Source organism: Burkholderia reimsis (genome assembly GCF_003294055.1).
In the GTDB taxonomy this organism is placed as follows: domain Bacteria; phylum Pseudomonadota; class Gammaproteobacteria; order Burkholderiales; family Burkholderiaceae; genus Burkholderia; species Burkholderia cepacia.
The window spans coordinates 56,225-112,342 of sequence record NZ_QMFZ01000014.1; the positions used below are offsets into that span (position 1 = coordinate 56,225).

At 66.5% G+C, this 56,118-nt stretch carries 55 protein-coding genes and 1 pseudogene (2 of these 56 only partly in view); 12 read left to right on the plus strand and 44 right to left on the minus strand.

The annotated features are described in order from the left end of the window. The 9 genes from DPV79_RS17800 to DPV79_RS17840 all read right to left on the minus strand — a co-directional run. A protein-coding gene (locus DPV79_RS17800) for an SIS domain-containing protein (RefSeq protein WP_048025680.1) crosses the window boundary here: on the minus strand, positions 1-529 show its 5' portion. Its footprint begins 479 nt before the window's first position; the window shows 529 of its 1,008 coding nt (coding positions 1-529); it begins with the start codon at positions 527-529; its stop codon lies off the left edge, out of view. Next, entirely contained in the window at positions 522-1,625 is a 1,104-nt protein-coding gene (gene nagA, locus DPV79_RS17805) for an N-acetylglucosamine-6-phosphate deacetylase (RefSeq protein ID WP_048025681.1), read from the minus strand. The genes DPV79_RS17800 and nagA overlap by 8 nt, the downstream gene beginning before the upstream one ends. Positions 1,626-1,723: 98 nt before the next feature. After that, positions 1,724-2,458: a GntR family transcriptional regulator gene (locus DPV79_RS17810; protein WP_027789079.1), complete on the minus strand. Its 735-nt coding sequence runs from the start codon at positions 2,456-2,458 to the stop codon at positions 1,724-1,726. A 321-nt stretch (positions 2,459-2,779) separates the two neighbouring features. Next, positions 2,780-5,983: an error-prone DNA polymerase gene (locus DPV79_RS17815; RefSeq protein ID WP_113046075.1), complete on the minus strand. Its 3,204-nt coding sequence runs from the start codon at positions 5,981-5,983 to the stop codon at positions 2,780-2,782. A gap of 6 nt (positions 5,984-5,989) precedes the next feature. Next, entirely contained in the window at positions 5,990-7,495 is a 1,506-nt protein-coding gene (locus tag DPV79_RS17820) for a Y-family DNA polymerase (RefSeq protein WP_113046076.1), read from the minus strand. After that, positions 7,428-8,135 carry a translesion DNA synthesis-associated protein ImuA gene (gene imuA / locus DPV79_RS17825; protein WP_027789072.1) on the minus strand — a complete coding sequence of 236 codons (708 nt, stop codon included), beginning with the start codon at positions 8,133-8,135 and terminating at the stop codon, positions 7,428-7,430. Before imuA ends, DPV79_RS17820 begins: the two co-directional genes overlap by 68 nt. 330 nt (positions 8,136-8,465) lie before the next feature. Then, on the minus strand, positions 8,466-9,260 hold the full coding sequence (locus DPV79_RS17830) for an ABC transporter ATP-binding protein (RefSeq protein ID WP_048025685.1): 795 nt from the start codon (positions 9,258-9,260) through the stop codon (positions 8,466-8,468). Between the two features lies 1 nt (position 9,261). Then, positions 9,262-10,158, minus strand: coding sequence for an ABC transporter permease (locus tag DPV79_RS17835; protein WP_021163152.1), 897 nt, complete (start codon positions 10,156-10,158; stop codon positions 9,262-9,264). Positions 10,159-10,297: 139 nt separating this feature from the next. Continuing rightward, positions 10,298-11,263 carry an ABC transporter substrate-binding protein gene (locus DPV79_RS17840; protein WP_059498612.1) on the minus strand — a complete coding sequence of 322 codons (966 nt, stop codon included), beginning with the start codon at positions 11,261-11,263 and terminating at the stop codon, positions 10,298-10,300. A gap of 333 nt (positions 11,264-11,596) precedes the next feature. Here DPV79_RS17840 and DPV79_RS17845 point away from each other — a divergent pair, with 333 nt between their 5' ends. Then, positions 11,597-11,905 (plus strand): VF_A0006 family four-cysteine protein, encoded by a 309-nt coding sequence (locus DPV79_RS17845; RefSeq protein WP_021164244.1) that lies wholly within the window; start codon positions 11,597-11,599, stop codon positions 11,903-11,905. Between the two features lie 108 nt (positions 11,906-12,013). On the opposite strand, the gene DPV79_RS17850 is transcribed toward DPV79_RS17845, so the two are convergent. Then, the gene (locus tag DPV79_RS17850) at positions 12,014-12,829 is read right to left on the minus strand and encodes a MetQ/NlpA family ABC transporter substrate-binding protein (protein ID WP_048025688.1); all 816 of its coding nucleotides are present in this window, start codon (positions 12,827-12,829) and stop codon (positions 12,014-12,016) included. A gap of 204 nt (positions 12,830-13,033) precedes the next feature. Next, positions 13,034-14,671, minus strand: a complete 1,638-nt coding sequence (locus DPV79_RS17855) for a methyl-accepting chemotaxis protein (protein ID WP_113046102.1) — start codon at positions 14,669-14,671, stop codon at positions 13,034-13,036. A gap of 225 nt (positions 14,672-14,896) precedes the next feature. Here DPV79_RS17855 and DPV79_RS17860 point away from each other — a divergent pair, with 225 nt between their 5' ends. Next, positions 14,897-15,187: a YciI family protein gene (locus DPV79_RS17860; RefSeq protein WP_059498613.1), complete on the plus strand. Its 291-nt coding sequence runs from the start codon at positions 14,897-14,899 to the stop codon at positions 15,185-15,187. A gap of 142 nt (positions 15,188-15,329) precedes the next feature. Here DPV79_RS17860 and DPV79_RS17865 read toward each other — a convergent pair whose 3' ends face one another. The 5 genes from DPV79_RS17865 to DPV79_RS17885 are packed head-to-tail and all read right to left on the minus strand — an operon-like array spanning position 15,330 to position 19,411. Then, a complete protein-coding gene (locus tag DPV79_RS17865) occupies positions 15,330-15,947 on the minus strand; it encodes an SCO family protein (protein WP_042978155.1) in 618 nt (205 codons plus the stop codon). Positions 15,948-15,965: 18 nt separating this feature from the next. Continuing rightward, positions 15,966-16,868: a heme o synthase gene (gene cyoE / locus DPV79_RS17870; RefSeq protein WP_006477738.1), complete on the minus strand. Its 903-nt coding sequence runs from the start codon at positions 16,866-16,868 to the stop codon at positions 15,966-15,968. An 8-nt stretch (positions 16,869-16,876) separates the two neighbouring features. Beyond that, entirely contained in the window at positions 16,877-17,989 is a 1,113-nt protein-coding gene (locus tag DPV79_RS17875; RefSeq protein ID WP_021163752.1) for a COX15/CtaA family protein, read from the minus strand. A 24-nt stretch (positions 17,990-18,013) separates the two neighbouring features. Next, entirely contained in the window at positions 18,014-18,640 is a 627-nt protein-coding gene (locus DPV79_RS17880) for an SCO family protein (RefSeq protein ID WP_042978154.1), read from the minus strand. A gap of 60 nt (positions 18,641-18,700) precedes the next feature. Then, positions 18,701-19,411 carry an SURF1 family protein gene (locus tag DPV79_RS17885; protein ID WP_059489878.1) on the minus strand — a complete coding sequence of 237 codons (711 nt, stop codon included), beginning with the start codon at positions 19,409-19,411 and terminating at the stop codon, positions 18,701-18,703. Between the two features lie 84 nt (positions 19,412-19,495). Here DPV79_RS17885 and DPV79_RS17890 point away from each other — a divergent pair, with 84 nt between their 5' ends. Further along, positions 19,496-19,705, plus strand: a complete 210-nt coding sequence (locus DPV79_RS17890) for a twin transmembrane helix small protein (protein ID WP_011353273.1) — start codon at positions 19,496-19,498, stop codon at positions 19,703-19,705. 174 nt (positions 19,706-19,879) lie between these two features. On the opposite strand, the gene DPV79_RS17895 is transcribed toward DPV79_RS17890, so the two are convergent. From DPV79_RS17895 to DPV79_RS17925, 8 genes are all read right to left on the minus strand, one after another. Further along, on the minus strand, positions 19,880-20,737 hold the full coding sequence (locus DPV79_RS17895; protein WP_027789064.1) for a cytochrome c oxidase subunit 3: 858 nt from the start codon (positions 20,735-20,737) through the stop codon (positions 19,880-19,882). Between the two features lie 138 nt (positions 20,738-20,875). Continuing rightward, positions 20,876-21,076: a DUF2970 domain-containing protein gene (locus DPV79_RS17900; protein WP_021163748.1), complete on the minus strand. Its 201-nt coding sequence runs from the start codon at positions 21,074-21,076 to the stop codon at positions 20,876-20,878. A 16-nt stretch (positions 21,077-21,092) separates the two neighbouring features. Beyond that, complete coding sequence (locus tag DPV79_RS17905) at positions 21,093-21,701, minus strand: cytochrome c oxidase assembly protein (protein ID WP_011353276.1); 609 nt, start codon at positions 21,699-21,701, stop codon at positions 21,093-21,095. A gap of 35 nt (positions 21,702-21,736) precedes the next feature. Next, on the minus strand, positions 21,737-21,877 hold the full coding sequence (locus DPV79_RS42685) for a cytochrome oxidase small assembly protein (protein ID WP_027789063.1): 141 nt from the start codon (positions 21,875-21,877) through the stop codon (positions 21,737-21,739). A gap of 80 nt (positions 21,878-21,957) precedes the next feature. After that, on the minus strand, positions 21,958-23,565 hold the full coding sequence (gene ctaD / locus DPV79_RS17910) for a cytochrome c oxidase subunit I (protein WP_014895962.1): 1,608 nt from the start codon (positions 23,563-23,565) through the stop codon (positions 21,958-21,960). Positions 23,566-23,608: 43 nt separating this feature from the next. Beyond that, a complete protein-coding gene (gene coxB / locus DPV79_RS17915) occupies positions 23,609-25,207 on the minus strand; it encodes a cytochrome c oxidase subunit II (protein WP_059489832.1) in 1,599 nt (532 codons plus the stop codon). A gap of 57 nt (positions 25,208-25,264) precedes the next feature. After that, positions 25,265-25,789 (minus strand): DUF2244 domain-containing protein, encoded by a 525-nt coding sequence (locus tag DPV79_RS17920; protein ID WP_021163744.1) that lies wholly within the window; start codon positions 25,787-25,789, stop codon positions 25,265-25,267. A gap of 195 nt (positions 25,790-25,984) precedes the next feature. Continuing rightward, entirely contained in the window at positions 25,985-26,950 is a 966-nt protein-coding gene (locus DPV79_RS17925) for a methyltransferase domain-containing protein (protein WP_059498614.1), read from the minus strand. An 81-nt stretch (positions 26,951-27,031) separates the two neighbouring features. On the opposite strand from DPV79_RS17925, the gene DPV79_RS17930 reads away from it, so the two are divergent. Together DPV79_RS17930 and trmL are read left to right on the plus strand one after the other, a co-directional pair. After that, a complete protein-coding gene (locus tag DPV79_RS17930) occupies positions 27,032-27,835 on the plus strand; it encodes a ComF family protein (protein ID WP_113046077.1) in 804 nt (267 codons plus the stop codon). 105 nt (positions 27,836-27,940) lie between these two features. Then, positions 27,941-28,411: a tRNA (uridine(34)/cytosine(34)/5-carboxymethylaminomethyluridine(34)-2'-O)-methyltransferase TrmL gene (gene trmL / locus DPV79_RS17935; RefSeq protein ID WP_048025693.1), complete on the plus strand. Its 471-nt coding sequence runs from the start codon at positions 27,941-27,943 to the stop codon at positions 28,409-28,411. A 34-nt stretch (positions 28,412-28,445) separates the two neighbouring features. Here the strand turns inward: trmL and DPV79_RS17940 are convergent, their stop codons facing one another. The 5 genes from DPV79_RS17940 to DPV79_RS17960 all read right to left on the minus strand — a co-directional run bounded on the left by DPV79_RS17940 (position 28,446) and on the right by DPV79_RS17960 (position 31,362). Continuing rightward, the gene (locus DPV79_RS17940) at positions 28,446-28,970 is read right to left on the minus strand and encodes an O-acetyl-ADP-ribose deacetylase (RefSeq protein WP_113046078.1); all 525 of its coding nucleotides are present in this window, start codon (positions 28,968-28,970) and stop codon (positions 28,446-28,448) included. A gap of 95 nt (positions 28,971-29,065) precedes the next feature. Further along, the gene (locus DPV79_RS17945) at positions 29,066-30,064 is read right to left on the minus strand and encodes an NAD(P)H-dependent glycerol-3-phosphate dehydrogenase (protein ID WP_027789057.1); all 999 of its coding nucleotides are present in this window, start codon (positions 30,062-30,064) and stop codon (positions 29,066-29,068) included. A gap of 28 nt (positions 30,065-30,092) precedes the next feature. Beyond that, positions 30,093-30,575, minus strand: a complete 483-nt coding sequence (gene secB, locus DPV79_RS17950; protein WP_011353285.1) for a protein-export chaperone SecB — start codon at positions 30,573-30,575, stop codon at positions 30,093-30,095. A 107-nt stretch (positions 30,576-30,682) separates the two neighbouring features. Continuing rightward, positions 30,683-30,943, minus strand: coding sequence for a glutaredoxin 3 (grxC, locus tag DPV79_RS17955; RefSeq protein WP_021164237.1), 261 nt, complete (start codon positions 30,941-30,943; stop codon positions 30,683-30,685). After that, entirely contained in the window at positions 30,940-31,362 is a 423-nt protein-coding gene (locus DPV79_RS17960) for a rhodanese-like domain-containing protein (RefSeq protein ID WP_021164238.1), read from the minus strand. The genes grxC and DPV79_RS17960 overlap by 4 nt, the downstream gene beginning before the upstream one ends. 136 nt (positions 31,363-31,498) lie before the next feature. Between DPV79_RS17960 and gpmA the strand changes: the two genes are divergently transcribed. From gpmA to DPV79_RS17975, 3 genes are all read left to right on the plus strand, one after another. Beyond that, on the plus strand, positions 31,499-32,245 hold the full coding sequence (gene gpmA / locus DPV79_RS17965) for a 2,3-diphosphoglycerate-dependent phosphoglycerate mutase (RefSeq protein WP_021164239.1): 747 nt from the start codon (positions 31,499-31,501) through the stop codon (positions 32,243-32,245). A gap of 310 nt (positions 32,246-32,555) precedes the next feature. Continuing rightward, positions 32,556-34,103: a S41 family peptidase gene (locus DPV79_RS17970; RefSeq protein WP_021163154.1), complete on the plus strand. Its 1,548-nt coding sequence runs from the start codon at positions 32,556-32,558 to the stop codon at positions 34,101-34,103. 106 nt (positions 34,104-34,209) lie between these two features. Continuing rightward, entirely contained in the window at positions 34,210-34,962 is a 753-nt protein-coding gene (locus DPV79_RS17975; RefSeq protein WP_048025695.1) for a HesA/MoeB/ThiF family protein, read from the plus strand. 73 nt (positions 34,963-35,035) lie between these two features. Here the strand turns inward: DPV79_RS17975 and ptsP are convergent, their stop codons facing one another. From ptsP to DPV79_RS18010, 7 genes are all read right to left on the minus strand, one after another. After that, entirely contained in the window at positions 35,036-36,808 is a 1,773-nt protein-coding gene (gene ptsP / locus DPV79_RS17980; RefSeq protein ID WP_021163156.1) for a phosphoenolpyruvate--protein phosphotransferase, read from the minus strand. A gap of 210 nt (positions 36,809-37,018) precedes the next feature. Then, on the minus strand, positions 37,019-37,288 hold the full coding sequence (locus DPV79_RS17985; RefSeq protein ID WP_006477716.1) for an HPr family phosphocarrier protein: 270 nt from the start codon (positions 37,286-37,288) through the stop codon (positions 37,019-37,021). Between the two features lie 73 nt (positions 37,289-37,361). After that, positions 37,362-37,832 (minus strand): PTS sugar transporter subunit IIA, encoded by a 471-nt coding sequence (locus DPV79_RS17990; RefSeq protein WP_021163157.1) that lies wholly within the window; start codon positions 37,830-37,832, stop codon positions 37,362-37,364. Positions 37,833-38,062: 230 nt separating this feature from the next. After that, positions 38,063-39,019 carry a glutathione synthase gene (gene gshB, locus DPV79_RS17995; protein ID WP_113046079.1) on the minus strand — a complete coding sequence of 319 codons (957 nt, stop codon included), beginning with the start codon at positions 39,017-39,019 and terminating at the stop codon, positions 38,063-38,065. A gap of 26 nt (positions 39,020-39,045) precedes the next feature. Next, positions 39,046-40,335, minus strand: coding sequence for a glutamate--cysteine ligase (gene gshA / locus DPV79_RS18000; protein ID WP_021164335.1), 1,290 nt, complete (start codon positions 40,333-40,335; stop codon positions 39,046-39,048). A 243-nt stretch (positions 40,336-40,578) separates the two neighbouring features. Then, on the minus strand, positions 40,579-42,093 hold the full coding sequence (locus DPV79_RS18005) for an ammonium transporter (RefSeq protein WP_059489822.1): 1,515 nt from the start codon (positions 42,091-42,093) through the stop codon (positions 40,579-40,581). Positions 42,094-42,130: 37 nt separating this feature from the next. Then, positions 42,131-42,469 carry a P-II family nitrogen regulator gene (locus DPV79_RS18010; RefSeq protein ID WP_027789049.1) on the minus strand — a complete coding sequence of 113 codons (339 nt, stop codon included), beginning with the start codon at positions 42,467-42,469 and terminating at the stop codon, positions 42,131-42,133. Between the two features lie 355 nt (positions 42,470-42,824). On the opposite strand from DPV79_RS18010, the gene DPV79_RS18015 reads away from it, so the two are divergent. Together DPV79_RS18015 and DPV79_RS18020 are read left to right on the plus strand one after the other, a co-directional pair. Next, complete coding sequence (locus DPV79_RS18015; RefSeq protein ID WP_006489451.1) at positions 42,825-43,076, plus strand: accessory factor UbiK family protein; 252 nt, start codon at positions 42,825-42,827, stop codon at positions 43,074-43,076. A 312-nt stretch (positions 43,077-43,388) separates the two neighbouring features. After that, the gene (locus DPV79_RS18020; RefSeq protein ID WP_113046080.1) at positions 43,389-45,017 is read left to right on the plus strand and encodes a YifB family Mg chelatase-like AAA ATPase; all 1,629 of its coding nucleotides are present in this window, start codon (positions 43,389-43,391) and stop codon (positions 45,015-45,017) included. Between the two features lie 332 nt (positions 45,018-45,349). Here the strand turns inward: DPV79_RS18020 and DPV79_RS18025 are convergent, their stop codons facing one another. Then, entirely contained in the window at positions 45,350-45,922 is a 573-nt protein-coding gene (locus DPV79_RS18025) for a hypothetical protein (RefSeq protein WP_113046081.1), read from the minus strand. Between the two features lie 160 nt (positions 45,923-46,082). Here DPV79_RS18025 and DPV79_RS18030 point away from each other — a divergent pair, with 160 nt between their 5' ends. Further along, complete coding sequence (locus DPV79_RS18030) at positions 46,083-46,619, plus strand: TlpA disulfide reductase family protein (RefSeq protein ID WP_027789046.1); 537 nt, start codon at positions 46,083-46,085, stop codon at positions 46,617-46,619. Positions 46,620-46,716: 97 nt separating this feature from the next. Here the strand turns inward: DPV79_RS18030 and DPV79_RS18035 are convergent, their stop codons facing one another. The 4 genes from DPV79_RS18035 to DPV79_RS42130 all read right to left on the minus strand — a co-directional run bounded on the left by DPV79_RS18035 (position 46,717) and on the right by DPV79_RS42130 (position 52,431). Further along, a complete protein-coding gene (locus tag DPV79_RS18035) occupies positions 46,717-48,072 on the minus strand; it encodes a sigma-54-dependent transcriptional regulator (protein ID WP_027789045.1) in 1,356 nt (451 codons plus the stop codon). A 95-nt stretch (positions 48,073-48,167) separates the two neighbouring features. Further along, on the minus strand, positions 48,168-50,177 hold the full coding sequence (locus DPV79_RS18040; protein ID WP_059709330.1) for a sensor histidine kinase: 2,010 nt from the start codon (positions 50,175-50,177) through the stop codon (positions 48,168-48,170). A gap of 4 nt (positions 50,178-50,181) precedes the next feature. Continuing rightward, positions 50,182-51,471 (minus strand): dicarboxylate/amino acid:cation symporter, encoded by a 1,290-nt coding sequence (locus DPV79_RS18045; protein ID WP_059489813.1) that lies wholly within the window; start codon positions 51,469-51,471, stop codon positions 50,182-50,184. Between the two features lie 489 nt (positions 51,472-51,960). Continuing rightward, positions 51,961-52,431, minus strand: coding sequence for a hypothetical protein (locus DPV79_RS42130; protein WP_133295681.1), 471 nt, complete (start codon positions 52,429-52,431; stop codon positions 51,961-51,963). A gap of 360 nt (positions 52,432-52,791) precedes the next feature. Here DPV79_RS42130 and DPV79_RS18050 point away from each other — a divergent pair. Then, positions 52,792-53,154 (plus strand): annotated as a pseudogene (locus tag DPV79_RS18050) (transposase); the annotation flags it as partial. A gap of 682 nt (positions 53,155-53,836) precedes the next feature. On the opposite strand, the gene DPV79_RS18060 reads toward DPV79_RS18050, so the two are convergent. From DPV79_RS18060 to DPV79_RS18065, 3 genes are all read right to left on the minus strand, one after another. Beyond that, the gene (locus tag DPV79_RS18060; protein ID WP_113046084.1) at positions 53,837-54,208 is read right to left on the minus strand and encodes a hypothetical protein; all 372 of its coding nucleotides are present in this window, start codon (positions 54,206-54,208) and stop codon (positions 53,837-53,839) included. A gap of 843 nt (positions 54,209-55,051) precedes the next feature. Continuing rightward, positions 55,052-55,636: a hypothetical protein gene (locus DPV79_RS42135; RefSeq protein ID WP_133295682.1), complete on the minus strand. Its 585-nt coding sequence runs from the start codon at positions 55,634-55,636 to the stop codon at positions 55,052-55,054. After that, positions 55,608-56,118, minus strand: partial view of a cell wall hydrolase gene (locus DPV79_RS18065; RefSeq protein ID WP_113046085.1) — the final stretch only. The gene runs 2,027 nt beyond the window's last position; the window shows 511 of its 2,538 coding nt (coding positions 2,028-2,538); the start codon falls outside the window, past its right edge; it ends in the stop codon at positions 55,608-55,610. The genes DPV79_RS42135 and DPV79_RS18065 overlap by 29 nt, the downstream gene beginning before the upstream one ends.

The following is a 56,118-nucleotide window of genomic DNA, read 5'->3' on the forward strand; positions in this document are numbered from 1 at the left end:
CGTCGGGCAGGCCGCGCAATGCGGTCATCAGCGCGGCGTCGCGCTGCCAGTACGCGACGATCTGCGCGGACAGCGACAGCATCGCGATATAGCTTTTCGTCGCGGCGACCGACAATTCGGGGCCGGCGAGCAGCGGCAACTGGTGCTCGCACGCGTCGGCGAGCGGCGACGGCAGCACGTTCACGGCGGCGACGGTGCGCGCGCCGGCTTCGCGCAGCGCGGCCATCGTGTTGACGAGATCGGGGCTCTTGCCCGACTGGGAGAAGGCGATCGCGAGCTGGTCCTGCACCTTCAGCGGCGCCTGCTGCAGCGTGGCGACCGACATCGGCAGCGACGCGACCGGCACGCCGAGGCGGCTCATCGTCAGGCTCGCGAAATAGCTCGCGGCGTGATCCGAGCTGCCGCGCGCGACCGTCAGCGCGACGGCCGGCGGGTGATCGAGCAATTGGCCGGCGAGCGCTTCGACGCGCGCGGTGTCGGCGATCTGCGCGGCGACGACCTGGGCGGACTCGCGCGCTTCCTTAAGCATATTCGACAATCGATTCTCCTTCGACGTAGGTCGCGGTGAGGTTCAGGTCGCGATCGAACACCGCGAGGTCGGCCCATGCGCCGCGCTCGAGGCGGCCGCGATCGGCGATGCCGAGGTAGTCGGCCGCATAGCGCGACATCCGGTTCGACACATCGGCGATCGGCAGGCCGAGCGACACGAGGTTGCGCAGCGCCTGGTCCATCGTCAGCGTGCTGCCGGCGAGCGTGCCGTCGGCGAGACGCACGCCGCCGAGGCACTTCGTCACGTGCTGGCTGCCGAGCCGGTATTCGCCGTCGGGCATGCCCGTCGCGGACGTGCTGTCGGTCACGACGTACAGGCGCGGGATCGCGCGCAGCGCCGCACGAATCGCGCCCGGGTGCACGTGCAGCAGATCGGGAATGATTTCCGCGTATTCGGCATGAGCAAGCGCCGCGCCCACCAGGCCGGGGTTGCGGTGATGCAGCGGCGACATCGCGTTGAACAGGTGCGTGAAGCCGCACGCGCCGTGCTTGAGCGCGGCCACCGCGTCGTCGTAGGTCGCGAGCGAATGGCCGAGCTGCACGCGCACGCCGCGCGCGGCCATCTCGCCGATGATCTCGATGTGGCCGGCGATTTCCGGCGCGAGCGTGACGACGCGGATCGGCGCGATCGACAGGTACTTCAGCACTTCGTCGAGCACGGCCGAGACGGCCGCGTCGGGCTGCGCGCCGAGCTTGCCGGGGTTGATGTACGGGCCTTCGAGGTGCACGCCGAGCACGCGCGCGCCGCCCGGCGTGCGGGTACGCGCGACGCTGCCGAGGTTGCCGACGACTTTCATCAGTTCGTCGCGCGGCGCGGTCATCGTCGTCGCGAGCAGGCTCGTCGTGCCGAATTGCGCGTGCGTGCGGGCGATCGTCTCGATCGCGTCGCCGCCTTCCATCACGTCGGCGCCGCCGCCGCCGTGCACGTGCAGGTCGATGAAGCCGGGCAGGATGTAGGGCGCGTCGTTCTTCGCGGGATCGACGGGCTTGCCGTCGAGTGTCGTGATGCGGCCGTTCTCGCTATCGAGCGAACCCTGAATCCAGCCGTCGGGGGTAAGGATGTTTCCAGTCAGCATGACGTTCTCTTGATGATCTGGTGACGCGGGTATCCGCGTCGTGATTTGCAATTCCGTGTCGTTGCTTCACGGCTGTCGCGCGCGGGCAATCTCGCGCGTCAGCGTTTCAGTTCGGCGACGAAGTCGTAGTAATCGTCGCGGCAATACGTTTCGCTCACTTCGATCGCGCGCTGGTCGGCACCGTAGCCGATCCGCGTGATCACCAGCAGCGCCGAGCCCGGTTTCACCGCCATCCATTTCGCGATCGCGTGGGTCGCGTTCGCCGCACGAAAGTGCTGCAGCGCGCGCACGACGGTCATCCCGCGCGCGTCGAGGTACTCGTACAGCGACGCACCGAGCGCCTGCGGATCGGGCACCACCGCGGCCGGCAGCGTCGAGTGCTCGACCGCCATCACGATGCCGTCCGCGCGGCGCAGCCGTTCGAGCCGCGCCACCGTCGCGCCGGGGGCGAGGCCGAGATGCGTGATCTCGTCGCGGCTCGCGGCGCGCAGCGTGCGCGACAGCCATACCGAATCGGGCACGAAGCCGCGCTGCTTCATCTTCGCGGTGAAGCCGACGAGACGCGACAGCGGATCGGCGACGCGCGGCGTGATGAAGCTGCCCGCCCCGCGCGCCCGCTTGATCAGCCCCTGCTCGACCAGCAGCGCGAGTGCGCGACGGGCCGTGATCCGCGATACGCCGACCGACACCGACAGCAGCCGCTCCGACGGCAGCGCCTCGCCGGCCCGCCACGCGCCGGCGTGGATCGCGCTCGCCAGATTGCGGGCGAGCTGCAGATAGAGCGGCGTATCGCTGAGGGGATCGGGCGCCAGTTCGGACCAGCCGGTTTCCATGTGCCTCCGGGTGTCGGACGACGACCGCAGGCCGTCGAAAGTGAGGGCATTATATAACCACCATAATACCAGTCAACGAACTGGTATTAGCGACGCGGAAATCGCCGAAAGCCTTGCCCGGCAAGCGTTTTAGTTGCGAGAAAGCCTTTGTTTACAACGCGATGCGGGATAGGGATTTACCCGGATTGGTATGCAAGGGGACAGTTCAAGCGCCGGATTTGCCGGGTTCGGAGGGATGGAAACGATACCGGAATAGAACCAGTTCGGCCGACTGGTATGCATCGACGTCGAGGGTGCCGGTACGACGGGGGCACCCCGGCATCAATGGAACTCGCGGCTCGACGTGCGCAGGCCGCCGAGCAGCGGCGTCAGATCCTCGAAATGCTGCGCGACGAGGTGCCTCACGTCGCTCGCGACCTGCCACACGCCGGACACGGCGAGCAGCCGCGAATCGAGGGTTTCGCGGCGCTGCCGCGCGAGCAGCTCGGGCCGGACGATCAGGTTCACGCAGCCGGTTTCGTCCTCGAGCGTCATGAACATCACGCCTTTCGCGGTGCCCGGCATCTGCCGTGCGGTCACGAGCCCGCACGCGCGCGCGAGCCGGCCGTCGGACCGGTCGTGCAGTTCGGCCGCGGACGACAGCCGCCGCGCGCGCAGCTCGGGCCGCAGCAGCGCGACCGGGTGGCGGTTCAGCGTGAGGCCGGTGGTGTGATAGTCGGCGAGGATGTCGTCGGCCTCCGACGGCGCGCCGAGTGCCGGCTTCTCCGCTTCGTCGATCGGTGCGGTCGCGAGCAGGTCGCGCTCGGGTGCCGCTGCAACCGCTTGCCACAGCGCGTCGCGGCGGTGGCCGGCGAGGGTCGCGAGCGCGTTCGCGGCGGCGAGCGCCTCGAGATCGCGGCGTTCGAGCTGCGCGCGGCGCGCGAGAGTGTCGACGTTGTCGAAGGGGCCTGCCGCGCGTGCGGCTTCGATCCTGCGGACAGCGGCTTCTCCCAGACCGCTCACGAGCGACAGCCCGAGCCGGACGGCCGGCTGTCCGTGCGGAGGCGGCTGGCCGGGCAGCGCTTCGAGCGATGCCTCCCAGCCGCTTTGCGTGACGTCGATCGGCAGGACCTGCACGCCGTGACGCTTCGCGTCCTGCACGAGTTGCGACGGCGGATAGAAACCCATCGGCTGGCTGTTCAGCAATGCGGCGAGGAAGATCGCCGGTTCGTGGCATTTGAGCCAGCTGCTGGCGTAGGCGAGCTTCGCGAAGCTCGCCGCGTGGCTCTCGGGGAAACCGTAATCGCCGAAACCCTTGATCTGCTCGAAGATCTGTTCGGCGAACTCGGGCGGGTAATCGCGCTCGCGCATCCCGTCGACGATCCTGCCGTGATATTGCTCCAGATTGCCCTTGCGCTTCCACGCGGCCATCGCGCGACGCAACTGGTCGGCCTCGCCGGCCGTGAAGCCGGCCGCGATCATCGCGATCTGCATCACCTGTTCCTGGAAGATCGGCACGCCGTACGTCCGTTCGAGTGCGGGCTTCAGGTCCTCCTTTGGATAACTGACCTTTTCGAGGCCCTGGCGTCGTTTCAGATAGGGGTGCACTGCCCCGCCCTGGATCGGCCCCGGCCGCACGATCGCCACCTCGATCACCAGGTCGTAATAAGTGCGCGGCCGCAGGCGCGGCAGCATCGACATCTGCGCGCGCGATTCGATCTGGAACACGCCGACCGTGTCGGCGCGGCAGATCATGTCGTAGGTTGCGACGTCATCCTTTGGAATGTGCTTCAACGTGAACGGCTTGCCGTCTGCCTTCGGCGGGCCTCGCCATGCGGTGCGCATGTCGAACGCGCGATGCAGCGCCGACAGCATGCCGAGCGCGAGCACGTCGACCTTCATCAGCCCGAGTGCTTCGAGATCGTCCTTGTCCCACTGGATCACGCGCCGCCCGTCCATCGCCGCGTTCTCGACCGGCACGAGCCGCGTGAGCTTGCCGCGGCTGATCACGAAGCCGCCCGAGTGCTGCGACAGATGGCGCGGGAAGTTCAGCAGCCGCGCGGCGAGCCGGGCCCACGCCTGGATGAGCGGCGTCTCGGGATCGAGCCCGGTCGTCGAGAATTGCTGCAGCAGGTCGCGACTGCCGTCGAACCAGCGATGCGCTTTCGCGACGCGATCGACCAGCACCGGATCGACACCGAGCGCCTTGCCGGTCTCGCGCAGCACGCCGCGCGGGCGATACGTCGATACGGCGGCGGCGAGTGCGGCGCGATCGTGCCCGTACTTCTCGTAGATATGCTGAATCACTTCTTCCCGGCGCTGATGCTCGAAATCGACGTCGATATCGGGCGGCTCGCCGCGCTCCACGCTGATGAAACGCTCGAACAGCATCGTGCTCTGATCGGGATCGACCTCGGTAATGCCGAGGCAATAGCAGACCACCGAGTTCGCCGCCGAGCCGCGTCCCTGGCACAGGATGTTCTGGCTGCGCGCGAATTTGACGATGTCGTAGACGGTCAGGAAGAACGGCTCGTAATTCAGTTTCGCGATCAGGGCGAGTTCATACCGGATCTGCCTGGCTACTTTCTCCGGCACACCATTCCAGTAACGCCGGGCCACACCCGCCCAGGTCTCCTGCTTCAGATAGCTCGTCGGCGTATGCCCGCGCGGGACGAGTTCGAGCGGGTATTCATACTTCAGGTCATCGAGGGAGAAATTGCAGCCGTCGAGCATCGTGCACGTTTCCGCGATCTCTTCCGGCGAAAACAGCTTCCCGATCCGCCCGCGCGCACGCAGATGCTGCTCCGCATTCGGCGCGAGCGCATAACCGCATTCCGCGACAGGCATCCCGACACGGATCGCCGTCATCACGTCCTGCAGTTCCTTGCACGAGCGCCGGTGCATCGTCACGTCGCCGAGTGCGACGATGCGCACGCCGCGCCGCTCGCCGGCCGCACGAATCTCCTCGCGCTGCGCACCGTCCAGCGCGCGCTGCAACTGCACGAGCCCGAGCCGTGCACGTTCGCCGAACGTCGCGCGAAACCATGCGACCTGTGCATCGAGCACGTCCGCACGCACCGGATACCCGGGCACGAGAATCGCGAAGCAGTCGGGCATGCCGCGCAGGTGTGCGAATGCCTCGGGCGGCCTCGACAGCATGTGCGACGTCAGCGTGTACGTCCCCTTCGGCGCTTCCATCCGCCGCCACGAAATCAGCTCGGACAGGTTGCCGTAGCCTTCCCGATTCTGCGCGAGCAGCACGAGCCCGAACGCGCCGGGGCCCGGATCGTGGCCCGGTGCGACTTCATCCGGTGTGACTTCGAAGTACGAACCGATGACGAGCGGCAACCCTTTCGCCTTCGCCGCGACGTGCATGCGCGGTGCACCGGCGAGCGAGCATTCGTCGGTGATCGCGATCCCGCGATAGCCGAGTTCCGCCGCACGCTCGACCAGTTCTTCCGCATGCGACGCGCCATGCAGGAACGAAAAGTTCGAACGGCAGAACAACTCCGCGTAATCGGGCAGCCAGCTGAATTCCGCAACCATGACCGTTCACCCGAACAGGCCGTGCAGGAACCAGCGCGGCTCGGCCTCGCTCGCTGCCCGCTCCTTGAACACCCAGTAGCACGCACCGGTTTCGTCCTGCGCGACGTGGTAATCGCGTGCGGCGAGCTGGCCATCGAACCACCCGGCCTCGATCCGTTCCACCGACGACATCATCCTGAGCGGCGTATGAAATACCGGCCGCTCCCCCCGCATCAGCAGCGGCAGCGGCTCGTCCAGCAACCACGCGGGCCTCGGCGGCACGGCCGGCGGCCCGCCGGCCGGCTTGCCGGCCTGCGCATCGAGCGGCAGCCAGCGGTTCGCGGCCTCGGGCCGGTGATCGGCGACGGGTGCCGCGCGCAGCACGTTCTCCGCGCCGAGCCGTGCGACCAGCAACTCGAACAGCCGTGCGCGCGTCTCTTTCGTGCCGCCCGGCTCGGGGAACAGATCGTCGGCCGGCGGCGCGACCGATTCGACGCGCGTGGCCTTCAGACGCACCGCGATCACCGCGGCCGGCAACTCGACGCGCGCGAGCCGCTCGCCGAGCAGCCGCATGAAATGCGTCTCGTCGCGCACGGGTGCGGCGAACGCGAGTTCGAGCGGCGTCGGCGGCACGGCCTGACGGCCGCGCTCGTGCTCGAGATCGAACGTCATCGCGGCCAGCGACAGCTGCCGCGCGGCCAGCCAGCCGCACAGCTGCACGACGAGCCGCCGCGCGGCGAACAGCACGGCTTCCGCGTATTCGACGCGCTCCGGCAATTCGAGCCGCACGTCGAACACCGGCGGCACCGCCATCCATGCGAGCGGCTCGACCGCATCGCCGTACGCGCGATCGAGCGCGGCCAGCAACGCGGGACCGCAGCGGCGCTGCAGCCCCGCGCGCGGCAGGTTGCGCAGGTCGGCGAGCGTGCGGCAGCCGAGGCCGTCGAACCAGCCCGCATACGGACGCGCATCGGGCAGCAGCACGCACGGCAGCCTGTCGAGCGAACGCACGAGCGACACCTGGCCGGCGACGCGGCGCCGGAGGCGTGCACGGGCCGACACGCGCGCGAGCAGCCACGCGCCACGCCCGGTCGGTGCGGCGGACAGGCGCGCCGCATAGCCGAGCGCCGCGAGCGTCGCGCGCACCTGTCGGCACAGCGACGGCAGGCCGCCGAACAGGCGCAGGCTCGGGCCGACGTCGACGATCAGCGTGGCTTCGTCGTCGAGCGCAACGCACGGCGAAAAGCGCAGCAACGCGAGCGCGACCGCGCGCAGCGCATCGGCCTCGCGCGCGGGGTCGCGTTCGACGAGCCGCGTGTGCGGCGCGAGCGTGAGCACGCCGCCGCGCTTCATGCCCGCGCGCACGCCCTGCCGGCGCGCGGACGCATCGGCAATCAGCACGACACCCTGCTCGAGCACCGCGCAGCCTGCTTCGTCCGCTTCGTCTACGCGTTGCGCCGCGCCGTCAGACGGCGGCGGGGCGCACACGTCGAGCGGCAGGCGCGGCAGATGGATGCCGAGCAAGACGCGCATAGCGGCTCTCCACGATGGGCGACGGCAGGTCGAGCACGAGCGGCTCGCCGCGTGCGGGGCCGCGACGCTTGACGATGTCGAGCGACACGCCGCCCGGCACCGGATACAGCGCGACACGCAGCACGGCCGGCGACGGTTGCCGCGCGGCCGACAGCGGACGCAGCATCACGAACAGCGTGTCGCCCGTGCGCGCGGCCGCGAGATGCAGGCGCCGCAGCGCATCGGGCCGCGCATCCTGCCAGAGCAGCAGCGCGCCGCAGCACCCCGTCTTGAGCGCCTGCTCGGCAGCCCACAGCGCATCGGTGCGGCTGCCGGCACGCAGCCACAGCAGTGCGTCGGACGGTACGCCGAGGCTGGCGAGCGCGGTCGCATGCGGCGCTTGAGGCGGCGCGACGAGCGCAAGCGGACGACGCGCGCTGACGGTGCGTGCGAGCGCGGGTGCGAGCAGCCGCATCTCGCCGCAGCCCGGCTGCGCGGCCAGCAGTTCGACGAGCCCGCCGACCGGCCAGCCGCCGCCCGGCAACTCGGCCGACAGCGGGGCGAAGCCGGTATCGATCGTGCGCGGGCCGCCGCGCGCGAGCTGGGAACCGCGCCAAAGGGACGGATGAAGGGATTCGGGAGAAATGGAGGATGCGAGCATGACGCCACCCACAACTGTATGGATATACAGTATATGGCAATGCGCTCGCGTCGCACAGCACCGGCGCGAAACCGGTTTTCGTCAGAGGAAAAACGACGGGCAAGCCGGCGCGGTCGTCATGTTACGCCGCACCGGAGCGGGTATGGCCGGATCGTGCCGCCCGAACGCGCGCCACCGCCAACCGGGCCGAATTGCCGACCCGCCGCGCCACCCCAATTCGTCGGGCTGATTCGTCGGGCCGATTTGTCGACCCGACTCGCCGGGCCGGCACGCCACCCCTCACGCGAACCGGCACGATGCAACACCCCGCGCCGGCCCGCCAGCCGCCCGTCAGCCGAGCAGCAGCGCGTCGTCGTCGAGCTGCTCGTGACGCACCTTCTCGAACATCTGCAGCAGGTCCGGCACGTCGAGCCCCTTGCGCGCGTCGCCCGACACGTCGAGCACGACCTGCCCCTGGTGCAGCATCACCGTGCGGTCGCCGTAGTCGAGCGCCTGCCGCATGCTGTGCGTGACCATCATCGTCGTCAGCCTGCTCTCGGCGACGATGCGCGCGGTCAGCTCCAGCACGAACGCGGCCGTCTTCGGGTCGAGCGCGGCCGTGTGCTCGTCGAGCAGCAGGATCCGCGACGGCCGCAGCGACGCCATCAACAGGCTCACCGCCTGCCGCTGGCCGCCCGACAGCAGCCCGATCCGGTCGGTCAACCGGTTTTCCAGCCCGAGGTTCAGCAGCCGCAGCTTGTCGCGGAACAGCTCGCGCGACGGCCGGTCGAGCGCCGCGCGAAAGCCGCGCCGCGCGCCGCGCGCCATCGCGAGCGCCATGTTCTCCTCGATCGTCAGCGCCTCGCAGGTGCCGGCCATCGGATCCTGGAACACACGCGCGACGAGGTGCGCGCGATCCCACGCGGCCTTGCGCGTGACGTCCGTGCCGTCGATCGAGATGCGTCCCGCATCGACGGCCTGGTCGCCGCTGATCGCATTGAGGAAGGTCGATTTGCCGGCGCCGTTCGAGCCGATCACCGCGACGAACTGGCCGTCGGGAATCTCGAGCGACAGCCCGCGCAGCGCGCGCGTCTCGATCGGCGTGCCGGGATTGAACGTCAGTTTCAGGTCTTGTGCGGACAGCATGTCAGGCCCCTCCGTTCTTGCGCGCGAACAGCTTCTTGCGCGTTGCCGGCAGCACCAGCGCGATCGTGACGAGCGCGGCCGTCACGAGGTTCAGGTCCTGCGCCTTCAGGCCGATGAATTCGCTGTTCAGCGCAAGCGCGATGAAGAAGCGGTAGACGATCGCGCCGAGCACGACGGCGAGCGTCGTCAGCACGAGCCGGCGCGCCGGCAGCAGCGTCTCGCCGATGATCACCGCGGCCAGCCCGATCACGATCGTGCCGATCCCCATCGAGATGTCCGCGCCGCCCTGCGTCTGCGCGAACAACGCACCGGCGAGCGCGACGAGCGCGTTCGACAGCGCCATCCCGGCGAGCGTCGCGCGGCCGGTCGCGATGCCCTGCGCGCGCGCCATCCGCGGGTTCGCGCCGGTCGCGCGCATCGCGAGGCCGAGCTGCGACGAGAAGAACCAGTCGAGGCCGAGCTTCGCGACCACGACGACGATCGCGAGCAGCGCGGGGCGCAGCACGTAATCGGGCATCCAGTCGGGCTGCAGCACGGTGAAGACGGTCGGCTCGGTGATGAGCGGCACGTTCGGCCGGCCCATGATCCGCAGGTTCACCGAATAGAGCGCGATCATCATCAGGATGCTGGCGAGCAGGTCCATGATCTTCAGGCGCACGTTGAGCCAGCCGGTGATGAAGCCGGCCACCGCGCCCGCGACGATCGCGATGCAGGTCGAGCTGAACGGGTCGTAGCCGGCGGAGATCAGCGTCGCGGCGACGGCGCCGCCGAGCGGAAAGCTGCCGTCGACGGTGAGGTCGGGGAAGTTGAGGATGCGAAACGAGATCAGCACCCCGAGGGCGACGAGACTGAAGATCAGGCCGATCTCCAGGGCGCCCAGAAACGAGAACAGAGACATGATGGGGAAATCCTGTTGCTTCCCGGCCGGACGTGTACGGCCGGGCGAAGCGAACGGGCGGCCCCGGGTGGGAGCCGCCCGTCCGGCGGTGTCGTTCAGGCCCGGATCGGGCCTGCAGGCGCGGCGGTCGGGCCGCGGCTTACTTGATGACCGTCTTCGCGTCCTTGAGCAGATCGGGCGCGAGCGTCACGCCCTGCTTCGCGGCCGCGCCCGTGTTCGCGAACAACTCGAGGTTGCTGCTCGTTTCCGACGCGATCGCGCCCGGCTTCTCGCCCTTCAGGATGCGCGCGACGACCTTGCCCGTCTGGCGGCCGAGGTCGCCGTAGTTGATGCCGAGCGCCGCGATGCCGCCGCGCTTCACGCTGTCGGTGTCGCCGGCGACGAGCGGGATCTTCGCTTCGTTCGCGACCTTCACGAGCGCTTCGTACGCGGACACGACGTTGTTGTCGGTGTTCGTGTAGATCACGTCGACCTTGCCGATCAGGCTTTTCGCGGCCGGGCCGATGTCGACGGTGCGCGGCGCGGCCGCTTCCTTCAGCGTCATCCCCTGCTTCGCGAGGATGTCCTTCAGCTCCTTCACGACGACGACCGAATTCGCCTCGCCCGGGTTGTAGACCATGCCGACCGTCTTAGCGTTGGGCACGACGCGCTTGATCAGCGCGACCTGGCGATCGAGCGGCAGCTTGTCGGACACGCCCGTCACGTTGGTGCCCGACGGGCCCCAGCCCTTCACGAGCTGCGCGGCGACCGGATCGGTCACGCCCGAATAGACGACCGGCACGCTCTTCGTCGATGCAACCACCGCCTGCGCGGCCGGCGTCGCGATCGCGACGATCACGTCGGGCTGGTCGCCGACGAACTTGCGCGCGATCTGCGCGGCCGTGCCCGTATTGCCCTGCGCGCTCTGGTATTCCCACTTGAGCTTGTCGTCGCCGTAACCTTCCGCCTTCAGTTCGGCGCGCACACCGTCGCGGATCGCATCGAGCGCCGGGTGGTCGACGATCGACAACACCTTGACGGTCTGGGCGTGCGCGGCACCGGCCAGCGCGAGTGCGGCCACGCCGGCCGTGATCGAACGGATCGCGAAAGTCTTGAAACGCTTCATGGGTGTGTCTCCCCCGTATTGTGTCGGTTCTGGATGATGAATTTCCGCCGCCGTCATGCGGGCGCCGCCACACGTGCGACGCGGTGGTGGCCGGCCCGTGCGCGCCCCGGGAAGGTGCGCAGCGGCGAACGCACGAGGATACCATTTCCGCAGACCACCGCCTGACTCCGAGCTTTCTTGAAAAGGCCGGGCCGTGGCGCCCGCCGGGGCGCCGCCACCGCGCGCGAAGCCCGGCCGGCGGCGGTTTCGGCCGGCCCCGGCGCAACGCGTCAGCCGTGCTCGCGGCTTTACGTTATGCTGTCGGCCGACCCAGTCCACGCCATCGGAGGCGACATGAAACGGGGGATCCGAGCCATCGCATTCGCGGCTGTCGCGCTGGCGTTGCCGGGAGCGGCGTTCGCGCTGACCGACGGCAGCGCGCAATACGACGACTGCATGCTCAATGCGCTGCGCGAGAGCCGCAACGGTGCGGCGGCCCAGTTGATCCAGCGCTCGTGCGACGCGCTGTACCGCAACAACGCGATGCTGCTGCCGCGCGAGCGGCGCTTTCACGAGTGCGTCGTGCAGTCGCTGCCGGGCGTGCGCGACAACTATGCGATCCAGCAGATCATGTCGATCTGCTCGCGGCGCGGCGAGATGTGAGACAGCGCCGAACGCGGCATCCCGCGCCCCCCCGACCGGCCGCGCCAATGAAAAAGGGCCTGCGCGATGCAGGCCCTTTCGTTCAGCTGTCCGGCCGGTGTGCGACGTTCAGAACGACGCGACCATCGAGCCCTTGAACTGCTTCTTGATGAATTCGCGCACTTCCGGCGACTGGTACGCCTTGACCAGCTTCTTCACCCACGGCTGGTCCTTGTCCTTCGCGCGCACGGCGATCAGGTTCGCGTACGGGCTCGTCAGCGATTCGAGCGCGATCGCGTCCTTGGTCGGCTGCAGGTTCGCGGCGAGCGCGTAGTTCGTGTTGATCACGGCCGCGTCGACGTCCGACAGCACGCGCGGCAGTTGCGCGGCGTCGAGTTCGGAGATCTTCAGCTTCTTCGGGTTCTCGGCGATGTCGAGCACCGTCGCGTTGTTGCCGCCCGTGCCGGCGCCCGCCTTCAGCTTGATCACGCCTTGCGTCTGCAGTAGCAGCAGCGCGCGGTTCTCGTTCGACGGATCGTTCGGCACCGCGAGCTTCGCGCCTTGCGGCAGGTCCTTCAGCGTCTTGAACTTCTTCGAGTACACGCCGATCGGCGAGATGTAGGTCAGGCCCGCGCTGACGATCTTGTAGCCGCGCTGCTTCACCTGGCTGTCGAGGTAGGGCTGGTGCTGGAAGCTGTTCGCGTCGAGGTCGCCCGAATCGAGCGCCGCGTTCGGCTGCACGTAGTCGTTGAACTCGATGACCTTCACGTTCAGGCCTTCCTTCTCCTTCGCGACCTTCTGCACGAGCTGCCACACTTCCGCATCCGGGCCGGCCACCGTGCCGACCTTGATCACCTTGTCTTCGGCGTGCGCGCCTGCCGACAGCGTCAGCGCTGCGCCGGTGGCCAGCACGGAAAATACCTTCAGGAGACTGCGACGCTTCATCTGTTTCTCGCTTTCTTGCTTACTGGAAATAGGGCGCGATACGGGTAAGCCCCGACTCGCAGGAAGGGGCAAATGGTGTCACAGGATCGGCGGGAAGTGAAATACATCCCGCTCATATGGGTATGCACCGCAGCGGTGCCGGCGGCAGCTGCGCGACTCGGCCGTTAGTTGCGTTTGAGCGACGTGCGCGTCAGCCGGTGCGCGTCACGCCGCCGTCGCACGGTCGGCCGCCTTCGTGCCGAATGCAGGCTCGCCCCTCTGCCCGCCGGCCCGGCGCGGCGACAGGCCGTCTGCATCGACGACCCGGAACGCGCCGACCGCATCGCGCAGCCGCGCGGCCTGTTCCTGCAGCGACGCGGCCGCCGCCGCCGCTTCCTCGACGAGCGCCGCGTTCTGCTGCGTCACCTGATCCATCTGCGTGACCGCGCGCCCGACCTGCGTGATACCGCTCGCCTGCTCCTCGGACGCGGCCGCGATCTCGCCCATGATGTCGGTCACGCGCGCGACGGCCTGCAGGATCTCGCCCATCGTCGTGCCGGCCTGGCCGACCAGCGTCGAGCCGTTGCGCACGCGCTCGACCGAGTCGACGATCAGCTCGCGGATCTCCTTCGCGGCCGTCGCGCTGCGCTGCGCGAGCGAGCGCACTTCGCCCGCGACCACCGCGAAGCCGCGGCCCTGCTCGCCCGCGCGCGCGGCTTCGACCGCCGCGTTCAGCGCGAGGATGTTGGTCTGGAACGCGATGCCCTCGATCACGCCGATGATGTCGGCGATCTTGCGCGAGCTGTCGTCGATCTCGCCCATCGTGCCGATCACGCGGTTCACGACGTCGCTCCCCGTGCGCGCGATCTCCGATGCGTTGTTCGCGAGCCCGCTCGCCTGTCGCGCGTTGTCGGCGTTCTGCTTCACCGTCGCGGTCAGCTGCTCCATGCTCGCGGCGGTTTCCTCCAGCGACGCGGCCTGCTCCTCGGTGCGCTGCGACAGGTCGTCGTTGCCGGCGGAGATCTGGCGGCTCGCCGACGCGATCGATCCGGCCGACTGGCGAATCCCGCCGATCGTCGCCTGCAGGCGGGCCTGCATGTCGTGCATCGCGGCCATCATGCTCGTACGGTCGCCCGCGCGCACGGGCACCGGCTGCGTCAGGTCGCCCTGCGCGATGCGCGCCGCGAGCGCGGCGGCTTCGTCGGGCTCGCCGCCGAGGCTGCCGCGCACGTTGCGGATGATCACCAGCATCGCCGCGCTGATCACGAAGCCGATCACGAACACGACCGCGAGGTGGCCGAGCAGCGTCCGGTAATAGATGGTGTCGATGTCCTTCAGGAAGACGCCGCTCGAGATGTTCCAGTCCCACGGCGTGAAGCGCGTGACGTAGCTGATCTTCGGCACGGCGGTTTCGCTGTGCGGCAGGCGCCCGCGGTACTCGGCGAAGCCGCTGCCGGTTTCCTTCGCGGCGTTCAGGATCGTGACGAACAGCGGCTTGCCGTCCGGGTCGAGATAGTCGCCGACCTGCGTGCCGACCAGCTTCGGCAGCGTCGGATGCATCAGCACGACCGGCTTCGAGTCCATCACGAACACGTAGCCCGAATCGCCATAGCGCATCGCGGCCAGGCTCGCGAGCGCGTCGCGCTTCGCGTCGGCCTCGGGCAACGTGCCGCCCTGCGCGAGTGCGTGATACGCCTTCACGATGCCGGCCGCCGAGTCGACGAGATTCGCGATGCCTGCCTTGCGTTCGGCGAGCATCGTCGCGCGCGTCTCGTATGCGCTCCATGCGCCGACGCCCAGGAGACCGATCCATACCAGCGCAAGCGCGAGCCACAGCTTGCGGTTCAAACTCATTCTGCTCATCTGCGTGCCTTTGTCGATGTCGATGCGCACGCTGCGCGCGAACGGCCCGCCCCGCGCAAACGCTTGCCTTTTTATTTACGGCACCGAGGCTTACAACTTGAATACGCGCGGGTGCGGCGAACCGCCGGTCGGTCGGCCGCCCGCAGCGCGACAGCCCGCATCCGCTGTGCTAAAAAGACCGGCTGGCCGGCACACGAGGAGCCGGCACCATTCCGGGGGCCATCCATGTACGTCATCGACATCCACTACACCGCATCGCTCGAACACATCGACGATGCGCTCGAACGCCATCGCGCATTCCTGCAGCCGCAGTTCGACAAGGGCATCTTCATCGCGGCCGGGCCGAAGGTGCCGCGCGAAGGCGGCGTGATCCTCGCGGCCCGCATCGATCGTGACGAGCTGGACGCGATCCTGAAGACCGATCCGTTCGTCATCGAGGGGCTCGCCACGTATCGCGTGACGGAATTCCGGATCACGCGTGCCGCATCCGGCTTCAACGTACCCGCGCTGCCGTAACGCGACATGCGACGCGTGCGCGATGCGCGCGCCGACACGCCGCCCGACGGGCGGCGCATGCGAACAACGAGGAGAGAACCAGGGTGATGGCGCGTGACGGCCGTCACGCGCTACGCCGGGCCGGGCGCCCGGCGGCGGCCGGTCAGTCGACCAGCAGCTTCAGGTCGTGGACCCACGGGCCGGGGCCCTGGCCGTCACGCACGAACAGGCGCAGCTTGCCGTCGCGGTCGAACACGTAGCTCGCGGCGGTGTGATCCATCGTGTAGCTGCCGGGCGTCTTGCCGGGCACCTTCGCGTAGTACACGCGGAAATCCTTCGTGACCTTCTTCAGCGCGGCTTCGTCGGCCGGCCGCAGGCCGATGAACGACGGATCGAACGCGGGCACGTACTGGCCGAGCAGCGCCGGCGTGTCACGCTCCGGGTCGACGGTGACGAACAGCACCTGCACGCGTTTCGCGGCATCGGGCCCGAGCTGCTTCAACGCTTCGGACAGCTCGGCCATCGTCGTCGGGCACACGTCCGGGCAGTGCGTATAGCCGAAGAACATCACGACGGCCTTGCCCTTGAAATCGCCGAGCGTGCGCACCTTGCCGGCCGTATCGGGCAGCGAGAAGTCGCTGCCGAACTGCGTGTTGCCGGTGATGTCGAGATTCTGGAATTTCGGCGCGTTGTCGCATCCGGCGAGCAGCAGCGCTGCCGTGAATGCGCACGCGAGCATCCAGCCTTGGCGCGCGCGGCGCCCGAACCGTGATTGGAGCATTGCGTTCAAACCGTGCGGTTACACGCCGAGCAGCGGGCGTGCATAGTGATCGACGAGCAGCGCGGCAAACAGCAGCGACAGGTAGACGATCGAGTAGCGGAAGGCCTTGCGGGCGAGTTCGTCCGAATAGTCGCGATGGATCTTCCACGCATACGCGAGGAACACCGCGCCGAGCAGCACCGCGCTCGTCAGGTAGACGGCCCCGCTCATCCCGGAGATGAACGGCATCAGCGTGACCGCGAACAGGATCACCGTGTACAGCAGGATGTGCAGCCGCGTGAACTTCTCGCCGTGCGTGACGGGCAGCATCGGCAGCCCCGCGTTTTCGTAATCCTTGCGCCGATACAGCGCGAGCACCCAGAAATGCGGCGGCGTCCACACGAAGATGATCAGCACGAGGATCCACGCGTCGCCCGGCACCGCGCCGGTGACCGCGGCCCACCCGAGCGCCGGCGGCATCGCACCCGACGCGCCGCCGATCACGATGTTCTGCGGCGTCATCGGCTTGAGCAGTAGCGTGTAGATCACCGCATAACCGACGAAGGTGGCGATCGTCAGCCACATCGTCAGCGGGTTCGTGAACGTGTAGAGCGTCCATGCGCCGACGCTGCCGAGCACGGCCGAGAACAGCAGGATCTGCGGCGTCGTGATCTCGCCGCGCGCGGACGGGCGCCACGCGGTACGACGCATCATCGCGTCGATCTTCTGTTCGACGAGGCAGTTGATCGCGAACGCCGCGCCGGCCAGCAGCCAGATGCCGACCGTACCGCCGATCAGCACGTGCCACGGCACCATGCCCGGCGTCGCGAGGAACATGCCGATCACCGCGCAGAACACCGCGAGCTGCGTGACACGCGGCTTCGTCAGCGCCATGTACTGGGAAAAGCGGCTACCGGGCGATTGGGAGAGGGTGCTTTGCATGGGGGCGGTCACGCCGGGGCGGCGTCGCGCGCAGGCTGCGCGACACGGCCGGGGCGGCTTGAAAGGATGCGAAAGTTTAACATGACGACGAGCAGCAGCAGGATCGCGGCCCCGCCGTTGTGCGCGACGGCGACCGGCAGCGGCCACTGCAGCACGATGTTGGTCAGGCCCGTCACGAACTGCAGCAGGACGACCAGCAGCACGCCGTTCGCGGGCCGCCGCAGCGATTCGAAGCGGCGCATCTTCAGCGCGAACGCGACCAGATACGCGACCACGACGAACGCGAACGTGCGGTGCGTCCAGTGGATCGCGACCAGCGCGTCCTGCGTGATCGCGTCGCCGTCCTTCGTCATTCCGAGCGCGCGCCACAGGTGGAAGCCGTGCTGGAAGTCCATCGGCGGAATCCACTGGCCGTTGCAGGTCGGGAAGTCGGTGCATGCGAGCACCGCGTAGTTGGTGCTCACCCAGCCGCCGAGCGCGATCTGCACGACCAGCAGCACGAGCGCCGCGAGCGCGGCCGCGCGATAGCGGCCGGCTTCCGGATCGTACGACGGCAGCGGCGTCTGCCGCGCCGCAAGCCACCCGAGCGTGCCGAGCAGCGTGAGGCCGAGCAGCAGGTGAATCGTGACGATCACCGGCTGCAGCTTCATCGTGACCGTCCACGCGCCGAACGCGCCCTGCACGAGGATCAGCAGCAGCAGGCTCGTCGGCCACCACGGCGACACGTGCAGCGGGCGGCGGCGCAGCCTCGCGGACCACGCGATCACGACCTGCGCGATGATCAGCACGCCGATCGCCATCGCGAAATAGCGGTGGATCATCTCGATCCACGCCTTCGTCATGCTGACGGGGCCCGTCGGCATCGCCTGGTGCGCGGCCGTGATCGCGGCATGCGCGATGAACGGCGACGACGTGCCGTAGCAGCCCGGCCAGTCAGGGCAGCCGAGCCCCGAGTCGGTCAGCCGCGTGAAGCCGCCGAACATCACGAGGTCGAGCGTCAGGAAGGTGGTGATCCACACCAGCTTGCGAAACTTGTTGTCGTCGGCCTTCACCCACACGTACGACAGCGGCAGCAGCGCGATGCACAGGCCGATCAGGCCGAGTTGCAGTAGATACGACATCGGTTCTTTACCTCTCGTCTTGCCTTAGCCGATGCTCGACCACTTCAGCAGCTTCGTCACGTCCGACTTGATCTTGCTGGGGTTCGGATCCTTCGGGAAACGCATCATCAGGTTGCCGTTCGGGTCGACCAAGTAGAGGTGGTCGCTGTCCTTCGTGCCGGCATCGGCAGGCAGCCATGCGGCCACCGCGGCCGGATCGGCGACGAGGCGGCGCGTGTCGGGGTACGCGTCGAGCACCTTCTGCGGCATCGCGCCCGCATCGCTGCGCAGCCACACCATCGTGATCCGGTGCCGCTCGCCTGCCTGCGTGACGCGGATCTGGCGCATGAAATAGAGCTTCTGCGCGCATGCGTCGTCACACGCGCTGCGGTCGGTCATCACGAACAGCCACACGCCGCGCAGCGACGACAGCGGCACGGTCTTGCCGGTTTCGTCGGTCACCTGCAGATCCGCGGGGATCGGACGCTGCGGCTCGATCAGCGTGCCGTAGTTCGTCGAGCCGCCCTTCGGCTTGATCACGTAATAGGTGAAGTACGACGCGATCATCGGTGCCGCGCACACGAGACCCAGCAGCACGAGCATCCAGCGGCCGCGCTTGCGGGCCGCCGGCGACATCGGCGCAGCGGCCGAACCCTGACGGGAAGATTGCATGGACAAATCAGACCTCTCGAAACGAACCCGCGGCGCCGGCGCCGCGTCCTGGTATGGCGCTCACGCGCCGGCCGACTTCTTCGCCGCACGCCGCGCGGCGTACAGGCCGAAGCCGAGCGCGGCCGCCGCCATCGCCCACCACTGAAACATGTAACCGTAATTGCGCTCGACGCCGGTCGTCGCCGCCGGCCAGTCGCGCACGAGCTTGTCGCCGTCGTCGCTCGTCTGCTGGATCACGAACGGCTGCAGCGGCAGCCCCGTTTCCTTCGCATACGCGGCGACATCCAGGTTCTGCCGGATCTTCTGGTGCGCCGCCGACCCGCCTTCGCCGAGCTCGAACGCACGCGACGCGTCGGCACGCGCGATGCCCACGATCTCGACGTCGCCCGCCGGCGTCGCGAACGGCTCGATCGCCGTGCGATCGGCGATATTGCGCGGCAGCCAGCCGCGGTTCACGAGCACGACGCCGCCGCCCGTGAGTTTAAACGGCATCACGACGTAAAAACCCGGCTGGTCGTTATACGGCCGATTGTCGAGGAACACCGCCTGTTCAGGCAGGAAACGGCCCTTCGCCCGCACGCGGTGAAACTCGATCGACGCGAGCGGCATCGGCTGCGCGCCGACGTCGACGGGCGCCGCCTGCTCGTAGCGCTCGATGCTCGCCTGCAGCGCTTCCTTCTGGTGCGCGCGGTCGCGCTGCCAGAAACCGAGACGGATCGTGACCGCGACGACGACGAGAATCAGCAGCGCAGGCAGCCAGCGAATCTTCATCATGCGGCCCGCCCGGCATGTGCCGGAATGCGAAGTGCGATAATTATCCTCTTCCTTCCGAATTGCCGTCGTCCGGTTCGTGTCATGCACATACTCGTTCCCATCGCCTTCGTCCTCATCATTGCCAGCATGGGCTCGGCGCTCTACTTCATGATGCACGACCGCGGCCACACGAAACGCATGGTCTGGTCGCTCGCCACCCGCGTCGGGCTGTCGGTCTCGCTGTTCCTGCTCATCCTGATCGCGAACTGGATGGGCTGGATCCATTCGACCGGCCTGCCGATCGGGCGTTGATGCCGCTGCCGCGGCCGCCGCTGTGACATTTCGCCGCACGGCCGCACCACCAAGCAAAAGCGCCGCCTGACTGAGTCGCGGCGGCGCCAGGGTGGTGTCGCTCGCAGCCTCGCTGCCGCGCCCACGACACCAATGAAAACGGCCCGCGCATTGCTGCGCGGGCCGTTTTTCCATTTACAGCCAGTAGACGACGACGTACAGGCCGAGCCAGACGACGTCGACGAAGTGCCAGTACCAGGCGGCGCCTTCGAATGCGAAGTGGTGATCGGGCTTGAAGTGGCCGCGGATCATCCGCACCAGCACCACCGCGAGCATCGTGCCGCCGAGGAACACGTGGAAACCGTGGAAGCCCGTCAGCAGGAAGAACGTCGAACCGTACACGCCCGAGTTCAGCGTCAGGTTCAGTTCGTTGTACGCGTGGTAGTACTCGAAGCCCTGCAGGAACAGGAAGCAGATACCGAACACGAGCGTCGCGGCCAGCCATGCGATCGCCTTCTTGCGATGGTCGTCACGCAGCGCGTGGTGCGAGATCGTCAGCGTCACGCCCGACGACAGCAGGAACGCGGTGTTCAGCGTCGGGATCGGCCACGGGCCCATCGTCTTGAAGTGACCGGCGAGTGCTGCCGGGCCTTCGTTCGGCCACACGGCGGAGAAATCCGGCCAGATCAGCTTGTAGTCGAGGCTGCCGAGCTGGTGCAGCGCGATTTCGCGTGCATAGAACAGCGCGCCGAAGAACGCGCCGAAGAACATGACTTCCGAGAAGATGAACCAGCTCATGCTCCAGCGGTACGACTTGTCGACGTTCTTGCCGTAATGACCGCCTTCCGACTCGGCGATCGCGTCGCCGAACCAGTGATACAGCGTGAAGAGCAACCACAGCAGGCCGAGCAGTGCCGTAAACGGCGCCCAGTCGTGACCGTTGATCCACAGCGCCGCCGATCCGAGCATGACCAGCAGGCCGATGGCCGCACTGATCGGATGGTGCGACGGATGCGGCACGAAATAGTACGGGGTCTGGTTTTGACCGCTCATGCTTGATTCTCCACTTCTGTCCAATTTGTGTACCGGAAACCGCTCCGGCTTTATTTCTTGCGCGGCGTAACCGCCACCGCTCTTTCCTGCACGCGGCGCCGTGGCGCCGCGCACTGCATTCTTTCGTGGCCGCGCGCGTCAGCCCACGACGGCACGCACGATCAGGATCAGCACGCCGATGAACACACCGGCCGCCAGCAACGCGACGATCAGCACGTGCAGCGGATTCAGCTGCGTCGCGTCGGCCTCCAGGTCGCGCCGCTTGCGCACCCCGAAGAACGACCACAGCACGGCCTTCAGCGCCTGACCGAACGACCCGCCCCGCTTGACCTCCGTCATCGCCCCGCCTCCGTCGTCATGCGTCCGGCTTCGCCGCGCCCTGCGCCGCGGTCTTGCCCGGCGCGGGCGCCGGCGTGGCCGGCGTATTCAGCTCGAAGAACGTGTACGACAGCGTGATCGTCTTCACGTCCTTCGGCAGTTTCGGATCGATCACGAACACCACCGGCATCTTGCGCGATTCGTTCGCGGCCAGCGTCTGCTGCGTAAAGCAAAAGCACTCGATCTTCTTGAAGAACTCCGTCGCCTGCTTCGGCGCGTAGCTCGGAATCGCCTGTGCAACGACCGGCCTGCCCTGCCCGTTCGTCACGTCGTACACGATCGTCGTCAGCTCACCCGGATGCACGTCGAGGCTGTTGTGCTCCGGCTTGAAACCGAGCGGGCCGCGCGCATTCGCGTCGAACTCGACCGACACCGTGCGGCTGGTGTCGACCTGCGAATTCTTCACCTCGCGCTCGCTCACGTCGCGCTGCACCAGGTTGTTGATGCCGGTGATCTGGCAGATCGCCCGGTACATCGGGATCAGCGCGAAGCCGAAACCGAACATCAGCCCGGCCACGACGAAGAGCTTCACCAGCATCGAACGATTGAACGCGCGATCGACGGCGCCCTCTTCCGGCTTCGACATACGACAACTTCCTCGCTACTGCGTCTGTTGCTGCATCAGTGAGTGGACAGCCACCACTGCTTGATCACGACACCCACAAAAAAAACGGCGGCGATGACGAGCAGGATGAGGCCGAGCCGCTTGTTGCCCGCGCGGATCTGCTCGGGCGTTCGTCTTTGTTGTGGATTCCGGTTCATCTGAAACTTCGCTGACATTTCAATTCCGCGCCCGCCGCGCCTGCCTGCGCGGCAGGCAACGGCGGAGCGCAGGGTGAAACTTATTCGACGTGCGGCGGTTGCTCGAACGTATGGAAGGGAGCCGGGCTCGGCACCGTCCACTCGAGGCCCGTCGCGCCGTCCCACGGCTTGTCCGACGCCTTTTCCAGCTCGCCGCCGCCACGGTAGGCCGGCAGCGCGACCGCGAACAGGAAGTACACCTGCGCGAGGCCGAAGCCGAATGCGCCGATCGTCGCGACCTGGTTGAAGTCCGTGAACTGCGCCGGGTAGTCCGCATAACGACGCGGCATGCCGGCGAGACCGACGAAGTGCATCGGGAAGAACGTCAGGTTGAAGAAGATCATCGACGACCAGAAGTGGATCTTGCCGCGCGTCTCGTTGTACATCCAGCCCGTCCACTTCGGCGCCCAGTAGTACCAGCCCGAGAACAGCGCGAACAGCGAGCCGGCCACCAGCACGTAGTGGAAGTGCGCCACCACGAAGTAGGTGCCGTGATACTGGATGTCGAGCGGCGCCATCGCGAGCATCAGGCCCGTGAGACCGCCGAACGTGAACACGAACAGGAAGCCGATCGCGAACAGCATCGGGGTTTCGAAGGTCATCGAGCCGCGCCACATCGTCGCGAGCCAGTTGAACACCTTCACGCCCGTCGGCACCGCGATCAGCATCGTCGCGTACATGAAGAACAGCTGGCCGGTGACCGGCATGCCCGTTGCGAACATGTGGTGCGCCCAGACCATGAACGACAGGATCGCGATCGAAGCCGTCGCGTACACCATCGAGCTATAGCCGAACAGCGTCTTGCGTGCGAACGCCGGGATCACCTGCGACACGATCCCGAACGCCGGCAGAATCATGATGTACACCTCGGGGTGGCCGAAGAACCAGAAGATGTGCTGGTACATCACCGGATCGCCGCCGCCTGCCGCGTTGAAGAACGACGTGCCGAAGTGACGGTCGAACAGCACCATCGTGATCGCGCCCGCCAGAACCGGCATCACCGCGATCAGCAGGTACGCCGTGATCAGCCACGTCCATGCGAACATCGGCATCTTCATCAGCGTCATGCCCGGTGCGCGCATGTTCAGGATCGTCACGACGATGTTGATCCCGCCCATGATCGACGACGCACCCATGATGTGCACCGCGAAGATCGCGAAGTCCATGCCCGGGCCCATCTGCGTCGACAGCGGCGCGTAGAGCGTCCAGCCGGCGGCCGTCGCGCCGCCCGGCGCGAAGAACGAACCGACCAGCAGCACGGCAGCGACCGGCAGCAGCCAGAAGCTGAAGTTGTTCATCCGCGCGAACGCCATGTCGGATGCGCCGATCTGCAGCGGAATCATCCAGTTCGCGAAGCCGACGAACGCCGGCATGATCGCGCCGAACACCATGATCAGGCCGTGCATCGTCGTGAGTTCGTTGAAGAACTCCGGACGCATGATCTGCAGGCCCGGCTCGAACAGCTCGGCCCGGATGCCGAGGGCCATCACGCCGCCCGACAGGAACATGATGAACGAGAACAGCAGGTACAGCGTACCGATGTCCTTGTGGTTGGTGGCGAACAGCCAGCGCCGCCAGCCGTGCGGCATTTCGTGCGCGTGGTCGTCGTGCGCGTGGTCCGCGGCTACGTCGTGCCCGATGCTAGACATGAGAATCTCCTAATGCGAATACGTCGACTAACTCAGCGACACGTCAAGCCGCCGGCCCGATCTCGACACGCCGGGCTTCCTTCGCGTCCGCCCCGCCCGTGATCGTTTCCGGCTTTTTGAGAATAATGTGGTCTTCCGCCACGCCTGCTGCCTTCAGCGCGTCGCGCACGGCTTGCGCGCGATGCTTCGCCAGTTCGGCGTTCGCGTCGGCCGAGCCCGTCTTGTCGGTGAAGCCCGACAGCGCGAGCTTCGCGTCCGGATGTGCCTTCGCATAGTCGGCCGCGGCGGCGATCGCCGCTTTCGCGTCGGCCGGCAGCACGCTCTTGCCCGTTTCGAAGTAGATCGTCGACAGCGCGGCCGATGCCGCTGCTGCCGCCGGCTGTTCAGCGGCGCCCGACGCGGCTTGCGCCGGTGCCGAAGCCGCCTCTGCCGGTGCCGCTGCCGCGCCCGCCGCGTCTTCCGGCATCTTGCCGTTACGCGCGTCGGCCACTTGCTTCGGCTGCAGCAGGTCGTTCTTGTGGTTGCCCCACGAGTTGCGTTCGTACGTGATGACCGAAGCGATGTCGAGATCCGACAGCGACGCCCACGACGGCATCGCGCCCTTGCCGTGCAGCACGCGCTCGACGTGGCCGGCGATCGGGCCGTTCACGATCGGGCTGCCGTCCATGGCCGGGAATGCGCCGAGGCCCTTGCCGCTCACCTGGTGGCAGGCCGCGCAGTTCGCCTTGTAGACTTCCTCGCCGTGCGCGACGAGCTCGGCCATCGTGTAGACCTTGTTCGGATCGACTGCGGCGCCGGCGAGCTTGGCCTTCTGCGCGGTGACCCACTTCGCGTAGTCGTCGTCCGACAGGACTTCGACGACGACCGGCATGTACGCGTGTTCCTTGCCGCACAGCTCGGTACAGAAACCGCGGAACGTACCGACCTTGTCGGCCTTGAACCACGTGTCGCGCACGAAGCCGGGGATCGCATCCTGCTTCACGCCGAACGCGGGCACGTACCACGAGTGGACGACGTCGTTCGCGGTCGTGATGATGCGGATCTTCTTGTTGACCGGCACGACGAGCGGGTTGTCGACTTCCTGCAGGTAGGTGTCGGTGATCGGCTTCTTGCCCATCACTTCGTCACGCGGGGTGGACAGCGTCGACAGGAAGCCGATGCCCTCGCCCGGGCCCTTCACGTAGTCGTAGCCCCACTTCCACTGGTAGCCGGTGACCTTGATCGTGAGATCGGCGTTGGTCGTGTCCTTCATCGCGACGACGGCCTTCGTCGCCGGCAGCGCCATCAGCACGACGATGACGAACGGCACGATCGTCCAGATGATCTCGACGGTCGTGCTTTCATGGAAATTGGCGGCCTTGTGGCCCTTGGATTTGCGGTGCGCGAAGATCGAATAGAACATCACACCGAACACGCCGACGAAGATCACCGTACACAGGATCAGCATCATCGTGTGGAGATCGTAGAGCTCCTCGGCGATTTTCGTGACCGGCGGCTGAAAGTTGATCTCGTTGACGCGGGGGCCGCCCGGGCTATCACCGACCGCCAGGGCGGCACCGGCAAAGAGCAATCCGCTGCATGCCAGCACGCCCGTGAGGGCTCGCTTGATTGTTTTCATAGCATCCTTACCCAAAATTTCCATTCAAACCCTCCCCCGTCGCAAGCCTCCGGCCCGTTTCCGGCCAGTGCCCGCGCCTCGTCAGCCGCAGCGCCTGAGCGATGCACGCAGTTCGTCGGCGAACTGCGCACGCTTGTACTGCGCGAGATGCTGCCCGATTACGACGGTCTGCCCGCGCGATACCAGCCGAATCGGATCGCGTGGCGTCGCACCCGGCTCGACCCGCACCCAGCGCGGGTTGAATTCGATCTGCGTGAGCCGCTCCGCATCCATCCGCTCGATCACGAGCCGGTGCGGATACAGCCTGATGCGTTCGTAATCGACCGCATGGCGAGCATAGATCGCAAATGCGACACCCACCGCCAGCAACTCGATTCCGGTGAAGGGCATGACGAGCCAGGCCCCCCGCCACATCAGCAATGTCGCGATCACCAGCGAGAAGCCCGCGAGCGACGCGTAAAACAGCACGAACTGGCGCGGCGACGCCGAACAGTTGCGTTTCATCAGCCAGTCTTCGAGGACCGGCTCGCCGTTCGTCGTCTCCGCCAAAACCCTCGCTGCTTCCATCGCCGCCTCACGCGAATGGCATGCGATGCATGCCTGCATCGGACTCGTCGCCCCGTATTGCGGGGACCCCGGGACGACAAGCTGACGCATTATAGGCGGGTTCAATGGCATCCACAAGCAAGCGGCTATCGCCCCGCAAGCCAAGCGCGACAAGCTTTCCGGCCATTTCAGGCGCCAATTCGACCCCGCTTTGCGCCGCTAATTTCAGACATAACAAAACCCCTCTTTACCGCTCTACCGATTCTTCGGACGCCCCTTTCCGATGTCCTCGATGCGCACGATCCCGTGCCCCTCGGCGGTCGTGCGCGGCACGGCCTTCCACGCGTGGCCGTAGATCACTTCGAACGTCAAGGCGATCGTGCCGTCCGCGCGCCGGCGCGCCTCCAGCGCGTCGCCGAGCGCCGCGCGAAAGCGCCGGGTCGCGCGCTGCGGCGCCTCGCGCTCGAACGGATAGGCGCCCCAGCGGCGCACGTCGGCCAGCAGGGAGTCGGGGGTCTTGTAGGTGACGGTCAGCACTTCCTGATCCATCACGGGAATCTCGAAGCCGCTCTCGACGAGCATGTCGCCGAGGTCGTGCATGTCGACGAAATCGATCACGCGCGCGGCGGGCGGCACGATGCCGAGCGCCGCTTCCGCATCCGCGCAGGCCGCGCGCAGTTCGCGCAGCGTGTCGGGGCCGAGCGTGCTGAACATCAGCAGCCCGTTCACGCGCAGCACGCGCTGCCATTCGGGCAGCACCGTGTCCGGACGCGAATGCCAGTGGAGCGCGAGATTCGACCAGATCAGGTCGAACGCGCCGCCCGGGAACGGCAGCGCGGCGAAGTCGGCCTGGGCGACGCGGGGGCCGCGCTGGCCGAGCGCACGGCCGAGCGAGGCCGGCAGCCAGCGGCGCCAGCTCGTCTGCTCGACCTCGCGCTGACCGGCTCGCGCGAGCATCGCGCCGGACAGGTCGACGCCGAATACGGGTGCCTCCGGAAAGCGCGCGCGCAGCGCCGGCAGGTCGTCCCCCGGGCCGCAGCCCGCGTCCAGCACGGCCGCGGGGCTGACCTTGATGTATTCGAGGCGCTCGTTCATCCGCTGCGCGATCTCGCGCGGCAGGAACGCGACCGCGTCGAACGTGGCGGCGCGGCGGTCGAAGATCCGCCGCAGGCGCCTTGCGTCATTGGCCGGACGGCCGGTTGAAGTCGAAGCTGGGGACATGTCGGGCACACTGGCGAAGAGCCCGAAGTATACTCGCTCGCCCCGCAGGCTTCATTGAGGCGGGGTGTCAGGAGTGTTGCGATGATCCGCAGTTCCGCCCGGCGCACGATGCGCGTCGCTTTGTCGCAGGTTCGCGCGCTGGCCGCGCGCGTCGCCGCGGTCGCGCTGCCGAATCGCTGCGCACTGTGCGGCAATTTGTCACACACGATGATTTGCGTCGCCTGCGACGCCGCGTACTGGAACGAAGCGCGGCTGCGCTGCGGCGTCTGCGCGATACCGCTGGGCATCGGGCAACCGCGTTCGTACCGGCCCCGCGGCGCTCGCGCCGGCGCCGGCAGCGCGGCCGCGTACCGTTGCGACGCGTGCCGTGCGGCACCGCCGCCGTTCGATGCGACGCTCGCGCTGGCGGATTACCGCGCGCCGCTCGACGGGCTCGCGCGCGGCCTGAAGTTTCACCGGCAACTTGCGCTCGGCACCGAATTCGCGGCACGGCTCGCGCGGCTGATCGACGATACGCCCGGCGCCAGCGGCTTCGACCTGGTGGCGCCGGTGCCGCTGTCGCACCGGCGGCTCGTCGCGCGCGGCTACAACCAGGCGTGGGCGATCGCGCGCCCGCTCGCGCGGCGGCTCGGGGTGCGCGCGGATGCGGCGCTGCTCGCGCGCATCGCCGACACCGCGCCGCAGTCGCGGCTCGACCGGCACGCACGACGCGACAACGTGATCGCGGCATTTGCGGTGACGGGCGGCGTCGCCGGCCGCCACGTTGCGCTCGTCGACGACGTGATGACGTCCGGCGCGACGCTCGCGGCCGCCGCGCACGCACTGAAGGCGACGGGCGCCGCACGCGTGACGAATCTGGTTGCGCTGCGCACCGCCAGGGATTAATTAGATAGAGAGGCCGACCGACCGGACACGGCGGCGGCCGTCACGAACCGGCCGGCCGGGAACGCGCGCGTAGCGCCGCCCCGGCCGGCCCAGCCAAACCGAAACATGTTCAACGTCGTCCTCGTCGCCCCCGAAATCCCGCCGAACACCGGCAACGTGATCCGCCTGTGCGCCAATACGGGCGCGCACCTGCACCTGATCGAGCCGCTCGGCTTCCCGCTCGACGACGCGCGGATGCGCCGCGCGGGCCTCGACTATCACGAGTATGCGCAGATGCGCGTACACCGCGACTGGGACGCGTTCATCGCGGCGGAAACGCCCGATCCGGCGCGAATGTTCGCGTTCACGACACGCGGCTCGGGCCGCTTCCACGATCATGCGTTCCTGCCCGGCGACTGGTTCGTGTTCGGCTCGGAGACGCGCGGCCTGCCCGCCGAACTGCTCGAGCGCTTCCCGAACGAACAGCGCGTGCGCCTGCCGATGCGGCCGGACAACCGCAGCCTGAACCTGTCGAACACGGTCGCGGTGGTCGTGTTCGAGGCGTGGCGCCAGGCCGGTTTCGAAGGCGGCGCATGACACCGGGACGGCGCCTCCCGCCCCGCGGAAGACGTCACGTCCGCGTGAGCCGCGCGCGGTACAGGTCGTAGATGTCGGGGGAAAAGCACGCGAATACCACGCGTGCGAGGTTCGGCGCCTGCGGCAGCATTTCGGCGACGGTGCCCACGGCGACGTCGACGGCTTCTTCGGCCGGATAACGATAGATTCCGCAGCTGATCGCCGGGAACGCGATCGACGTCGCCGCGACCTCCTCGGCCAGCTCGATCGCGCGGCGGTAGCACGACGCGAGCAGGTCGGCCTCGCCGCGCCCGCCGCCATGCCACACGGGCCCGACCGCATGGATCACGTAACGCGCCGGCAGCCCGTGGCCGCGCGTGAGCCTGGCGTCGCCCGTGTCGCAGCCGCCGAGCGTGCGGCACTCTGCGAGCAGGCCGGGGCCGGCCGCGCGGTGGATCGCGCCGTCGACGCCGCCCCCGCCGAGCAGCGAGCCGTTCGCGGCGTTGACGATCGCGTCGACATCGAGCGTCGTGATGTCGACGACCTGCGCATCGAGCGTGGTGGAATGAATCTGCAGCATGACAACCTCCCGGAGCGCCGGAGACTGTTCAAGCGTAGCGCGCTTTGACGCCGCGCGCCCGCGGTGAACACGGCGCCAGGCGGCGCCCGGCCGCGCTACTCGGCGCGCGCGTCGCGCCGCAGCAGGCCGCTGACGGCGTCGCGCGGCGCGATGCCGTCGAACAGCACGCCGCACACGGCTTCGGTGATCGGCATTTCGATCGACTGCGCCCGCGCGATGGCCAGCACGGCCTGCGCACAGCGCACGCCTTCGGCCACGTGGCCGAGCGCGCCGAGGATGTCGTTCAGCGTGCGGCCGGCCGCCAGTTGCAGGCCGACCGTGCGGTTGCGCGACAGGTCGCCCGTCGCGGTGAGGATCAGGTCGCCGAGGCCGGTCAGGCCCGTGAAGGTTTCCGCTCGGCCGCCGAGCGCGACGCCCAGCCGCGACATTTCGGCGAGGCCGCGCGTGATCAGCGCGGCACGCGCGTTCAGCCCGAGGCCGAGGCCGTCGGCGATACCGGTCGCGATCGCGAGCACGTTCTTCACCGCGCCGCCGACCTCGACGCCGACCACGTCGTCACCCGTATAGATCCGCATCGCGCCGTGATGGAACGCGGCGAGCGTGCGCTCGCGGCATTCGGCGGACGTGCTCGCCACCGTCAGCGCGACGGGCAGCGACTGCCCGACCTCGCGTGCGAAGCTCGGCCCCGACAGCACGCCGTTGCTGTGCTGTTCGGGCAGCTCGGCCGCGATCACCTGGTGCGGCAGCAGATGCGTATCGGCCTCGAAGCCCTTGCAGACCCAGACGATGTGCGCGGGCACGCAGCCCGCAGCGCGCATCGCATGACACAGCGTGCGCAGCCCGGCCACCGGCGCGGCGATCACGCACAGAGCGTCGTCCGCGGCGCCGTGCGCGAGCGCGGCGCCGAGATCGGCGTCGTAGCGCAACGCGTCAGGCAGCGCGATGCCGTCCAGATAGCGGGAATTTTCGTGCCGGGCCTGCAGCCCGGCGATGAGCGCGGCATCGCGCGCCCACAGAAGCGTATCGTGCCGCGCGGCCAGATGGCCCGCGAGCGCGGTGCCCCAGGCACCGGCGCCGAGAACGGCTACTTTCATACCCAGCACCGGTCCTCCGAGCAAAACGTCAGTTCAGCGTCGTGCCGTTCGGCGCGCCTGCTGCGGCGCCGGCCTGCTGCTGAAGCTGCGCGAGACGCTGTTCGTACAGCGCCTGGAAGTTGATTTCCGCCAGGTGAATCGGCGGGAAGCCCGCGCGCGTGATCGCGTCGGCGATGTTCGAACGCAGGTACGGGAACAGGATCGTCGGGCACGCGATGCCGACGAGCGGGTCGAGCTGTTCGTCCGGAATGTTGCGGATGTCGAAAATGCCGGCCTGCTTCGCTTCGATCAGGAACGCGACCTTGTCCTTCACCTTCGCGGTGACGGTGCCCGACACGACGACTTCGAACACGCTTTCCGCGAGGCGGTCGGCCTTCACGTCGACTTCGACTTCAACCGACGGCATGTCCTGCTCGAGGAAGATCGCCGGCGAATTCGGCTGCTCGAGCGACATATCCTTCAGGTAGACGCGCTGGATGTTGAAGAACGGTTGGTTTTCGACGTCGGACATGGTGTTTCCCTAAAAGTGGTGACGGGGCGGCCCGGCTTCGCGCCGGCCGCCACGGATGAATCCTGCGCGCCCAAGCCGCGGCGCGGCCGGCGGCCATTCTGCCCTAATCAGGCCGCTTGCAGAAGCGGAACGAGCCCGCCTTCGCGGTCGAGCTTCGACAGATCGTCGTAGCCGCCGACGTGCGTGTCGCCGATATAGATCTGCGGCACCGTGCGGCGCCCCGTGCGCGACATCATTTCGTCGCGGCGGGCCGGATCGCGATCGATCAGCACCTTCTCGATCTGCTCGACACCGCGCAGCTTCAGCAGGCGCTCGGCCTGGATGCAATACGGACACACCTGCGTGCTGTACATCAAAACCTTGTTCACTTCGCCACTCCTTGTTTGACGACCGGCATCCCGGCCTGCTGCCAGGCAGCCACGCCGCCCTCGAGCACGTGCACCTCGGCGTAGCCCGCCGCCTCGACCTCGCGCGCCGCCTTCTGCGACTGCTGGCCGTTCTGGCAGACGAGCAGCACCGGCGTGCTCTTGTTCTTCGCGACCTGCGCGATCTTCGCGCCGATCTCGCCCGCCGCGACCTGACGGGCCGACGGCAGGTGGCCGGCCGCGAAGTCGGATGCGGCGCGCACGTCGATCACGACCGCGTTGCGGCGGTTGATGAGTTGTGTCGCCTCTGCGGCCGACAGGCCGCCGCGACCGCGGCGCAGCGCGGGCCAGGCCAGCAGGCCGCCGGATACCACCAGGATCGCGATAAGGGCCAGGTTGGTGTAATCGGTAAAGAACGTCACGGAATTCCGCCGGAAAAAGAGAAATCGGATGAGGACAATCCCGCCATTATAAAATAACCGTCTTGCGCGATGGCGGGCCCCGGTCGGGTCCCGTACGACGCGCCCCGCTTCCCTATCACTACCGACCGCAAGATCCATGTACAAACTCGTTCTCATCCGCCACGGCGAATCGACGTGGAACAAGGAAAACCGCTTCACCGGCTGGGTCGACGTCGACCTGACCGAACAGGGTCGCAACGAGGCCTACCAGGCCGGCGAATTGCTCAAGGAGGCCGGCTACACGTTCGACATCGCGTACACGTCGGTACTCAAGCGCGCGATCCGCACGCTGTGGCACGTGCAGGACCGGATGGACCTGATGTACCTGCCGGTCGTCCACTCGTGGCGCCTGAACGAGCGCCACTACGGCGCGCTGTCGGGCCTGAACAAGGCGGAAACGGCCGCGAAGTTCGGCGACGACCAGGTGCTCGTGTGGCGCCGCAGCTACGACACGCCGCCGCCCGCGCTCGAGCCGACCGACGAACGCGCGCCGTTCAACGACCCGCGCTACGCGAAGGTGCCGCGCGAGCAGCTGCCGCTCACCGAGTGCCTGAAGGACACGGTCGCGCGCGTGCTGCCGCTGTGGAACGAGTCGATCGCCCCGGCGGTCCGCGCCGGCAAGCAGGTGCTGATCGCCGCGCACGGCAACTCGCTGCGCGCGCTGATCAAGTACCTCGACGGCATCTCGGACAGCGACATCGTCGGCCTGAACATCCCGAACGGCGTGCCGCTCGTGTATGAACTCGACGAGAACCTGAAGCCGATCAAGCACTATTACCTCGGCGACCAGGACGCGATCGCGCAGGCGCAGGCCGCCGTCGCGAAGCAGGGCAAGGCGGGCTGACGCCCGTCGGCCGGGTGAGCCGGCCGAGCGAGCCTGCCGGGCCAGGCGGGCCGCGTCCGGCCCGGCATGCCCGACCCCGGCCCCGCCCCTTGCCGGCGCACCGCGCGAACCTTCGCGCCCCCGGCGCTGTCGAATCCGCTTTCGAACCCGCGGCGCGTCCGGCGGTGCCCGGCCGGGCCGCCTTCCGGGGCCGCCGCGACGCCCGCTGCGACGCAATTCGCGCCGTTCCACTGAGTCTTCGGACGAACAGTTATACTTGTCCGCTACATCCCCGCTACCGCCACGCGCTTCCCGACCGCACCAGATCTCTATGCGAATGAAATTGAAGAACATCGGCCTGATTGCCGCGGGCCTCGCCACGGGCGTGTTCGCCACGCTGCAGGTTTCCGCATCGGCCGAGCAGACCGCCACGGCGCCGCTTCCCCTCGACCAGCTCCGCCTGTTCGCGGAAGTCTTCGGACAGATCAAGCGCGAGTACGTCGAACCGGTCGACGACAAGAAGCTGCTGACGGCCGCGATCAAGGGCATGGTGTCGAGCCTCGACCCGCACTCGTCGTTCCTCGACAAGACCGACTATGACGAGCTGCAGGAGCAGACGAAGGGCCGCTTCGCGGGTCTCGGCATCGAGATCTCGCAGGAAGACGGCCTCGTCAAGGTGATCTCGCCGATCGAAGATACGCCCGCGTTCCGCGCCGGCATCCGTCCGGGCGACCTGATCACGCGCATCAACGACAAGCCGGTGCGCGGCATGACGCTCGACAAGGCCGTGAAGCAGATGCGCGGCGAGCCGGGCACCAAGGTCACGCTGACGATCTTCCGCAAGAGCGACGACCGCACGTTCCCGGTCACCGTCACGCGCGCGATCATCAAGGTCCAGAGCGTGAAGATGAAGATCCTCGATCCGGGCTATGCGTATGTCCGCATCACGAGCTTCCAGGAGCGCACGACGCCCGATCTCGCGCAGAAGCTGCAGGACATCGCACGCCAGCAGCCGAACCTGAAGGGCCTCGTCCTCGACCTGCGCAACAACGGCGGCGGCCTGCTGCAGAGCGCGGTCGGCGTGGCCGGCGCGTTCCTGCCGCCCGACTCCGTGGTCGTGTCGACCAACGGCCAGATCCCCGATTCGAAGCAGGTCTACCGCGATACGTACGACAACTATCGCCTGCCGTCCTTCGACGGCGATCCGCTGAAGAACCTGCCGCCGGTCTTCAAGACGGTGCCGATGATCGTGCTGACGAACGCCTATTCGGCGTCCGCGTCGGAAATCGTCGCCGGTGCGCTGCAGGATTCGAAGCGCGCGCAGATCATGGGCAAGACGACGTTCGGCAAGGGTTCGGTGCAGACGGTCCGCCCGATGACGGCCGACACCGCGCTGCGCCTGACCACCGCGTACTACTACACGCCGAGCGGCCGTTCGATCCAGAACAAGGGCATCACGCCGGACGTGCCGGTCGATCAGTACGCGGACGGCGATCCGGACGACGTGCTCGTGACGCGCGAGGTCGACTACACGAACCACCTCGCGAACACGCAGGATCCGAACGAGAAGAAGGAACAGGAAGAGCGCGAGCAGCGCCGGATGGATCAACTGCGCGTCCTCGAAGAGCAGAACGACAAGAAGACGCCGGAGCAGCGCCAGAAGGATCGCGATCGCAAGCCGATCGAGTTCGGCAGCGCCGACGACTTCATGATGCAGCAGGCGCTCAACAAGCTCGAAGGCAAGCCGGTGCAGGAATCGAAGTCGCTGCTCGCCGAAAGCACGAAGGCCACGGCCGGCAAGGCCGCCACGGCCCCGAAGGCATCGGGCGCAAGCGCGAAGCCGGCTTCCGCACCGAAGCCCGCGTCGGCGCCGAAGTAAGCGCCGGCCGGCATCCGACGGGCCATCGCGGGAAGACCGCGATGGCCCGTTTTTCATGCGCGCCTAAAATAACGACACGTCCGCCGCTTCGCCCACGACTCCCCCCATGAACGACGATCAACTCCTTCGCTACTCCCGCCACATCCTCGTCGACGAAATCGGCATCGAGGCGCAGCAGCGCTTTCTCGATGCGCATGCGATCGTCGTCGGCGCGGGCGGCCTCGGCTCGCCCGCCGCAATGTACCTCGCGGCATCGGGCGTCGGCACGATCACGCTCGTCGACGCCGACACGGTCGATCTCACGAACCTGCAGCGGCAGATCCTGCACGTGACGGCCTCGGTCGGCCGCAGCAAGGTCGAATCGGGGCGCGACACGCTCGCGCAACTGAACCCCGAGGTGAAGGTGCACGCGGTCGCCGCACGCGTCGACGACGCATGGCTCGACGCGCACGTGCCGAACGCGACCGTCGTGCTCGACTGCACCGACAACTTCGCGACGCGGCACGCGATCAACCGCGCGTGCGTCGCGCACGGCGTGCCGCTCGTGTCGGGCGCCGCGCTGCGCTTCGACGGCCAGATCAGCACGTTCGATTTCCGCGACCCGGCCGCGCCCTGCTATGCGTGCGTGTTTCCGGAAGACCAGCCGTTCGAGGAAGTCGCGTGCGCGACGATGGGCGTGTTCGCGCCGACGGTCGGGATCATCGGTGCGATGCAGGCCGCCGAGGCGCTGCGCGTGATCGGCGACATCGGCAAGACGCTCAACGGGCGGCTGATGATGCTCGATTCGCTGCGGATGGAATGGACGACGATGAAAATCGCGCGCCAAGCCGACTGCCCCGTGTGCGGGGGCCGGCACTGACGCGCGACGGGCATGCGCCAGGCGGCGCATGCGTGGTGACACTTCGCTACTGTTTTAGCGGCGGCTTGGGCGCCTATGCGGCCGCATCCGCGCGCGGCTCGGCGACCGACAGGCGCTGCAGCGCGGCCTGCACTTCCTCCGGCTCGAACGCGGCGAGCACGTCGGCCGTCGGCTTTTCGAGCGCCTTCAGGTGTGCGCGCAGGATCTCCTGCTTCACGACGAGCAGCTGGCTCGGGTGCATCGAGAACTCGGTGAGCCCCATCCCGAGCAGCAGGCGCGTAAGCGCCGGATCGCCCGCCATCTCCCCGCACACCGACACGGATACCCCCGCGCGCTTCGCTTCGCGCAACGTATAGGCGATCAGGTGCAGCACGGCCGGGTGCAGCGGGTCGTACAGGTGCGCGACCGCGTTGTCCGCACGGTCGATCGCGAGCGTGTACTGGATCAGGTCGTTCGTGCCGATCGACAGGAAATCGAACCGCTTCAGGAACAGCGGCAGCGCGATCGCCGCGGCCGGGATCTCGATCATCGCGCCGATGCGCACGTTCGGATCGTACGCGAGCCCCGCGTCGTCGAGCTGGCGCTTCGCCTCGCGGATCAGGTCGAGCGTCTGGTCGATCTCCTGCGCGTGCGCGAGCATCGGGATCAGGATCTTCACCTGGCCGAACGCGGACGCACGCAGGATCGCACGCAACTGCGTGAGGAACATCTGCGGCTCGGACAGGCTCCAGCGGATCGCGCGCAGGCCGAGCGCGGGGTTCGGCGCCGTCTCGTAGCCCTCGTCGAGCGCCTCGAGCGGCTTGTCCGCGCCGACGTCGATCGTGCGGATCGTCACCGGCATGCCCTTCATCCACTCGACGGCCCGCTTGTAGGCGGCGAACTGCTCCTCCTCTTCCGGCATCTCCTTCTGATGCATGAACAGGAACTCGGAACGGAACAGCCCGACGCCGACCGCGCCGGCCTCGACGGCCGCCTTCGCGTCGTCGGGCAGCTCGATGTTCGCGTACAGGTCGATCTTGGTGCCGCACAACGTTTGCGTCGGCGAGAACTTCAGACGCTGCAGCTTGCGTTGCTCCAGCAGCTTCTCGGACTGCCGGTACGAATACTCCTCGAGGACGATCGGCGCCGGATCGACGATCACGATGCCCTGGTCGCCGTCGACGATGATCAGGTCGTCCTGGCGGATCAGCGCGCTCGCGTGCTGCACGCCGACCGCGGCCGGAATGCCGAGGCTGCGCGCGACGATCGCCGTGTGCGACGTGCGGCCGCCGAGGTCGGTGACGAACGCCTGGAACGACTGCGACTTGAACTGCATCATGTCGGCCGGCGCGATGTCGTGCGCGACGACGATCATCTCGTTCGTGCCGTTCGCGGCCGCGCGGTCGAGCGCCTGCGACGCGGACGGTGCACCGGCGAGCGCCTTCAGCACGCGCTCGACCACCTGCTCGATGTCGGCCTTGCGCTCGCGCAGGTATTCGTCCTCGATGTCGTCGAAGTGACGCGTGAGCAGCTCGAGCTGCTCGGTCAGCGCCCACTCGACGTTGTAGCGGCGCGTGCGGATCAGGTCGATGGTTTCCTGCACGAGCATCTCGTCGCCCAGGATCATCGCGTGGACGTCGATGAATGCACCGACCTCGCTCGGGGTGTCGTCGGTCAGGTCGGCGCGCAGCGCCTCGAGTTCGTGATGCACGACATCGAGCGCCGTGCGGAAGCGCTCGACCTCGGCATCGGTCTGGTTTGCGTCGATCAGGTAATGGGCGACGTCGAGCGCCGCCGGCGCGATCAGGTACGCTCGCCCGATCGCGATACCTCGTGAGACGGGAATGCCATGCAGCGTGAAGGACACGCGCACCTCCTCTGTACAAGTAAAGCCGCGGCACACTGCTGCGATGCGCTTATGACCCCGGTTAGCGATTATAAATTCCGCGACTCCCCGCTGACTGCATGCACCGCAGCATTGCGCATTCCGCATCAATGCTTCCGACGAAAAAAATGCCGCGGAATCCGCGGCATTCTGACTGGAAACGGCAACGATCCCGTGCGCGGCACGCGCGGATCACTGGCCTTCGCCGAATTTGTCCGCGATCAGTTTCAGCAGTGCGTCCATCGCTTCCCGCTCGTCGGGCCCTTCGGTCTCGATCGTCACGGTGCTGCCGATGCCCGCCGCCAGCATCATCACGCCCATGATGCTCTTCGCGTTGATCTTGCGCCCGTTGCGCGTCATCCAGACTTCCGACTGGAAGTTACCGGCCAGTTGCGTAAGCTTGGCCGATGCGCGCGCATGGAGCCCCAATTTATTGACGATGGTGGTTTCTTGTTGAAGCATGATTCTCGGTCGGGTCGGTCGGGATCGCCGGCGGCGCGCGCCGGCGGTGCTGTCTAAAACGGAAAACGGGAAATCAGTGCGACTCGGTGCGCGGTTGCGGTTCCGGCGGAATCGGCGCGCACTGGCCGCAGCCGGTTTCCGTCGGCGGCGGCGGCGTGCCGGCCGACACTTCGTGGACGCCCTTCGCGCCGCCGGACAGCGCCTTGTCGACGAGCTTGTCGAGCGGCACGGTGCGGTAGCAGACGGCCCGCACGAGCATCGGCAGGTTCACGCCCGCCAGCACGCGCACGTTGTCGAGCTTCGCGAGCTGGCCGGCGATGTTCGCCGGCGTCGCGCCGTACATGTCGGTCAGCACGACCACGCCGTTGTCTTCCCGGAGCCGCGCGAGCTCCGCATGCGCGAACGCCATCACCTGAGCCGGATCGCTGTCCGCCATCACGTCGATACAGCCGATGCGGGCGGGCACGCCGCCATAGATGTGCGCGATGCAGTCCCGCAGCGCGGTGGCGAGCGGGGCGTGCGCGATGATCAGGATCCCGGCCATGTCAGATCGCTCCCGGCCGCCCCTGGCGGGCCGATACCCCGCGGCGGGGCAATGAGCGTAGCGAGTGTGGGAAACGTTTCATGGTCAGCCTTGCAACAGTTTCGGCCCGACCGCCGGGCCTTTGGTGCGCGATCGCGGCACCGGGCAAGCGGGCATTGTAGCAGGCCGGTCGAACTGCTCCGGCGACGGGGGACCTGCGCGGCCGCCGCCGGGGTTGCGCGGGAGACGGCCTACGCGGCCGCACGCTCCAGCGCGTCGATGAACATCGCGGCAACGTCGAAGCCCGTCTGCTCCATGATCTCGCGGAAGCACGTCGGGCTCGTGACGTTCACCTCGGTCAGCCAGTCGCCGATCGCATCGAGGCCGACCAGCAACAGCCCGCGCGCCGCGAGCACGGGCCCGAGCGTGTCGGCGATCTCGCGATCGCGCGCGGTCAGCGGCTGCGCGACCCCGAGCCCGCCCGCCGCGAGATTGCCGCGCACCTCGCTGCCCTGCGGAATCCGCGCGAGCGAATACGGCACCGGCTCGCCCGCGATCAGCAGAATGCGTTTGTCGCCGGCCTTGATCTCGGGAATGAACTTCTGGATCATCAGCGAGCGCGTGCCGTCATGGCCGAGCATCTCGATGATCGCACCGAGGTTCATGCCGTCGGCCTTCACGCGGAACACGCCCATCCCGCCCATCCCGTCGAGCGGCTTCACGATCACGTCGCCGTGCTCGGCGTGGAAGGCGCGCAGGCGCGCCGCATCGCGCGTGACGAGCGTCGGCGCGACGAATTGCGGAAACTCGCCGATCGCGAGCTTTTCCGAGTGATCGCGAATCGACTGCGGCTTGTTGAATACGCGCGCGCCCGCCCGTTCGGCAAGCTCGAGCATCCACGTGGCCGTTACGTATTCCATGTCGAACGGCGGATCCTTGCGCATCAGCACCGCGCCGAACGACGTCAGCGCACGCGACTCGTGAGCGGCCACCTCGTACCACGGTTCGCGGTGCAGGTCGGCCGTGTCGCCGACGATCGTCACGCGCTGCACGTCCGCCTCGACACCGCTCCCCGTCCATGCGAGCTGGTGCGGCTGGCACGCGTACACCGCATGCCCGCGCCGCGCGGCCTCGGCCATCATCGCGTAGGTCGAATCCTTGTAGATCTTGAAGCGCTCGAGCGGGTCGGCGATAAAGAGAATGTCCATGAGGTCCTGTACTTGGCGAAGGTCCGTTATACCTGGATGGCTTCGGGGTCGGTCTTTTCCAGTTCGATCGACGACGCGATCAGCGACAGCCGCGCGACGACGCCGTACATGTAGAAACGGTTCGGCGGCGCGGCACCCGGCTTCGCACCGGCATCCGGCAGCGCGGTGTGCTCGAAGCCGAGCGGCACGTAGTGCATGCCGGGCGCGTTCAGGTTCTGGTCGCGCTCGCGGCCGGCGTGCGTGCGGTAGAAGCCGCCGACCACGTAGCGGTCGATCATGTATACAACGGGCTCGGCCACTTCGTCGCCGACGCGCTCGAACGTATACACGCCTTCCTGCACGATCACGTCGCGCACCGCGAGGCCGGCCTTCGACTCGGCCATCTGCGCGCGCTCGGCCTTCGACATCCGGCCGATCTCGGCCGCGTCGTGCACGGTCATCACGCCGCGCCCCGCCGTGCCCGCGTCGGCCTTCACGACGACGTACGGCTTCTCGCTGATCCCGTATTCGCGGTACTTGCGCGCGATCTTCTTCAGCACGCCGTCGATCGCGTCGGCGAGCGCCTGTTCGCCTTCATGCGCCTGCCAGTCGACGCCTTCCACGTGCGCGAAATACGGATTCACCATCCACGGATCGACGCCGACCATCTTCGCGAACTTCTTCGCGACGTCGTCGTAGCACGCGAAGTGCGTCGACTTGCGGCGCACGGCCCAGCCCGCGTGCAGCGGCGGCAGCAGGTACTGTTCGTGCAGGTTTTCCAGCACGGCCGGGATGCCGGCCGACAGGTCGTTGTTCAGCAGGATCGAGCACGGGTCGAAATTCTTCAGGCCGAGGCGGCGCTGCGAACGCTCGAGCGGTTCGAGCACGATCTTCTGGCCGTCGGCCAGCGTGATCGGCGTCATGTCGGTGATGCTCGGGTCGAGCGAGCCGAAGCGCACGTTCAGGCCGGCCTGGCGCATGATCGTCGCGAGGCGCGCGACGTTTTCGAGGTAGAACGCGTTGCGGGTCGGCAGCTCGGGAATCACGAGCAGGTTCTTCGCGTCCGGGCAGATCTTCTCGATCGCGGCCATCGCGGCCTGCACGGCAAGCGGCAGCACTTCGGACGGCAGGTTGTTGAACGCGCCGGGAAACAGGTTCGCGTCGACAGGCGCCAGCTTGAAGCCGGCATTGCGCAGGTCCACCGAACAATAGAACGGCGGGGTGTGTTCCTGCCATTCGAGCCTGAACCAGCGTTCGATCGCAGGCGTCGCGTCGAGGATCTTCTGCTCGAGTTCGAGCAGCGGACCGTTCAACGCCGTAACGAGGTGGGGAACCATGAATCACTCGCGAGCGGGAGAATGAAGATTGTAGAGCAATTGCCCTGCCCATTTGGGGATTGTTCCCGGCTTCACAAGGATATGCAGGAAGTTTTCGGCTATTGACCCGATAGAGTGAAGGGTTATCCGCTACGTCAGTGCGTGACAGGAGAAAAAAAGCCCGCCGGGTGGGCGGGCCGAAGTCGCTGCGCTCATTCGGGGCGGGCGCCGTCGTCGCGGCGGCCCGCCATTGATTCGTGTGACTTATTCCACGTGCTCGCCGTGCAGGATCACGTCGAGACCTTCGCGCTCTTCCTCTTCGGACACGCGCAGGCCCATCGTCAGGTCGATCAGCTTCAGCAGCACGAAGCTCAGCACGCCGCTGTAGACCAGCGTGATCAGCACGCCCTTCGCCTGCAGCAGCAGGCTGCCGTCGGCGCCGCCGATGTCCTTGACCGCGAACACACCCGTCAGCAGCGCGCCGAGAATCCCGCCGATGCCGTGCACGCCGAACGCGTCGAGCGAATCGTCGTAGCCGAGCTTCGACTTGAGCCAGGTCGCCGACCAGAAGCAGACGACGCCGGCGGCGATGCCGATCACCAGTGCGCCCGCCACGCCGACGAAACCGGCGGCCGGCGTGATCGCCACGAGACCCGCGACCGCGCCCGACACGATGCCGAGCACCGACGGCTTGCCCTTCGCGATCCACTCGGCAAACATCCAGCCGAGCGCCGCGCAGGCGGTCGCCACTTGCGTGGTCAGCATCGCGAAGCCGGCACGGCCGTCAGCGGCAACCGCGGAGCCCGCGTTGAAGCCGAACCAGCCGACCCACAGCATCGAGCCGCCGATCATCGTCAGCACGAGGTTGTGCGGCGCCATCGATTCGCGGCCGTAGCCGACGCGCTTGCCGAGCACGAGGCACGACACGAGGCCCGCGATACCGGCGTTGATGTGCACCACCGTGCCGCCCGCGAAGTCGAGCACGCCGTCGGCCGACAGCCAGCCGGTCGGCTCCCACACCATGTGCGCGACCGGCACGTAGACGATCAGCGACCAGAGCGTCATGAACACGAGCATCGCCGAGAACTTCATGCGATCGGCGAACGCGCCGCAGATCAGCGCCGGCGTGATGATCGCGAACGTCATCTGGTAGACGAAGTAGACCGATTCCGGAATCGTCGTCGCGAGATGGCTGACGGTCAGCGTCGTCGCCTTGTCGCCCTTGATGTAGTTCATGCCGTGCAGGAATGCACGCGACAGGCCGCCGATGAAGCCGTTGCCCGGCGTGAACGCGAGGCTGTAGCCGACCACCGTCCACAGCACCGTGATCACCGCGGTGATCGCGAAGCTCTGCATCACGGTCGCGAGCACGTTCTTCTTGCGGACCATGCCCGCGTAGAACAGCGCGAGGCCCGGGATCGTCATGAACAGCACGAGCGCGGTCGACGTCAGCATCCACGCGGTGTCGCCCGCGCTGATCTTCGACGAATCGACCGAGAACGGTGCGGTCGGCGCAGCCGGTGCGGCCGGCGCGGACGCGGCGGCGGCGGCCGATGCGTCGGCGGCGCCCGAAGCCGGTGCGGCGGCAGCGGCCGGTGCAGATGCATCGGTTGCGGCCGGTGCCGAAGCAGCCGGCGCGGCGGCAGCCGAGGCGTCGGAAGCCGTCGCGGCGGGCGCGGACGCAGCGGCGGCGGACGCCGCGTCGTCGGCGAGCGCGGAGCCGACGCCTGCCGCGATCAGCGAGCCGGCCATCAGCAGGGACATCAGAAGTTTGCGCATCTTGGGTTTCCTCTTGTCGCTTGTCTTGTCTGTTCTGTTACAGCGCGTCTGCGCCCGTCTCCCCGGTGCGAATCCGGATCACCTGTTCGATCGCCGTGACGAAGATCTTGCCGTCGCCGATCTTGCCGGTGCGCGCGGCCCGCTCGATCGCCTCGACCGCCTGGTCGACGAGATCGTCGGACACCGCTGCCTCGATCTTCATCTTCGGCAGGAAATCGACCACGTATTCGGCGCCGCGATACAGCTCGGTGTGCCCCTTCTGGCGGCCGAACCCTTTTACCTCGGTCACCGTGATTCCCGAGACGCCAAGCGCCGACAGCGCCTCGCGCGTCTCATCGAGCTTGAACGGCTTGATGATTGCGGTAATGAGTTTCATGAAGTCCTCTCGCTGAGTTGTCCCGTCGAATTGGTTGGAATGTTGTAACGGACTCTCCTCAGCAACTCGCATGCCATGTCGGTTCGAGCACCGTTTCAAAGGGCTTCATCAAGGGGTCGCATCCCGCGATGTAAGGTGCGCAAGCCCGGCCGAATGGCCAACGCGGGCGGGTTTGCTGGCGCGGCGAAAGGAACGTTGCTAGAGTGCACGCACGTCCCGGGTCACCGGGCCATTCACCCATGCCGGCGCCATGCCCGGAATTCGCGCCCCCGGCGCACCATTTCCGGTCATGCGTGCATCATGGGCACGTACGCAACTGAAGATGCACATTTTTTGTGCAAGGAAGGGGAATCACATGAAGCAACCCAGCGACGTTTTCAACGATCTGCAGTCGCGCGTCAGCGATCTGCTGAAAAACTCGCCGGCCAAGGACGTCGAGCGCAACGTGAAGGCCATGCTGTCGCAAGGCTTTTCGAAACTCGACCTCGTCACGCGCGAGGAATTCGACACGCAGGCGCAAGTGCTCGCCCGCACCCGTGTGCGCCTCGAGGAACTCGAAAAGCGCGTCGCCGAACTCGAGCAGAAGCTCGCCGCGCCGCAAGCCTGACGCCCCACCCGGCCGCAAGGTCCGGGCGCGGGCCGCCTCGTGCGGCCCGCGTCCGGCAACCCTGAAAACCTGAAGTCGCGCGACCGCACCTCGTCGTCCGTCGTTCTGCGCAGCACCTCCGCTCTTCGCTGTCCCTCGTTATTCGCAGCACCCCGCTCTTCGTAGTCCATCGCTCTTCGCAGCACCCCGTTCTTCGCTGTCCCTCGTTCTTTCCTCGCGCCACGCCGGCAAGCGCGCACCGATTTCTCCGATTACCGCGGTACGCGGCCACGAACAGCGTCGCCCGTCCGTCTTGTTTACAGGAGCCTCGCCATGTCGCTCGCCGTGGTGCGCAGTCGCGCGCCCGCCTCCGGCCGTGCGCCGGACGTCACCGTCGAAGTCCATCTCGCCAACGGGTTGCCGTCGTTCTCGATCGTCGGCCTGCCCGATCTCGAGGTCCGCGAAAGCCGCGAGCGCGTGCGTGCCGCGCTGCAGAACTGCGGCTTCGAATTTCCGGTGCGCCGCATCACCGTCAACCTCGCGCCGGCCGACCTGCCGAAGGAGTCGGGGCGGTTCGACCTGCCGATCGCCCTCGGCATCCTCGCCGCGAACGGCCAGATCCCGGCCGACGCACTGGCCGGCCGCGAATTCGCGGGCGAACTGTCGCTGACCGGCGCGCTGCGGCCGATGCGCGGCGCGTTCGCGATGGCGTGCGGGGTCGCGCGGGACTGGCAGGTCGCGGAAAGCGGTGCGGCTTCCGGTTCACGCGCCGGCGCGCTTTCCGGCTCGGGCAACGGCGATCAACGGGCCGCCCCCGATCCGGCCGCCGTCGCGTCAGATGCTCCCGAGCTGTACCTGCCGCTCGCCAGCGCCGCCGAGGCGGCGCTCGTGCCGGGCGTCACCGTGTTCGGTGCGCCGGACCTGCCCGCGCTGTGCGCCCACCTCGCCGGCACGCCCGACGCCGGGCTCGCACCGGTCGCGGCACCGTGCCTCGACGGCCTGCCGATGCCGGCCGCCCCCGATCTCGCCGACGTGGTCGGCCAGCGCGGTGCCCGCCGCGCGCTGGAAGTCGCGGCCGCGGGCGGCCATCACATGCTGATGGTCGGGCCGCCGGGCGCCGGCAAGTCGATGCTGGCCGCACGGCTGCCGGGCCTCCTGCCGCCGCTGACCGACGACGAGGCGCTGACGTCGGCGGCGCTCCTCTCCGCCAGCCGCGTCGGCTTTTCACCGGCACAGTGGCGCCGGCGGCCTTTCCGTGCCCCGCATCATTCGTCGAGCGCCGCCGCGCTGGTCGGCGGCCGCAACCCGCCGCAACCGGGCGAAATCACGCTCGCCCATCTCGGCGTGCTGTTTCTCGACGAGCTCCCGGAATTCGACCGGCACGTGCTCGAAATGCTGCGCGAGCCGCTGGAAGCCGGCCGCATCACGATCTCGCGCGCGGCGCAGCAGGCCGACTTTCCCGCCGCGTGCCAGCTGATCGCCGCGATGAACCCCTGCCCGTGCGGCTGGCACGGCGATCCGTCTGGCCGCTGCCGCTGCACGCCGGACGTCGCCGCGCGCTACCTGCGCAAGCTGTCGGGGCCGCTCGTCGATCGCATCGATATCCAGATCGACCTGCCCGCGCTGTCGCCGGCCGAACTCGCGTCGCGCGCGACGGCGCCCGGCGAGCCGAGTGCCGCGGTGGCCGCCCGGGTCGCACACGCGCGTGCGCTGCAACTCGACCGGCAGGGCAAGACGAATCACATGCTGAGCGGCCGCGAAACCGACGACCTGTGCCGGCCGACCGACGAAGGCGAGCGGCTGCTGCGCGAGGCCGGCGAGCGTTTCGGCTGGTCGGCGCGCGCGTATTTCCGTGTGCTGAAGGTCGCGCGGACGATCGCCGACCTGGCCGGCGACCCGCTGCCGACGGCCGCGCAAATCGCCGAGGCGATCCGCTACCGACGCGCGCTGACGGCGCTGTGAGTGCCCTCGGAGGACAAAATCCGGCTGTCAAGACTTGACTTATGCACAATTCCACCAATCCGGCCCCGGATCGGGGCTCGGCGGGACCTTTGCAGCACGGAATCCGTATCTCGTTGTTTTGATTGCCTTTTCCCAAAACGCGAGCGAGCGACCAAATGGGCCGGAAGGCCGTCCCGCGCGGCTTGGCGGGAAATTCGGGCAACTTTTCAACAAAGTTATCCACATGCGCTGTGGATAGCCGAAAAAACCTCGCAAAATCCGGCGACTAGCGCCGAAAGTTGCGAACGAACTTTCAGTTGTCAGGGGGTGCCCCGGCGCGCTCGCCGATGCCGTCAGTCGAGCTTGAACGACCCGAAAAACTGGTCGAGCTGCTCCTGGGCAAGCGGCCCGTCGGCAATCACGACGGCCTGGTACGCATGCCGGCCGCGCGCGACAAGCCGCGCGACGATCGTCTTGCGCGCGCGATCGCCGCCGGCGGCCGCGCCCGCGATGCGCAGCTCGAACCCGTTCACCGCGCCGCCGGCCGCAAGCGGCACCGGCACCGCAGCCGTCTGCGGCGCGCCGGCGAGGTTGCGCGACAGCCCGGTGCGCAGGAACTCGAGCGCCGCGCGGCGCGTGTCGTCGCTGTCGTCCGGCAGCGTCAGCGTGCCGACCGCGAACACCGCGCCGTCCACGTGCGCGGCCTGCATCCGCATCGGCATCGACGCGCCGCCGATCGCCACCGGCTGCTGCTCGACGGTCGGCTTCGCCGGCAGGTCGACGGTGTAGCCGGCGTCGTTGTGCAGCGTGCGCCAGTCGTACGACGGCGAGCACGCGGCCAGCGCGACGCTGATGCACGCGAGCGCGGCGAAGTGTCGCAGCGGACGAAAAAGGGGGCGCAACGAATCGGTGACTTCCTTCGGCATGGCGTGGAGCGGGCAGGCAAAACGGGCATTATCCGCCGAACGTGAATTCCGGGATGCGCGGCCGCCGTCGGTGCACATCCTGCATTCGCGCTAAAATGAGCGCCGAATTTCGATGTCCTTTGCTTCGATCCGCGTCATCGACCGACTCCGAGAGCTCCAGATGAACACCACGCCTCCCGCCCGGCGCAGCGCCGGCCCCGTCCGCTACATCGTCGCCGCCGCCGTCGTCGCGGCGATCGCCGTTGCCGGCTTCTTCGCGTTCAACGGCAAGTCCACCGTGCCGGACGCCACGTTCACGCTGCTGTCGGGCCAGAAGGTCTCGACCGCAGGCGACCTGAAAGGGAAGGTCTATCTCGTGAACTTCTGGGCGACGAGCTGCGCGACCTGCATGCAGGAAATGCCGCAGATGGTCGATACCTACAATCGCTTCAAGGGTCAGGGGCTGGAATTCGTCGCGGTCGCGATGAACTACGATCCGCCGATGTACGTCGCGAACTACGCGCAGACGCGCCAGCTGCCGTTCAAGGTCGCGCTCGACGACGGCAGCGTCGCGAAGCAGTTCGGCAACGTGCAGCTCACGCCGACGACCTTCGTCGTCGACAAGGACGGCAAGATCCTGAAGCGCTACGTCGGCGCACCGCAGTTCGCGGAACTCGACGCACTGCTCAAGAAGGCACTCGACAGCAACGCGGCCTGAGCGCCGCCCGATCCGGCTCGAAGGGGCGCGCGCCGCGCCCTTCCCCGCACGACGGACCGCACGACCGGGCAACCCGGTTCCGCGGTCCGTTCGCTTTTCAGCGCTCGGTTTCGCCTTTTGCCGACAGCCCGTAGCGTTTCATCTTCTCGTACAGCGTCGCCTTGCCGACATGCAGCCGGTCGGCCGTCGCGGCGACCGCGCCGCCCGTCTGGTTCAGCGCTTCGGCGATCACCGCGCGCTCGAATTGCTCGATGCGCTCCTTCAGCGTCTGCTCGTTGTCGGCGTCGCCGCCGTTCGCGCCCGTCTCCTGCGGCATGTCGGCCACGCCGAGCACGAAGCGGTCGGCCGCGTTGCGCAGCTCGCGCACGTTGCCGGGCCAGTCGCGCTGCATCAGGCTCGCGCGCTGCCGGTCGGTCAGCACCGGCGCGGGCCGCGCGTAACGCACGGCCGCGTCGAGCATGAAGTGCTCGAACAGCGGCACGATGTCCTCGCGGCGCTCGGCAAGCGGCGGCAGCGCGATCGTCACGACGTTGAGCCGGTAAAGCAGGTCGCGCCGGAACGTGCCGGCCGCGACGAGCTCGCTCATGTCGCCCTTCGCGGCCGCGACGACGCGGCAGTTCACGCGAATCGGCTGGTTCGAGCCGAGCCGCTCCAGCACGCCGTCCTGCAGCACGCGCAGCAGCTTCACCTGCAGCGCGAGCGGCATGCTTTCGATTTCATCGAGGAACAAGGTGCCGCCGGATGCGTACTCGAGCTTGCCGACCCGACGCTTCGCGGCGCCGGTAAACGCGCCGGGCTCGTAGCCGAACATCTCCGATTCGAACATCGGCTCGGGCAGCGCGCCGCAGTTCACCGCGATGAACGGCTTGTCGCGACGCGGCGACAGCTCGTGCAGGCTGCGCGCGATCAGCTCCTTGCCGGCCCCCGTGTCGCCGTTGATCAGCACCGACGCGTCGGTCGGCGCGACGTTCGCGATCAGCTTGCGCACCTGCTCGATCGCGGGGCTGCGGCCGATGATGCGCGGCGCGACCACGTTCTGCCCGGCAAGCTCGCGCCGCAGCGCGTGGTTCTCGAGCACCAGCTCGCGCCGCTCGAGCGCACGGCGCACCGTCTCGATCAGGCGCTCGGCCGCGAACGGTTTTTCGATGAAGTCGTATGCGCCGTCGCGCATCGCCTGCACGGCCATCGAGATGTCGCCGTGCCCCGTGACGAGGATCACGGGCACGTCGGGCACGCGCTCGCGGCACTGCGCGAGCACGTCGAGCCCGCTCGCGCCGGGCAGCCGGATGTCGCTGACGATCGCGCCGGCGGTATCCGCGACGATCGCCTTCTCGGCTGCCTCGGCCGACTCGAAGCCGGCGACGTCGAACCCCGCCAGCTGAAGGCTCTGCACGCTTGCCCGGCGAACGAGCGCATCGTCTTCGATATAGATCACTTGCAGGCGGTTGGCCATCGTACTCACTTGCTCCTGACGGGCCGCACGGCGGCAGCGCGCGCGGCGTCGGTTGATACCGATCGTGCACCGATCGGGCGGGCGGCATGGCGCGCCTAGCGCGAGCCCGCCGGCTCGGACACGGAGTCCGGATGATGCGTGCGGGCGCGCCGCAGCGTCAAGACGAACAGCGCGCCGCCCGACGGCGCGTTGCGCGCGGTCAGCGCGCCGCCCGCGTCGCTCGCGATCGACGACGAGATCGCGAGCCCGAGCCCGAGCCCGCGCCCCATTTCCTTGGTCGTGAAGAACGGCTCGAACAGGCGCGGCAGCAGGTCGGGCGCGATGCCGGAGCCGTTGTCGCGCACCTCGATCGCGAGCGTCGCGGCCGACACCGCGACCGTCACCTCGATCGCTGGCGCCGCCACACCGGCGACCGCGTCGAGCGCGTTGCCGAGCAGGTTGATCAGCACCTGTTCGAGGCGCAGGTCCTCGCAGCGCGCGACGAGCTCGGGATAGTCGCGCGCCAGGTCGAGCGGCGCATCGTGCGCGGGCGACACGGTCGCATCCTGCAACGTCAGCGTGAGCGCGACGCCGCGCAGGCGCTCGTCGAGCAACGACAGCACGCTGCGCAGCGCGCGCACGACGAGCGCCTGCTCGTTGCGCGGCTTCGCGCGGCCGACGAACAGCTTCAGCTGGTTCGTGATCTTGCCCATCCGCTCCGTGAGCGCGGCGATCGCCTCGAGGTTCTCGCGCGCGGCCGCCTGCTCTCCGCGATCGAGCAGCACACGCGTGTTGTCCGAGAAACTGCGCAGCGCCGCGAGCGGCTGGTTCAGTTCGTGCGTGATGCCGGCCGCCATCTGGCCAAGCGCGGCGAGCTTGCTCGCCTGGATCAGTTCGTCGTGCGCGGCGCGCAACTCCTGTTCCGCGCGGATCCGGTCGCCGACCTCCTTCTGCAGTTGCTCGTTCGCTTCCGACAGGTCGGCCGTGCGCTCTTCGACGCGCCGGTTCAACTCCGCGTACGCCTGCTGCAGCAGCGCGCGGCCGCGAATCATTTCGCGCACGCGCGCGCGGCGCATCCGCCAGTAGAACGCGAGCAGCGCGACCGACACGAAGCCGAAGCCCGTGACGATCGTCGCGTTGCGCGCGTCGGCGTCGACGGGCGCGATCGGCGCCAGCGTGACGAGCAACCAGTCAGGCTCGCCGATCCGCCGCTTGCTCGCGAGGTAGCGCGGCGCGCGCAGGCCCGCGCCGAGACGCACGATCTCCGCATCGGGGCCCAGCACCTGCTCGATGCGCAGCGGCAACGGCGTGACGGGTTGCTGCGCGTACTGGCGCGTCTCGTAGATCGACGCGGCGACGGGCCCCGTCAGCGGCCGCAGCGTGTGGTACTTCCAGGCGGGCACCGACGACAGGAACACGACGCCGTGGTCGTCCGCGACGACGAGCGGCTCGGACGCATCGGCGCCCTGGAACCATTCGAGGTTGAGCTTCACGACGACGACCCCCGCGATCCTGCCGTCGCGCCACACGGGCTGCGAGATGTAGTAGCCGGGATCGCGCGAGATCGTGCCGATCCCGAAGAAGCGGCCGACCTGGCCGTTCATCGCATCGAGGAAATACGGGCGGAAGCGGTATTCGATCCCGACGAAGCTGTCGGGCGCGCGCCAGTTGCTGGCGGCGACACACAGGCCGTCCGCGCCGATCACGTAGGTGACGGTCGCGTGCGCGTGTTCGTTGAGGTCTTCGAGATAGCGGTTGACGCGTGCGGTGTAGTCGGTGCGCTTCGGCTCGGCGAGCAGGTCCTGCACGTACGGATGGCTGCCAAGCAGATAAGGCAGCGATTCGTAGCGGTCGAGCGTGCTCTTGAGCGCGTTGGTGGTGCGGTCGACGCGCACCGCGGCGTTGCGCTGCAACTCTGCGACGCCGCGCCGCCAGGTGATCGTCCACGTCAGCGTGCACGCCGCGGCGAGCGCGGCGGCAAGCACGACGAGAATGAGCAGGCGGCGCGTCACGGTCGAGGCTTCCTGGCGATGCGGATCGCCTATTGTGTCATAGGCCTCCACCTGCCCGCCCTGGCCGCCGCGGGCCGCACCGCCCGCGGGCGATGCCGCCGCCTGCCCCTTCATGACGTCAGACGCCGGCCGTCTCGGTCGGCGTGACTTCGCCGCCGCCCTTCAGCGCCTGGCGCAGCTTGTTGCGGTCGAGTTCCTTCTCCCAAGCCGACACGACGACCGTCGCGACGCCGTTGCCGACGATGTTGGTCAGCGCGCGGCATTCGCTCATGAAGCGGTCGATGCCGAGGATCAGCACCATGCCCGACAGCGGGATCGTCGGCACGACGGCCAGCGTCGCGGCGAGCGTGATGAAGCCCGCGCCGGTGACACCGCTCGCGCCCTTCGACGTCAGCATCGCGACAGCCAGCAGCGTGAGCTGCTGCATCCACGTCAGTTCGATGTTGGTCGCCTGCGCGATGAACAGCACGGCCATCGTCATGTAGATGTTGGTGCCGTCGAGGTTGAACGAATAGCCGGTCGGCACGACGAGGCCGACGACCGAGCGCGAGCAGCCGGCCTTCTCGAGCTTTTCCATCAGCTGCGGCAGCGCGGCTTCCGACGAGCTCGTGCCGAGCACGATCAGCAGTTCTTCCTTGATGTAGGACACGAAGCGGATGATCGAGAAGCCCGTGACGCGGGCGATCGTGCCGAGCACGACGAGCACGAACACGACCGACGTCAGGTAGAACGTGCCGATCAGCTTGAGCAGCGGCACCAGCGAGCCGACGCCGTACTTGCCGATCGTGAACGCCATCGCGCCGAACGCGCCGATCGGTGCCAGCTTCGTGACGATGTGCACGATGCCGAACAGCACGCGCGTGAGCCCGTCGATGAAGTCGGTGACGACCTTGCCGCGCTCGCCGAGGTGCGCGAGCACGCTGCCGAACAGCAGTGCGATCAGCAGGATCTGCAGGATCTCGCCCTGCGCGAACGCATCGACCATCGTGTTCGGGATGATGTGCATCAGGAAGTCGACCGTCGACTGCCCGTGCGCCTTCGCCGCGTACGACGCGACGGCCTTGCCGTCGAGCGTCGCCGGATCGATGTTGAAGCCGACGCCCGGACGCAGGATGTGCGTGGCCGCGAGGCCGAGCACCAGCGCGAAGGTCGACACGATCTCGAAGTACAGGAGTGCCTTGCCGCCGACGCGGCCCACCTTCTTCATGTCCTCCATGCCGGCGATGCCGGTGACGACCGTACAGAAGATGATCGGGCCGATGACCATCTTGATCAGCTTGATGAAGCCGTCGCCGAGCGGCTTCATGTCGGTGGCGATCGACGGGTAGAAATGGCCGAGGATCACGCCGACGATGATGGCGAAGATCACCTGCACATAGAGCACTTTGTAGAAGGGTTTCTTCTTCACGATGGTTCCTGCTGAAGTAGATGAGCCGATGGAAACGGCGTCACGCGCGCGGACGAATGTCAGGGGAAACAAATCGCCCGCGCGGCTGCCGTGCCGCAACAAGCGATGCCTCAGGACATCCGGAGGGGGAGGAAGGCAGTGGTCATCGGTTGTCTCCTTGCTTGCTGTAGTAGTTCGGCCGGGGGGGGGGATGGCCGTGCGCTTTATATCGCAAGGTCGATGCCAGGTTTCCGTAACCCCTCAAGCCGTTGTTTTCATTGTATTTCTCATAATGCGGCAGGCAAGGAAATCCGGCTTTCCGGATTTCCGGAAAATATCCGTCCGGGGATTCGGACGGATGCAGGGGTTCCGGTGGAGCCCGAGCGACGGGACCAACTGCGCCTACATTCAGCATTTGCCGAAGTGAAGTGTCTCGTCAGATAGCGATCCGCCCCTGTTAATGCTCTAGAGGCCATCATGGTAGCGGTGACGTGGCCCCTGGTTCTTGTCTCACTCTTCAAGCAGTTTTACAGACTTGAGGATTTCCATAAAAATTTCGTAGCTCAGCCCCTCATCCAGGTCGAAGTCTCCATCTCGACGCACCAGGCAATATTGACTCATTGCCACTGTTTCTTTCACGTTTCCAATGACCAACCTGATACATCGGTGCCGATTGTCAAATCGCTCGCAGTGGCCACGACTCGATGCAATGCCTTGGTTATTTTTGTAAAAATCCTCTGCGATCCAGCCGCTCCAATTCGCTCCCGCGATCTCGGATATATGTGCCGCCCCAGATAATCCACACTCCGCCTCTTCCAACTCGCTTGTTGAGATGACAGATCCATTTGCAATTCGACGCAAGCCACTCCTATTCAATGAATTCAGAACATGATCGAGATCCCGCCTGTAGATGTGTAACGCTGGCAATTTTTCGAGTAGATCTGGATTTCTCCGGCCACCAACTAAAGAACCAATCAGCATCGTTGCTCCACTTTGCTCTCGATACGAGTTCGCACAAGGACTGACCTCAGAATCAACAACGGGAGCAAGGACACTCGGAAGGCTAAGTGACAGACCGCAGTTCTGATAAAAACCGTAACGCTGCATCGGCTCACTGCCCTCCGCGGCGGGAAGCCCAAAAAGAAACAGGAAAACGATTACCGAAAGGTGCAAAAAAACTGCGCCAGATCAACCAAATACAATTCGTTTTTGCGCATTACCCCTCACGAAATCTATTAATAAGCAAAGCATAACTCAGGCCTCAACCTGAATTTTTAACACTGAATTCGACGGCATACTCCCCCATCGCCAAAAATAAAGTGGATACATTAAAAAACTCCCGACGCCCAAAGCTCGCCGATCGCGGCGATCCTGACTGGCGCAAACCGTAACGACGTCACGCAATTGACTCCCTTGATCGAGTCGACTGCGCCGCTCAAAGGTGTTCGCGCTCGACCACTGAGCCGTCCCAGACGCGTCTACGCGGATCGTGGTTACGATCACCGACGCATCCTGCACGAACACGGCATTCCAACCAGTATCGTCACGCTCGGGGAACCTCACGGCAGCGGTCTCGTAAAGGTTCGCTGGGTCGTTGCGCGCACGCATGCCTGATTGCATCACGTCCGACGTCCCCGCATCGGTTTTGAGCATCGCGCCGATATCCATCAAGCTTTCCTCGAACTCGGTTGCTGTTTGATCTGATGGAACACCTTGCTGCGGAATTAGCAGTCTTTATGAAACCGTCTCTAACAGGCGGACGACGATCTTCATCGAGTTCTCCTTGCCTCTAGCGTAAGAGAACTCACTTGCCGTTTGGCTACACGATCTGTCTCACGTCCCACCTCCATCTTTGTTTCCCTTATCGGAGCCCCCCGCCGGAGCGAGCCTTCTCGTGGGGCCGACGGATCTGTATCGCACCCCGTCAAAGCGGTAACTTTGGGCCGCTATAAACCCCGCGTTACCCCATCGGATTTCTACGTCTCGCATTCCATGCGAGAAACTAGAGCTGCCCTCGACAGAGTAGCCCCCTGCGGCCAAAACCACTTTGCCAGCATGACCGTTTCTCACATGCACGATCCACATAGGTCCGAGAGCAGTTCCCCATCCGCATGCATCCTTCGTGGTGAATAGAAATGCTTTTCCCTTGTCATCCAAATTGATGGGCTCACCTATTAAGCGGCAACCTAAAGATTTGTATACAGAAAATGATCTATGAGCAGCAACTTCCTTCGTCAGATCATGATTTTGATTTGTCAGCCCGTCATCCTCCACAGTGTGATAAACCTCTCTCGCAGTCACTGCGGAAGCATAAAATATAACGACGACAAGCACACCCCATCTCACAAGGACAGTCACGACTTACTCCACGATGTCTTTACATATATTATCCAAGAACAAGTGAGCTTATTGCCGATCGGATATTCCAGGGTGTGACGTGACTTGTCAGGACAAAGCCGATACTGAAGGCCACCGAGGTGGATTCTGCAGTCGTCGGCACATTGGCCACCCCGGGGGAGGTCGGGTAGTCGCGATTGACCCGGTAGGCGACCACTTCGCCTTTGGTCGTGCCGCCGATGCCCTCGTCGAGGGACAGCAGGTTGGCCATCGCCGACTCATAGTGAATGCCGCTATGTACGCCCGACGGTCCGAACACGGAATAGCCACCGCTGGCCATACCGAGCGCGCTGTAGTAGACATCGGCGTCGACCACGTCCTTTCCGGCCTTGTCCTTGAAGGGGTATTTGAAGTTAGCCATAAATGTCCGTGTGCTGAGGCGTCGCCCGAGAAGGTCAGGCAAAAGACGTCATCTGGCGGATCACCGAACACCGAGTCGCCGGATAGCGAAATCGCGTGTCCCGCACCCTTACGATCCTGGACCATCGGGCCCTTTATAGGCCCGCTGTCGGCGCATGGCTTCGCCCTTCAACGGGCACCCATCCATGTCCTTTAGCAAGTACACGTTGAGCTTGCCCGTTAACGTGGCCAGGGTAAATGTGTTATTCGCCAAGGGAAAATTGCCATTACGGCAGCTACCGTCGTCAGTCGGTGTTGCATTTACCTGCAAGACTGCCGAGCTTGCCAACAGCAAGGCCAATTGTCGCCATCTCTTCATCTCGCGCTCCAACGGGCGGGTTGGACATCTGCAAAGCAGATGTCAGGGGCTGCGGGTTGATCGGGCCTCAGTGATTGCATTCGCAGTGAAATTTCTCTGCAAGTCGCACTCATGCAGCACCACTACCAATTTCAATTTTCGGCATCTCGCTTAAATATAAATTTTGGGATTTCTTAAATTTCCAAAATCGTCTGAAACGCAAGAAAACGCCACCTTCCGAATTTTACTCAAAGCCCCCTCAACCTCAACCCTCATTTAGCGACACAACATGGCATTGACACTGGCCAAACAAAAATAGGTTTTATTCGTCGAGATGCCCCCTAACCTCGACATGCGCATTCCAATCAATGCGTCGATATTTATTAATAAAATCCATCGCCCCATCGAATTCCTCTTCTCAGTCAATACAATGACCTGAGCTTCCCATGAAATTCGCTTTCCACGAGGTCGCGGACAAACTCAACGAATGCTTGGTGCGCAAGTCATTTACCGCGCCAGCCTACCTTTCAGTATGGGTACCTGTCGGCGAATCGTCCTGACGTTCCCAACACGATCGGTATAAGTAATCACAAATCGGTGATCTTGGACCGCAGCCTCTTTAATGGCGACAAAAGCATCCGACCCTTTGGGTATATCCAACGCAACCTCCCCAACAACTAGAGATTGCTTTGAGAACATGGCGTACATAGGAAGAGGATTTCGTTTGCTGAGCAAAACAACGCCACGCTCCACGTCATAGGCTTCGACGAAGGGGAACGGACCACCCAGCCCGCTCCTCTCGCTATAGAAGTAGGTTGCCGAACACTGTGTTCCACAAGGAAATTCAATAACAAAAACCCCTGAAGTCATCAATATGCTCGTTGGCGCACCAGGGTAATCGATGACCTTCCTCTCACCGGCGGCTCCGGACGCATAGATTCCGCAATTCACACCACTATCAGATTCGTCGCATCGCGCCTTGATTTGAACAGAACTATCATGAAAGTTCGTTGATTCATCCAGCGCGACAGCTAAAGCACCGTCCACAATCGCGACAAGACAACTACATACGATAAAACTGATAATCCTCATCGCTAACACCCTCCGGATTTTTAACTCGTTTACCCGGCACAGCAAATGGAGGCGTGTTCGGATATAGGGTCGGATTTTTGGCATGCAATTGCGCTTGAGCCCGTGGGCTATAGTAGTGAGTCGCTCCAGGGAACACATTCTCCTCCTCTCGCGCCAACATTACCTTCAAGGCTGCCGTCTTGCAGTCCTTCCAAGGATCACCTTGGGGATTGTGAATCGCTTTGTACCCGTCGGGATCAACTCGTTCGCTCCAGCACGTGAATTGGAGTCGTGCAGTCACAACATCCTTGTATGTATCTCCCCACGTCCCACGCTCCAATCGATTTCGGATAATCCACGCAACAGCGACCTTGGACTCAAAATTCTGCCCGCGCGCCTCCCCATACAGTGTCCGCGCTATGTACATCCATTCATCAAAGTCTGGCCAATTGAAGATTGCGACGAGGGATATGGGGTGGACATGAAAGACGGAGGGGTCTACA

Bases quoted from the DNA above. Each gene is read 5' to 3' on its own strand.
- nagA (WP_048025681.1), bottom strand. From the start codon at position 1,625: ATGCTGACTGGAAACATCCTTACCCCCGACGGCTGGATTCAGGGTTCG.
- DPV79_RS17810 (WP_027789079.1), bottom strand. From the start codon at position 2,458: ATGGAAACCGGCTGGTCCGAACTGGCGCCCGATCCCCTCAGCGATACG.
- DPV79_RS17815 (WP_113046075.1), bottom strand. From the start codon at position 5,983: ATGGTTGCGGAATTCAGCTGGCTGCCCGATTACGCGGAGTTGTTCTGC.
- DPV79_RS17820 (WP_113046076.1), bottom strand. From the start codon at position 7,495: ATGCGCGTCTTGCTCGGCATCCATCTGCCGCGCCTGCCGCTCGACGTG.
- imuA (WP_027789072.1), bottom strand. From the start codon at position 8,135: ATGCTCGCATCCTCCATTTCTCCCGAATCCCTTCATCCGTCCCTTTGG.
- DPV79_RS17830 (WP_048025685.1), bottom strand. From the start codon at position 9,260: ATGCTGTCCGCACAAGACCTGAAACTGACGTTCAATCCCGGCACGCCG.
- DPV79_RS17835 (WP_021163152.1), bottom strand. From the start codon at position 10,158: ATGTCTCTGTTCTCGTTTCTGGGCGCCCTGGAGATCGGCCTGATCTTC.
- DPV79_RS17840 (WP_059498612.1), bottom strand. From the start codon at position 11,263: ATGAAGCGTTTCAAGACTTTCGCGATCCGTTCGATCACGGCCGGCGTG.
- DPV79_RS17845 (WP_021164244.1), top strand. From the start codon at position 11,597: ATGAAACGGGGGATCCGAGCCATCGCATTCGCGGCTGTCGCGCTGGCG.
- DPV79_RS17850 (WP_048025688.1), bottom strand. From the start codon at position 12,829: ATGAAGCGTCGCAGTCTCCTGAAGGTATTTTCCGTGCTGGCCACCGGC.
- DPV79_RS17855 (WP_113046102.1), bottom strand. From the start codon at position 14,671: ATGAGCAGAATGAGTTTGAACCGCAAGCTGTGGCTCGCGCTTGCGCTG.
- DPV79_RS17860 (WP_059498613.1), top strand. From the start codon at position 14,897: ATGTACGTCATCGACATCCACTACACCGCATCGCTCGAACACATCGAC.
- DPV79_RS17865 (WP_042978155.1), bottom strand. From the start codon at position 15,947: ATGCTCCAATCACGGTTCGGGCGCCGCGCGCGCCAAGGCTGGATGCTC.
- cyoE (WP_006477738.1), bottom strand. From the start codon at position 16,868: ATGCAAAGCACCCTCTCCCAATCGCCCGGTAGCCGCTTTTCCCAGTAC.
- DPV79_RS17875 (WP_021163752.1), bottom strand. From the start codon at position 17,989: ATGTCGTATCTACTGCAACTCGGCCTGATCGGCCTGTGCATCGCGCTG.
- DPV79_RS17880 (WP_042978154.1), bottom strand. From the start codon at position 18,640: ATGCAATCTTCCCGTCAGGGTTCGGCCGCTGCGCCGATGTCGCCGGCG.
- DPV79_RS17885 (WP_059489878.1), bottom strand. From the start codon at position 19,411: ATGAAGATTCGCTGGCTGCCTGCGCTGCTGATTCTCGTCGTCGTCGCG.
- DPV79_RS17890 (WP_011353273.1), top strand. From the start codon at position 19,496: ATGCACATACTCGTTCCCATCGCCTTCGTCCTCATCATTGCCAGCATG.
- DPV79_RS17895 (WP_027789064.1), bottom strand. From the start codon at position 20,737: ATGAGCGGTCAAAACCAGACCCCGTACTATTTCGTGCCGCATCCGTCG.
- DPV79_RS17900 (WP_021163748.1), bottom strand. From the start codon at position 21,076: ATGACGGAGGTCAAGCGGGGCGGGTCGTTCGGTCAGGCGCTGAAGGCC.
- DPV79_RS17905 (WP_011353276.1), bottom strand. From the start codon at position 21,701: ATGTCGAAGCCGGAAGAGGGCGCCGTCGATCGCGCGTTCAATCGTTCG.
- DPV79_RS42685 (WP_027789063.1), bottom strand. From the start codon at position 21,877: ATGAACCGGAATCCACAACAAAGACGAACGCCCGAGCAGATCCGCGCG.
- ctaD (WP_014895962.1), bottom strand. From the start codon at position 23,565: ATGTCTAGCATCGGGCACGACGTAGCCGCGGACCACGCGCACGACGAC.
- coxB (WP_059489832.1), bottom strand. From the start codon at position 25,207: ATGGAAATTTTGGGTAAGGATGCTATGAAAACAATCAAGCGAGCCCTC.
- DPV79_RS17920 (WP_021163744.1), bottom strand. From the start codon at position 25,789: ATGCAGGCATGCATCGCATGCCATTCGCGTGAGGCGGCGATGGAAGCA.
- DPV79_RS17925 (WP_059498614.1), bottom strand. From the start codon at position 26,950: ATGTCCCCAGCTTCGACTTCAACCGGCCGTCCGGCCAATGACGCAAGG.
- DPV79_RS17930 (WP_113046077.1), top strand. From the start codon at position 27,032: ATGATCCGCAGTTCCGCCCGGCGCACGATGCGCGTCGCTTTGTCGCAG.
- trmL (WP_048025693.1), top strand. From the start codon at position 27,941: ATGTTCAACGTCGTCCTCGTCGCCCCCGAAATCCCGCCGAACACCGGC.
- DPV79_RS17940 (WP_113046078.1), bottom strand. From the start codon at position 28,970: ATGCTGCAGATTCATTCCACCACGCTCGATGCGCAGGTCGTCGACATC.
- DPV79_RS17945 (WP_027789057.1), bottom strand. From the start codon at position 30,064: ATGAAAGTAGCCGTTCTCGGCGCCGGTGCCTGGGGCACCGCGCTCGCG.
- secB (WP_011353285.1), bottom strand. From the start codon at position 30,575: ATGTCCGACGTCGAAAACCAACCGTTCTTCAACATCCAGCGCGTCTAC.
- gpmA (WP_021164239.1), top strand. From the start codon at position 31,499: ATGTACAAACTCGTTCTCATCCGCCACGGCGAATCGACGTGGAACAAG.
- DPV79_RS17970 (WP_021163154.1), top strand. From the start codon at position 32,556: ATGCGAATGAAATTGAAGAACATCGGCCTGATTGCCGCGGGCCTCGCC.
- DPV79_RS17975 (WP_048025695.1), top strand. From the start codon at position 34,210: ATGAACGACGATCAACTCCTTCGCTACTCCCGCCACATCCTCGTCGAC.
- DPV79_RS17985 (WP_006477716.1), bottom strand. From the start codon at position 37,288: ATGCTTCAACAAGAAACCACCATCGTCAATAAATTGGGGCTCCATGCG.
- DPV79_RS17990 (WP_021163157.1), bottom strand. From the start codon at position 37,832: ATGGCCGGGATCCTGATCATCGCGCACGCCCCGCTCGCCACCGCGCTG.
- gshB (WP_113046079.1), bottom strand. From the start codon at position 39,019: ATGGACATTCTCTTTATCGCCGACCCGCTCGAGCGCTTCAAGATCTAC.
- gshA (WP_021164335.1), bottom strand. From the start codon at position 40,335: ATGGTTCCCCACCTCGTTACGGCGTTGAACGGTCCGCTGCTCGAACTC.
- DPV79_RS18005 (WP_059489822.1), bottom strand. From the start codon at position 42,093: ATGCGCAAACTTCTGATGTCCCTGCTGATGGCCGGCTCGCTGATCGCG.
- DPV79_RS18010 (WP_027789049.1), bottom strand. From the start codon at position 42,469: ATGAAACTCATTACCGCAATCATCAAGCCGTTCAAGCTCGATGAGACG.
- DPV79_RS18015 (WP_006489451.1), top strand. From the start codon at position 42,825: ATGAAGCAACCCAGCGACGTTTTCAACGATCTGCAGTCGCGCGTCAGC.
- DPV79_RS18020 (WP_113046080.1), top strand. From the start codon at position 43,389: ATGTCGCTCGCCGTGGTGCGCAGTCGCGCGCCCGCCTCCGGCCGTGCG.
- DPV79_RS18025 (WP_113046081.1), bottom strand. From the start codon at position 45,922: ATGCCGAAGGAAGTCACCGATTCGTTGCGCCCCCTTTTTCGTCCGCTG.
- DPV79_RS18030 (WP_027789046.1), top strand. From the start codon at position 46,083: ATGAACACCACGCCTCCCGCCCGGCGCAGCGCCGGCCCCGTCCGCTAC.
- DPV79_RS18035 (WP_027789045.1), bottom strand. From the start codon at position 48,072: ATGGCCAACCGCCTGCAAGTGATCTATATCGAAGACGATGCGCTCGTT.
- DPV79_RS18040 (WP_059709330.1), bottom strand. From the start codon at position 50,177: ATGAAGGGGCAGGCGGCGGCATCGCCCGCGGGCGGTGCGGCCCGCGGC.
- DPV79_RS42130 (WP_133295681.1), bottom strand. From the start codon at position 52,431: ATGCTGATTGGTTCTTTAGTTGGTGGCCGGAGAAATCCAGATCTACTC.
- DPV79_RS18060 (WP_113046084.1), bottom strand. From the start codon at position 54,208: ATGGCTAACTTCAAATACCCCTTCAAGGACAAGGCCGGAAAGGACGTG.
- DPV79_RS42135 (WP_133295682.1), bottom strand. From the start codon at position 55,636: ATGAGGATTATCAGTTTTATCGTATGTAGTTGTCTTGTCGCGATTGTG.